Origin of the sequence: Streptomyces sp. NBC_00203 (assembly GCF_045206325.1) — a bacterium.
In the GTDB taxonomy this organism is placed as follows: Bacteria; Actinomycetota; Actinomycetes; order Streptomycetales; family Streptomycetaceae; genus Streptomyces; species Streptomyces lutosisoli.
In genome coordinates, this window is sequence record NZ_CP108126.1 from 8,583,844 (window position 1) to 8,641,368 (window position 57,525).

The 57,525-nt window shown below is 70.9% G+C and carries 49 protein-coding genes (1 of these 49 only partly in view); 30 read left to right on the forward strand and 19 right to left on the reverse strand.

Translation table 11 applies throughout. The features are described from left to right. Positions 1-234: 234 nt before the first annotated feature. Positions 235-984 (reverse strand): SDR family oxidoreductase, encoded by a 750-nt coding sequence (locus OG975_RS38145; protein WP_406334038.1) that lies wholly within the window; start codon positions 982-984, stop codon positions 235-237. 144 nt (positions 985-1,128) lie between these two features. Here OG975_RS38145 and OG975_RS38150 point away from each other — a divergent pair, with 144 nt between their 5' ends. The 4 genes from OG975_RS38150 (at position 1,129) to OG975_RS38165 (ending at position 4,909) form a co-directional block, all read left to right on the forward strand. Then, entirely contained in the window at positions 1,129-1,737 is a 609-nt protein-coding gene (locus OG975_RS38150; RefSeq protein WP_406334039.1) for a dihydrofolate reductase family protein, read from the forward strand. A 157-nt stretch (positions 1,738-1,894) separates the two neighbouring features. After that, complete coding sequence (locus tag OG975_RS38155) at positions 1,895-2,800, forward strand: DMT family transporter (protein WP_406334040.1); 906 nt, start codon at positions 1,895-1,897, stop codon at positions 2,798-2,800. Positions 2,801-2,886: 86 nt separating this feature from the next. Then, positions 2,887-3,279 carry a ribonuclease domain-containing protein gene (locus tag OG975_RS38160; protein WP_406334041.1) on the forward strand — a complete coding sequence of 131 codons (393 nt, stop codon included), beginning with the start codon at positions 2,887-2,889 and terminating at the stop codon, positions 3,277-3,279. A gap of 373 nt (positions 3,280-3,652) precedes the next feature. Further along, the gene (locus OG975_RS38165) at positions 3,653-4,909 is read left to right on the forward strand and encodes a sensor histidine kinase (RefSeq protein ID WP_406336661.1); all 1,257 of its coding nucleotides are present in this window, start codon (positions 3,653-3,655) and stop codon (positions 4,907-4,909) included. A gap of 312 nt (positions 4,910-5,221) precedes the next feature. Here OG975_RS38165 and OG975_RS38170 read toward each other — a convergent pair whose 3' ends face one another. Then, positions 5,222-6,193, reverse strand: a complete 972-nt coding sequence (locus OG975_RS38170) for an NADPH:quinone reductase (RefSeq protein ID WP_406334043.1) — start codon at positions 6,191-6,193, stop codon at positions 5,222-5,224. A gap of 212 nt (positions 6,194-6,405) precedes the next feature. On the opposite strand from OG975_RS38170, the gene OG975_RS38175 reads away from it, so the two are divergent. The 5 genes from OG975_RS38175 to OG975_RS38195 are packed head-to-tail and all read left to right on the forward strand — an operon-like array spanning position 6,406 to position 13,278. Then, positions 6,406-6,957 (forward strand): SRPBCC family protein, encoded by a 552-nt coding sequence (locus OG975_RS38175; protein WP_406334044.1) that lies wholly within the window; start codon positions 6,406-6,408, stop codon positions 6,955-6,957. 40 nt (positions 6,958-6,997) lie between these two features. Further along, on the forward strand, positions 6,998-8,566 hold the full coding sequence (locus OG975_RS38180; RefSeq protein ID WP_406334046.1) for a class I adenylate-forming enzyme family protein: 1,569 nt from the start codon (positions 6,998-7,000) through the stop codon (positions 8,564-8,566). Between the two features lie 4 nt (positions 8,567-8,570). Next, complete coding sequence (locus OG975_RS38185) at positions 8,571-9,809, forward strand: FAD-dependent monooxygenase (protein WP_406334048.1); 1,239 nt, start codon at positions 8,571-8,573, stop codon at positions 9,807-9,809. Beyond that, entirely contained in the window at positions 9,806-11,785 is a 1,980-nt protein-coding gene (locus OG975_RS38190; protein WP_406334049.1) for an FAD/NAD(P)-binding protein, read from the forward strand. Before OG975_RS38185 ends, OG975_RS38190 begins: the two co-directional genes overlap by 4 nt. Continuing rightward, positions 11,782-13,278, forward strand: coding sequence for an adenylosuccinate lyase family protein (locus tag OG975_RS38195; RefSeq protein WP_406334050.1), 1,497 nt, complete (start codon positions 11,782-11,784; stop codon positions 13,276-13,278). The genes OG975_RS38190 and OG975_RS38195 overlap by 4 nt, the downstream gene beginning before the upstream one ends. Positions 13,279-13,663: 385 nt before the next feature. On the opposite strand, the gene OG975_RS38200 is transcribed toward OG975_RS38195, so the two are convergent. From OG975_RS38200 to OG975_RS38215, 4 genes are read right to left on the reverse strand one after another with little or no spacing between them, the layout of a single operon-like run. After that, a complete protein-coding gene (locus OG975_RS38200) occupies positions 13,664-15,538 on the reverse strand; it encodes an anthranilate synthase family protein (RefSeq protein ID WP_406334051.1) in 1,875 nt (624 codons plus the stop codon). Continuing rightward, complete coding sequence (locus OG975_RS38205; RefSeq protein WP_406334053.1) at positions 15,535-16,161, reverse strand: isochorismatase family protein; 627 nt, start codon at positions 16,159-16,161, stop codon at positions 15,535-15,537. The genes OG975_RS38200 and OG975_RS38205 overlap by 4 nt, the downstream gene beginning before the upstream one ends. Positions 16,162-16,208: 47 nt before the next feature. Then, a complete protein-coding gene (locus OG975_RS38210; protein ID WP_406334054.1) occupies positions 16,209-17,015 on the reverse strand; it encodes a 2,3-dihydro-2,3-dihydroxybenzoate dehydrogenase in 807 nt (268 codons plus the stop codon). Between the two features lie 22 nt (positions 17,016-17,037). Further along, positions 17,038-18,210 carry a 3-deoxy-7-phosphoheptulonate synthase gene (locus OG975_RS38215; protein ID WP_327433004.1) on the reverse strand — a complete coding sequence of 391 codons (1,173 nt, stop codon included), beginning with the start codon at positions 18,208-18,210 and terminating at the stop codon, positions 17,038-17,040. A 240-nt stretch (positions 18,211-18,450) separates the two neighbouring features. On the opposite strand from OG975_RS38215, the gene OG975_RS38220 reads away from it, so the two are divergent. Then, complete coding sequence (locus OG975_RS38220) at positions 18,451-19,560, forward strand: transaldolase family protein (RefSeq protein WP_406334055.1); 1,110 nt, start codon at positions 18,451-18,453, stop codon at positions 19,558-19,560. Between the two features lie 40 nt (positions 19,561-19,600). Next, on the forward strand, positions 19,601-21,556 hold the full coding sequence (locus OG975_RS38225; RefSeq protein WP_406334056.1) for a helix-turn-helix domain-containing protein: 1,956 nt from the start codon (positions 19,601-19,603) through the stop codon (positions 21,554-21,556). On the opposite strand, the gene OG975_RS38230 is transcribed toward OG975_RS38225, so the two are convergent. After that, positions 21,553-22,737, reverse strand: coding sequence for an IS701 family transposase (locus tag OG975_RS38230; protein ID WP_406334057.1), 1,185 nt, complete (start codon positions 22,735-22,737; stop codon positions 21,553-21,555). The genes OG975_RS38225 and OG975_RS38230 overlap by 4 nt on opposite strands. Positions 22,738-23,120: 383 nt before the next feature. Between OG975_RS38230 and OG975_RS38235 the strand changes: the two genes are divergently transcribed. The 7 genes from OG975_RS38235 (at position 23,121) to OG975_RS38265 (ending at position 32,348) form a co-directional block, all read left to right on the forward strand. Beyond that, positions 23,121-24,455 (forward strand): sugar phosphate nucleotidyltransferase, encoded by a 1,335-nt coding sequence (locus tag OG975_RS38235; protein WP_406334059.1) that lies wholly within the window; start codon positions 23,121-23,123, stop codon positions 24,453-24,455. Positions 24,456-24,516: 61 nt separating this feature from the next. Then, the gene (locus tag OG975_RS38240; RefSeq protein ID WP_406334060.1) at positions 24,517-25,203 is read left to right on the forward strand and encodes an NAD(P)H-binding protein; all 687 of its coding nucleotides are present in this window, start codon (positions 24,517-24,519) and stop codon (positions 25,201-25,203) included. Positions 25,204-25,333: 130 nt separating this feature from the next. Then, positions 25,334-27,493, forward strand: coding sequence for an AGE family epimerase/isomerase (locus tag OG975_RS38245; RefSeq protein ID WP_406334061.1), 2,160 nt, complete (start codon positions 25,334-25,336; stop codon positions 27,491-27,493). A gap of 103 nt (positions 27,494-27,596) precedes the next feature. Continuing rightward, entirely contained in the window at positions 27,597-28,535 is a 939-nt protein-coding gene (locus tag OG975_RS38250; RefSeq protein ID WP_406334062.1) for an NAD(P)/FAD-dependent oxidoreductase, read from the forward strand. 90 nt (positions 28,536-28,625) lie between these two features. Beyond that, positions 28,626-29,576, forward strand: coding sequence for an alpha/beta hydrolase (locus OG975_RS38255; RefSeq protein ID WP_406334064.1), 951 nt, complete (start codon positions 28,626-28,628; stop codon positions 29,574-29,576). 1 nt (position 29,577) lies between these two features. After that, a complete protein-coding gene (locus tag OG975_RS38260; protein WP_406334065.1) occupies positions 29,578-30,774 on the forward strand; it encodes a low temperature requirement protein A in 1,197 nt (398 codons plus the stop codon). After that, a complete protein-coding gene (locus OG975_RS38265) occupies positions 30,771-32,348 on the forward strand; it encodes a Na+/H+ antiporter (RefSeq protein WP_406334067.1) in 1,578 nt (525 codons plus the stop codon). The genes OG975_RS38260 and OG975_RS38265 overlap by 4 nt, the downstream gene beginning before the upstream one ends. 110 nt (positions 32,349-32,458) lie before the next feature. On the opposite strand, the gene OG975_RS38270 is transcribed toward OG975_RS38265, so the two are convergent. Both OG975_RS38270 and OG975_RS38275 read right to left on the reverse strand, forming a co-directional pair. Further along, positions 32,459-33,550 carry an AMP-binding protein gene (locus OG975_RS38270; RefSeq protein ID WP_406334069.1) on the reverse strand — a complete coding sequence of 364 codons (1,092 nt, stop codon included), beginning with the start codon at positions 33,548-33,550 and terminating at the stop codon, positions 32,459-32,461. After that, positions 33,547-35,532, reverse strand: coding sequence for an MFS transporter (locus tag OG975_RS38275; RefSeq protein ID WP_406334070.1), 1,986 nt, complete (start codon positions 35,530-35,532; stop codon positions 33,547-33,549). Before OG975_RS38275 ends, OG975_RS38270 begins: the two co-directional genes overlap by 4 nt. Positions 35,533-35,898: 366 nt before the next feature. Between OG975_RS38275 and OG975_RS38280 the strand changes: the two genes are divergently transcribed. The 7 genes from OG975_RS38280 to OG975_RS38310 all read left to right on the forward strand — a co-directional run bounded on the left by OG975_RS38280 (position 35,899) and on the right by OG975_RS38310 (position 41,339). After that, positions 35,899-36,321: a nuclear transport factor 2 family protein gene (locus OG975_RS38280; protein ID WP_327433017.1), complete on the forward strand. Its 423-nt coding sequence runs from the start codon at positions 35,899-35,901 to the stop codon at positions 36,319-36,321. A 22-nt stretch (positions 36,322-36,343) separates the two neighbouring features. Next, the gene (locus tag OG975_RS38285) at positions 36,344-36,718 is read left to right on the forward strand and encodes a nuclear transport factor 2 family protein (protein ID WP_327433018.1); all 375 of its coding nucleotides are present in this window, start codon (positions 36,344-36,346) and stop codon (positions 36,716-36,718) included. Positions 36,719-36,732: 14 nt separating this feature from the next. Then, the gene (locus tag OG975_RS38290; RefSeq protein WP_406334073.1) at positions 36,733-38,325 is read left to right on the forward strand and encodes a GMC family oxidoreductase; all 1,593 of its coding nucleotides are present in this window, start codon (positions 36,733-36,735) and stop codon (positions 38,323-38,325) included. Beyond that, complete coding sequence (locus tag OG975_RS38295; RefSeq protein ID WP_327433020.1) at positions 38,322-38,735, forward strand: VOC family protein; 414 nt, start codon at positions 38,322-38,324, stop codon at positions 38,733-38,735. Before OG975_RS38290 ends, OG975_RS38295 begins: the two co-directional genes overlap by 4 nt. 38 nt (positions 38,736-38,773) lie before the next feature. After that, on the forward strand, positions 38,774-39,229 hold the full coding sequence (locus OG975_RS38300) for a nuclear transport factor 2 family protein (RefSeq protein WP_327433021.1): 456 nt from the start codon (positions 38,774-38,776) through the stop codon (positions 39,227-39,229). Positions 39,230-39,381: 152 nt separating this feature from the next. Next, positions 39,382-40,635, forward strand: a complete 1,254-nt coding sequence (locus tag OG975_RS38305) for an IS701 family transposase (protein ID WP_327433022.1) — start codon at positions 39,382-39,384, stop codon at positions 40,633-40,635. Positions 40,636-40,901: 266 nt separating this feature from the next. Next, complete coding sequence (locus tag OG975_RS38310; protein WP_406334076.1) at positions 40,902-41,339, forward strand: TIGR03618 family F420-dependent PPOX class oxidoreductase; 438 nt, start codon at positions 40,902-40,904, stop codon at positions 41,337-41,339. 133 nt (positions 41,340-41,472) lie between these two features. Here OG975_RS38310 and OG975_RS38315 read toward each other — a convergent pair whose 3' ends face one another. Next, positions 41,473-41,970: a cupin domain-containing protein gene (locus tag OG975_RS38315; RefSeq protein ID WP_330308334.1), complete on the reverse strand. Its 498-nt coding sequence runs from the start codon at positions 41,968-41,970 to the stop codon at positions 41,473-41,475. Positions 41,971-42,185: 215 nt separating this feature from the next. Between OG975_RS38315 and OG975_RS38320 the strand changes: the two genes are divergently transcribed. After that, the gene (locus tag OG975_RS38320) at positions 42,186-43,667 is read left to right on the forward strand and encodes a flavin monoamine oxidase family protein (RefSeq protein WP_406334078.1); all 1,482 of its coding nucleotides are present in this window, start codon (positions 42,186-42,188) and stop codon (positions 43,665-43,667) included. Between the two features lie 82 nt (positions 43,668-43,749). Here the strand turns inward: OG975_RS38320 and OG975_RS38325 are convergent, their stop codons facing one another. After that, entirely contained in the window at positions 43,750-45,264 is a 1,515-nt protein-coding gene (locus tag OG975_RS38325) for a helix-turn-helix domain-containing protein (RefSeq protein ID WP_406334080.1), read from the reverse strand. Between the two features lie 284 nt (positions 45,265-45,548). Between OG975_RS38325 and OG975_RS38330 the strand changes: the two genes are divergently transcribed. Next, the gene (locus tag OG975_RS38330; RefSeq protein WP_406334082.1) at positions 45,549-46,412 is read left to right on the forward strand and encodes a thioesterase II family protein; all 864 of its coding nucleotides are present in this window, start codon (positions 45,549-45,551) and stop codon (positions 46,410-46,412) included. Between the two features lie 14 nt (positions 46,413-46,426). Further along, positions 46,427-47,380, forward strand: coding sequence for an NAD-dependent epimerase/dehydratase family protein (locus tag OG975_RS38335; protein ID WP_406334083.1), 954 nt, complete (start codon positions 46,427-46,429; stop codon positions 47,378-47,380). A 72-nt stretch (positions 47,381-47,452) separates the two neighbouring features. Here OG975_RS38335 and OG975_RS38340 read toward each other — a convergent pair whose 3' ends face one another. The 8 genes from OG975_RS38340 to OG975_RS38375 form a co-directional block, all read right to left on the reverse strand. After that, positions 47,453-48,214, reverse strand: a complete 762-nt coding sequence (locus OG975_RS38340) for an SDR family NAD(P)-dependent oxidoreductase (protein ID WP_406334084.1) — start codon at positions 48,212-48,214, stop codon at positions 47,453-47,455. 108 nt (positions 48,215-48,322) lie between these two features. Continuing rightward, positions 48,323-49,144, reverse strand: coding sequence for an enoyl-CoA hydratase/isomerase family protein (locus OG975_RS38345; protein WP_406334086.1), 822 nt, complete (start codon positions 49,142-49,144; stop codon positions 48,323-48,325). Position 49,145: 1 nt separating this feature from the next. After that, positions 49,146-50,183 carry a ketoacyl-ACP synthase III gene (locus OG975_RS38350; RefSeq protein ID WP_330308341.1) on the reverse strand — a complete coding sequence of 346 codons (1,038 nt, stop codon included), beginning with the start codon at positions 50,181-50,183 and terminating at the stop codon, positions 49,146-49,148. 309 nt (positions 50,184-50,492) lie between these two features. Continuing rightward, complete coding sequence (locus tag OG975_RS38355; RefSeq protein ID WP_406334088.1) at positions 50,493-51,137, reverse strand: response regulator transcription factor; 645 nt, start codon at positions 51,135-51,137, stop codon at positions 50,493-50,495. Then, a complete protein-coding gene (locus OG975_RS38360) occupies positions 51,134-51,709 on the reverse strand; it encodes a flavodoxin family protein (RefSeq protein WP_406334089.1) in 576 nt (191 codons plus the stop codon). Before OG975_RS38360 ends, OG975_RS38355 begins: the two co-directional genes overlap by 4 nt. A 20-nt stretch (positions 51,710-51,729) precedes the next feature. Further along, positions 51,730-53,292 carry an FAD-dependent monooxygenase gene (locus OG975_RS38365; protein WP_406334090.1) on the reverse strand — a complete coding sequence of 521 codons (1,563 nt, stop codon included), beginning with the start codon at positions 53,290-53,292 and terminating at the stop codon, positions 51,730-51,732. Continuing rightward, complete coding sequence (locus OG975_RS38370) at positions 53,289-54,851, reverse strand: class I adenylate-forming enzyme family protein (protein WP_406334092.1); 1,563 nt, start codon at positions 54,849-54,851, stop codon at positions 53,289-53,291. Before OG975_RS38370 ends, OG975_RS38365 begins: the two co-directional genes overlap by 4 nt. A gap of 49 nt (positions 54,852-54,900) precedes the next feature. Further along, complete coding sequence (locus OG975_RS38375) at positions 54,901-55,806, reverse strand: arylamine N-acetyltransferase (protein ID WP_406334093.1); 906 nt, start codon at positions 55,804-55,806, stop codon at positions 54,901-54,903. A gap of 274 nt (positions 55,807-56,080) precedes the next feature. On the opposite strand from OG975_RS38375, the gene OG975_RS38380 reads away from it, so the two are divergent. Together OG975_RS38380 and OG975_RS38385 are read left to right on the forward strand one after the other, a co-directional pair. Further along, positions 56,081-56,752, forward strand: a complete 672-nt coding sequence (locus OG975_RS38380) for a response regulator (RefSeq protein ID WP_406334095.1) — start codon at positions 56,081-56,083, stop codon at positions 56,750-56,752. A gap of 42 nt (positions 56,753-56,794) precedes the next feature. Next, positions 56,795-57,525: the 5' portion of a cytochrome P450 gene (locus tag OG975_RS38385; protein WP_406334096.1), read on the forward strand. It continues 442 nt past the right edge of the window; 731 of the gene's 1,173 nt are visible here — the first part of the coding sequence; its start codon is at positions 56,795-56,797; the stop codon falls past the right edge of the window.

Genomic DNA, 57,525 nt, shown 5'->3' on the forward strand with positions numbered 1-57,525 from the left:
GGGCTGCGCCCCGCGATCCCCCGCCCGCCCCGGGTTGTTTTTAGGGGCGCGGGGAACTGCGCGACCAGCCCCCATGCGCCCGCAGCCAAACGAACCGGGGTGGGCGGGGAATCGGGGCGCAGCCCCGCCGAAGGGGCGCGGGGAACTGCGCAATCTTTTAGGGGGGTCTGGGGGCGCAGCCCCCAGGAACGGGATGGGACGGGTAGGGGCGGCGGGGGCGAAATACAGTCGGCTCTACGCCGCGTGCCCCCCGTCCACCGAAAACTCCGCCCCGGTGACGTACCCCGCCTCCACCCCCGCCAGATAGGCCACCAACGACGCCACGTCATCCACCGCACCGAACCGCCCCAGCGCAGTCATCGAAGCCTGACCCGCCGCATACGGCCCACCCGCCGGATTCATGTCCGTGTCGATCGGCCCGGGATGGACGATGTTCGCGGTGATCCCCCGATCCCCCAGCTCCCGCGCCAGGGCCTTCGTGAGGCCGATCAGGGCGGACTTGCTGGTCGCGTAGAGGGTTCCGCCGGGCCCGGGCACCCGCTGTGTCATGCAGGTGCCGACCGTGATGATCCGGCCACCGCGGTCCATGCGGGAGGCAGCCGCCTGGGACGCGAGGAAGACGCCGCGTACGTTCACGGCCAGGACCCGGTCGACATCGGCGAGGGAGAGACTGTCCAGCGGCGCGAGCACACCTACGCCCACGTTGTTCACGAGGACGTCGAGGCCGCCCAGCTCCTCCACCGCGCGCCGCACGGCACCGGCGGCCTCCTCCGGCTCCGCGGAGTCCGCCCGCAGAGCCACCCCGCGCCGCCCGAGCGCCTCGACGGCGCGTACGACGGCGTCCGCGTCCTCCTTGCCGCGCACATACGTGACGGCCACATCCGCGCCCTCCCGGGCGAGCCGTACCGCCGTCGCCGCCCCGATACCGCGGCTCCCGCCGGTCACCAGGGCCACTTTGCCGTTCATGGTTCGTTGTGAGGTCATGCGTCCATCTCAGCCGCCGCGGCACCGAGATACTGGCGGCGAACGGACACCGAGTTCCGGTGGACCGATGAGTTGCGGGTGCCCATGGGGTCTGCCCTGATGACAGCAGACCCCCCGAAGGAAACAAGGAAGAAGGCACCCGCCATGGGCAAGCTCATCCTCACCAGTTTCGTCACCCTCGACGGCGTCATGCAGGCCCCGGGCGGTCCCGAGGAGGACCCGAGCGGCGGCTTCGAGCACGGCGGCTGGAGCGTTCCTTACGGGGACGAGGACTTCGGACGCTTCATGACCGGCGTCATCTCCCGCGCGGACGCCTTCCTGCTGGGCCGGCGGACGTACGAGATCTTCGCGGGCTACTGGCCGAAAGTCACCGACCCGGCCAACCCGATCGCCTCCCAGCTGAACTCCCTTCCCAAGTACGTCGCTTCGTCGAGCCTCACGCACGCCGACTGGAACGGTACGACGGTGATCGCCGGCGAGCTCGGCAAGGAGGTCACCGCCCTCAAGGAGCGCATCGACGGCGAACTCCAGGTCCACGGCAGCGGTGCCCTGGCCCAGTCCCTGTTCGCGCTCGACCTGGTCGACACCCTGCACCTGCTGAGCTTCCCGGTCGTACTCGGCGCCGGCCGCCGCCTCTTCGGTGAGGGCGCCGTCCCCACCGCGTTCCGGCACGCCGCGGGCAGCATCACGAGCACGGGCGTCGCCCTCCACACGTACGAGCGGGAAGGCCGCCCCACGTACGGGAGCTACTGAGCGCTGCCGGGGAAGTGCGGGCGCGTTCCCGGAACCGCTCAGCCGAAGAAAAGGGTGTAGCCCTCACCCACCCCCGCCTGTACGGTGATCGTCCCCCGTGGGAGCCGCCGACGTCTCCGCGCTGCCTGTCTTGCGACAACCGCTGGAGACCGCTCCCATGTCCTCGATCGCCGTACCCGGCGCGCTCGCGCCCCGCCGTGCCTGGCTCACCGACCTGCCCGTGCTGCTCGTGGCGGTGGTGTGGGGCGCGAGCTATCTCGCCGCCAAGGACATCACCACCGCACGGACGGTGATCGCCGTGCTGGTGCTGCGCTTCGCGATCGTGCTGCCGGTGCTGGTGACGGCGGGATGGCGGTCGCTGCGGGCCCTGACGGCAGCGCAGTGGCGCGGGGCCGGAGTGCTCGGGCTCATCCTGAGCGGGATCTTCCTCCTGGAGACGTACGGCGTCGTCCACACCTCGGCGACCAACGCCGGCCTCATCATCAGCCTCACCATGATCTTCACGCCGCTCGCAGAAGCGGCGGTGACCCGCGTCCGGCCCTCGCGCGCGTTCCTCGCCGCGGCCGGCGTCTCCGTGCTCGGCGTCGTGCTGCTCACCCAGGGCGGCGGCTTCACCCGCCCCTCGCTGGGCGATCTGCTGATGCTCCTCGCGGCCCTCGCCCGGACCGTGCACGTGCTCGCCATGTCCCGTATCAAGTCCGTCCAGGGCGCCGACGCGCTGTCGCTCACCACTGTCCAACTGGGCGCCGCCGTGGCGGTGTTCGCCGTACTGGCCACCGGAGCCGACGCCACGCCGTGGAGCACGGCCGCGGGCTTCGGCGCGCGGGAGTGGGCCGGGCTGCTCTTCCTCTCGGCGTTCTGCACGCTGTTCGCCTTCTTCGTGCAGATGTGGGCGGTACGCCGGACCTCGCCGTCCCGGGTCAGCCTGCTGCTCGGCACCGAGCCTCTGTGGGCCGCCGCCGCGGGGATCGCCCTCGGCGGTGAACGGCTTGGCGCATTGGGGCTGATGGGCGGCGTACTCGTCCTCGCGGGGACCGCGTGGGGGCGTCGGTCGGCAGGTTAACTCCCGGAAAACTCATCGGACTTGGCGGGAGAAAACCCTTACCTTGACATTGACATGCCAGGGTCTACGCGCGTCATTCTATGTCCATGAGATTCCCCCCACGAACCACCCGCATCGGTGCTCTTGTCGCCCTCATGTCCGCCCTGCTCATCGGCGGCACCGCCGTGGTACCGGCCAACGCGGCGGCGACTGCCGTGGGCAGCATCTGTTACAGCGCGCTGCCGTCACAGGCGTACGACACGCTGGACCTGATCGACTCGGGAGGTCCCTTCCCGTACTCGCAGGACGGGGCCGTCTTCCAGAACCGGGAGGGTGTCCTGCCCTCGCAGTCCACCGGCTACTACCACGAGTACACGGTCATCACGCCCGGCTCCTCGACGCGTGGTGCCCGTCGCATCGTGACCGGCAAGAAGACGCAGGAGGACTACTACACCTCGGACCACTACGTCACCTTCAAGCTGATCAACTTCAGCTGCTGATCCGCTGCGATCCGCTTCTGATTGGCTCCTGATCGGCACCTGATCGGATGGTGACCCGCCGGTGGTCCACCGGTGACCGGTCCGCCGGAAGCCCAGGGCGCCCTGAACCAGGGCGACACAACCGAACAGTTCCAGCATCCGCTTCATGTCATGACCCTCGCCCCGCGGCTCCCCCACGTTCATCGGCCGCGGGGTGAGGCATGTCCGGCCGAAGTCGCGGGTCGCCGCGACGGGGCGGGACGAAAGTCTGAAGTGGTGCGACTTTGGTCGGCGATCCCGGTCGCGGGGAGGTGGCGGCGGGTACGGCTGCGTAGATTTGTCGACCGTGAGTGGTGACCATCCGGCGCGTGAGACGGCGTCTTCGGCGGAGGGACTGGCCGGGCGGCCGGTGCCCGCGGGGCAGGCCCTGCCCGGGCGGCGATGGCTGCTGCCCTCGGCCGTGGTCGCCGAGCTGGACCCCGACGCCGAACGCGCGGGCCGGGGCGGGCGGCCGCGCCGCACCGTGCGCGACTGGATCGTCGACTTCGGATGCTTCCTGCTGGCCGTCGTCATCGGGCTGGCGGCCGCGAACACACTGAACCACGACCCGAACACCCCGCACGGTCTCGCCGTCGCCGACCAGTGGCTCGGCGCGCTCGCCTGCGCGGCGGTCTGGCTGCGGCGGCGCCGGCCGCTGGGGCTCGCCGTGGCGATGGTCCCGGTCGGGCTGGTCTCGAACACCGCGGGCGGCGCGGCCATGGTGGCTCTGTTCACGCTCGCCGTGCACCGGCCCTTCAAGTACGTGGGATGGCTCGCCGGTCTCTCGCTCGCGCTGATCCCGCTGTTCTTCTGGCTGCGCCCCGACCCCGACCTGTCGTACGCCGCCGCGGTCGTCGTCACCGCGCTGCTCACCGCGACGGTGGTCGGCTGGGGCATGTTCGTACGGTCCAAGCGCCAGCTCATGCTGAGCCTGCGGGACCGGGCGCGGCGGGCCGAGACCGAGGCGGAGCTGCGGGCCGAGCAGGCGCAGCGGCTCGCCCGTGAGGCCATCGCGCGCGAGATGCACGACGTGCTCGCGCATCGGCTCACCCTGCTGAGCGTGCACGCCGGGGCGCTGGAGTTCCGGCCGGACGCGCCGCGCGAGGAGGTCGCGCGGGCGGCCGGGGTGATCCGGGAGAGCGCGCACGAGGCGTTGCAGGATCTGCGGGAGATCATCGGGGTGTTGCGGGCGGGGGACTCCGACGATGCGGGGCGGCCGCAGCCGACGCTCGGCGGGCTCGACGGGCTGGTCGCCGAGTCGCGCTCGGCCGGTATGAAGGTCGTCCTCGACAACCGTGTCGCCGATCCGGCCGCCGTGCCCGCGTCCGTCGGGCGCACCGCGTACCGGATCGCTCAGGAGGGGCTGACGAACGCGCGTAAGCACGCGCCGGGGGCCGAGGTCACGGTGACGCTTCGCGGGGCGCCCGGGGACGGCCTGACGGTGTCCGTCCACAATCCCGCGCCTCCGGGGGACGTCCCCCATGTTCCCGGGTCGGGGCAGGGGCTCATTGGACTTACGGAGCGGGCGACGTTGGCGGGGGGCTGGTTGGAGCACGGGGCGGAGAAGGACGGGGGGTTTCGGGTGGGGGCGTGGCTGCCGTGGGGTGGGTGACGGGTTTCTTCGCCCCCGCCGCCCCTACCCGTCCCATCCCTTCCTGGGGGCTGCGCCCCCAGACCCCCCTAAAAGATTGCGCCGTTCCCCGCGCCCCTGAACGACGTCTGCGGGCCGGTGGGGGTTGCTCGCGCAGTTCCCCGCGCCCCTTAAGGGGCGCGGGGAACTGCGCAATCTTTTAGGGGCGCGGGGAACTGCGCGACCAGCCCCCACCACCCGCACCCGACACACCACCCATCCCGGGGTCGAAGGGGCAGAGCCCCTGGGGATGGGACGGGTAGGGGCGGCGGGGGCGAGGAACCCGGCGGTGGTTCAGGAGCCGGTGTGCAGGACGACCCGTTTGCCGTGGAGTTCACCGCGTTCCATGCGGTGGTGGACGTCCGCGGCGGTGCTGAGGGGCAGCGGCTCCATGGCGCGGGGGCGCAACAGGCCCCGGGACAGCAGGTCGTTGATGGTGGTCGCCGCCGAGGCGAGTTCCCAGGGGGTGGCGTGGGAGATGGCGAAGCCCCGTACGGAGGCGTCCTTCATGTAGAGGGGGCCGACGGGGAGGACGGGTTCGTCCTTGGCGCCGGCCAGCAGGACGATGCGGCCGCGGTGGGCGAGGAGGGCGACGGCGGAGGTGAGGTCGTTGCGGCCGGAGGTGTCGACGTGGACGTCGACTCCGGCGGGGGCCAACTCCGCGAGGCGGCGGGTGAGGTCCGGGTCGCGGTAGTCCACGACCTCGGCCGCCCCCAGAGTCCGGCAGTAGCCGTGGTCGCGAGCCGCCGCCGTCGCGATCACACGGGCACCCGCGCGCACCGCGAGGACCACCAGCGCGGCACCCACGTTGCCCGCGGCCCCGGCGACCAGGACCGTCTCGCCCGGGCACAGACCGCCGTGGGTGAACAGGGCGAGATACGCGGTGGCGGCCGGGTGGACCACGGCCACCGCGATCTCGGGGGCCACGCCCGGTGGGAGCCGGTAGAGCCGGTCCACCGGCACCACCGCCTGCTCGGCCGCCGCCCCCTGACGGCCGCCGTGGCCGAGGCTGTTGCACCACACCGCGTCGCCGACGGCGAACCCGCCCCCGGCCGACGCGACCGTGCCCACCAGGTCGCGGCCTATGACGAAGGGAAACTCCAGCGGCGTACGGAAGACCCCTGAACGGACAAAGGTGTCCACGGGGTTGACCGTGGTGGCCCGTACGTCGACGAGGACCTCGTCGGGACCCGGCACGGGCGCGGCGAGCTCTCCGTAGCGAATGACGTCGGGTGGGCCGAGCTGTTCGGCATAGGCGGCACGCATGGCCCTGGATTCTTCCACCGGGGGAGGGCGCTCGCGCGAAGCCCGTGCGTTCTTCGTCAAGTCCCGAGTTGCGAGTCTTAAGTCCCTTGGTGGCACTGCCCATTGGACTTGACGGACCCTCACGCGCCCTTTTGCCCGCGCCCTCCAACCGGCGCAGCATTCCGGCATCAGCGGAAAACACCGGGAGTGACAAGACCGTGGGTGACAAGACCGTGAGTGAAAACGTCGTTGAGGAAAGCTCTCTGTTCAAGGTCGCGGCCGACGTGCACATCGACGCCACGCCCTTTCAGGTCTACTCCGTCGTCAGCGACCTCGGCCGCAGCGGCGACTGGAGCGAGGAGTGCGTCGGCGGGGAGTGGGTGGAGGGCGAAGCCGCCACCGTGGGTGCCGTCTTCCGCGGTGACAACCACCGTGACGAGGACGTGGTCGCGTGGGCCCCCGTCGTGCGCGGAGCGTGGAGCACCCGTTCCGAGGTGGTCGCGGCCGAGGCCGGCGTCACCTTCTCCTGGGCGATCCAGGACTCGACGGGGCGGAAGCAGGAGAGCGTCTGGACCTTCGACATCGAGGCCGAGGGCGCCGGCAGCCGACTGGTCCATCACTTCAGGATGGGCGCCCCGACGGAGGGAATCCGGGGGATCACCGCGGAGATGGACGCGGAGCGGAAGCAGGCGTTCTTCGCCGACTGGGGAGCCAAGCTGGAAAAGGATCTGGCGGCGACCGTGGAGCGCATCAAGGACGTCATCGAAAGCGAATTCAAGAGCTGAATTCCGAGCCTGTGAAGCCTGGGTAGGAGAGGGCGAGCACGTGTTGCTGCAACGGATAGGAAACCGGGGAATCCGGCTCGGGACGCTCTTCGAGCGAGCGGCCGCCCGGCACCCCGCGAACATACTGATTCTCGACCATGATCTCGACATCGCGCCCGGCCTCGGCCGCCGCGCCACGGTCGCCGAAGTCGCCGACCTGGTCGACGACTTCGCGTCCCGGCTGTGGGCGGCACGGGTCAGGCCCGGCGACCGCGTGGTCATCTACAAGTCCGACGGATTCGACATCACCCTGCTGGCGTGTGCCACGGCCCGTGTCGGCGCCGTACCGGTGCTGCTGTCGCCCAAGCTCGACGGGGAGACGGTCACCGAGCTGGTGCGGCGCACCGACCGGCCGTATCTCGTGACCGACCAGGCGAAGCTGGAGCAGGAGCTGCCCGGCTCGGTGGTCGGGCTGGCGTCCGGAGTGCTGCTGACCTCCGGCAGCCACCCTGCCGCCACCGCGCTGAGCGAGTTCGAGGGAGTCGAGCGCGTCGCCGCGGTGACCATGCCGCCCGAGCACCCGGCGCTCATCACGCACACGTCGGGCACCACCGGCACACCGAAGCTCGCCGTGCACACCGGGCGGACCCTGCAAGCGCGTTACCGGCCGCAGGCCTCCGTCGTCACGCCCCTCGTCCGGGGGCGCGAGACGATCGCCATGCATGTGTCGTTCGTGCACTCCCGGCTGTTCACGGCGCTCGCGATCTCACTGCATCGCGGATTTCCCATCGTCGTACTCGCCGATTCCGACCCCGCTCATGTCGGGGAGCTTTTCGCGCGGCTGCGGCCCGGAATTCTGGAGGCTCACCCCAACTCCTTCATGAAATGGGAGGAGTTGGCGGACGATCCGCGCCGGCCCCTGTCCAACGTCAAGCTCTACAGCAGTACGTTCGACGCCATCCATCCGCGGACCGTACAGCGGCTGCTGGGTGCGACGGACCGCCGGGCGCCCGTCTTCGGGCAGCTGTACGGGCAGAGCGAGATCGGGCCGGCCGTCGCGCGCTCCTTCAGCAGGCGGCGGGCCGCCGAGGCCGACGGGCGCTGTGTGGGGATGCCCTTCCCCGGTATGACGGACGTACGGGTCGTCAGCCGCAACGGGCAGCCGCCGTCCAAGGACAACCCGGGGTTCATCGAGGTGAAGAGCGACGGCCGCATCGTCACCTATCTCGGCGAACAGGCGCGTTACGACAAGCAGTTGTCGGAGGGCGGCTGGTGGCGCATGGGAGACGTGGGCTACCGCACCAAGTGGGGCTGTCTGCATCTGCTGGACCGCGAGGTCGACGTCATCGAGGGCTTCGGCTCCACGCTGGCCGCCGAGGACCGGCTGTTCGCCCGGCTCGACGACCTCGCCGAGGTCATCATCATCCCCGGCGCGGACGGCAGGGCCGTACCCGTGGTGTGCACCAAGGACGACGTACCGCTGGATCTCCAAGCGTGGCGGGCCGCGGCCGAGGGGCTGCCGCCCATGGCCGATCCCGTGCAGTGGCGGCTCGCCGATCTGCCGCAGACGGCCACCACGAAGATCAAGCGCCTGGAACTGGCCCGCGTGCTCACGAACCAAGGTGGGTGACGACATGATCAGGACAGTCATCACCGGCGGAGGCATCGGCGGGCTCGCCACCGCGCTCGCCCTGGCACAGCGCGGCCATCGGGCCGTCGTCCTGGAGCGGGCCCCGGAGTTCGCCGAGATCGGCGCCGGCATCCAGCTGGCGCCCAACGGAATCCACGCCCTGGACCGGCTGGGCGTCGGCGGCGCGGCGCGCGCCCTGGCCGTCCGCATGGACGAACTGCGGTTCATGGACGGCGTGAGCGGCGAGCACGTGACCAGCCTGCCGCTCACCGAGGAGTACCGGCGCAGGTTCCGCAACCCCTATGTCGTCGTGCACCGGGCCGAGCTGCACGCCCTGCTGCTCGGCGCGTGCCGGGCCTTCGACACCATCGAACTGCGCGGCGGCAGCGCCGTCACCGGCTATGAGCAGAGCCGTACGAGCGCCTCTGCCGTGCTGGAAAGCGGTGAACGGGTCTCGGGCGACGCGCTGATCGGCGCCGACGGAATCAACTCCGCCGTCCGCGCACAGCTTGTCGGCGACGGCGACCCGCGTGTCTCCGGGATCACCGTGTACCGCGCGGTCATCCCCATGGAGCGGGTGCCCGAGGAACTGCGCCGCAACACCTCCGTGGTGTGGTGGACGGGCCCCGGCTGCCACTTCGTGCACTACCCGATCGCCGGCGGCAAGCACCTCAACCTCGCGGGCAGCAAGGACGACGGCGGTACCCGGGCCTTCGCGGGCGTGCCCGCCGAAAAGGCCCACGTACGACGGCAGTTCGGCGCCCTCGGGCCGGACGCGCAGCGTCTCGTCGAGCTGGGCGAGGGCTGGCGGTCCTGGATGCTCGTGGACCGCGACCCGGTCGACACCTGGACCGACGGCCGCGTCACGCTCCTCGGCGACGCCGCCCACCCGATGCTGCACTACGCGGCCCAGGGCGCCTGCCAGGCCCTCGAAGACGCCGTCCACCTCGGCGACCTGCTGGAGGAGGGCAGCGGGGACGACGTGTCCCAGCGCTTCGAGAAGTACACCGCCGACCGCCGGGAGCGCACCGCCGCGATCCAGCTCGCCGCGCGCGAGAGCACCCGGCTGTGGCACCCCGCGGGCGGTGCCGCGCTCGCCAGGAACGCACTCCTGTCCAAGCTCACCCCCGGCCAACTGCACGACCAAGTGGCCTGGATGCACGGTGCCCGGGACTTCGGCGCGACCACACCCGCACCGGCCTACCTCTCAACCCACCCGAATCTGAATGGAGTTCAGGAATGAGCAGCAGCCGTCTCCAGGTCGCCATCGTGGGCGCCGGACCGCGCGGTCTGTCCGTACTGGAGCGCCTGTGCGCGGGCGAGCGCAAGCGGCCCACGCACACGGACGTCACCCTGCATGTCGTGGACCCGTCCCCGGCCGGTGCCGGAGCGGTCTGGCGCGCCCAGCAGTCCCGGCATCTGCTCACCAACACGGTGGCCTCGCAGATCACCGTCTACACGGACGACAGCGCGCAGATCGAGGGCCCCATCGAGCCGGGGCCGAGCCTGTACGAATGGGCCCAGGGCCTGTCCCTGCTCGGCCAGTTCGGCGGCTACGACAACGACACCCTTGAGGAGGCCGAACGCCTCGGCCCCGACTCGTACCCCAGCCGCGCCTTCTACGGCCGCTATCTGCACGACGCGTTCAAGCGGGTCGTCGCCCGCGCCCCGAAGCACGTCACCGTGACGGTGCACTCCTCCCGCGCGGTGGCCATGGCCGACACGCACGGCGTCCCCGGCGGTCCGCAGGGCCTGCGCCTGGAGGACGGCACCCGGCTGAACCAGCTGGACGCGATCATCCTGGCGCAGGGTCACCTGCCGGCGCGCCTCACCCCGCGCGAGGCCCGCACCGCGAGCCTGGCCCGGATCCACTACCTGACCTACATCACGCCCTGCAACCCGGCCGACGCCGATCTCAGTTCCATCGCCCCCGGCCAGAACGTCCTGATCCGCGGACTCGGCCTCAACTTCTTCGACCACATGGCCCTCTTCACCCTGGGCCGCGGCGGCAGCTTCGCCGAGGAGGACGGCAAGCTCGTCTACCATCCCTCGGGCCGCGAGCCCAAGCTGTACGCCTTCTCGCGGCGCGGCGTCCCGTACCACGCGCGCGGCGAGAACGAGAAGGGCGCGTACGGGCGTTACTACCCGAAGCTGCTCACCGGCCAGTACATCGAGGACCTGCGCAAGCGCTCCGAGGACGGCGAACGCGTCAACTTCACCGCCGACCTGTGGCCGTACATCTCCCGTGAGGTGGAGAGCGTCTACTACGGAACGCTGCTCTCCGCGAAGGGCCGCGACGCCGACCGCGAGGCACTGGTGAGCGCCTACCTTGCCCTGGGGGAGGGCGAGAGCCCGGACGCGCTGCTCGACTCGTACGGCATCGACAGCGGTGAGCGCTGGGACTGGGAGAAGCTCTCCCGGCCGTACGGCAAGCGGAAGTTCGCCGACCGCGAGGACTTCCAGGAGTGGCTGGTCGGCTATCTGCGCCAGGACGTGGTGGAGGCCCGTTCGGGCAACGTCAGCGGACCGCTCAAGGCGGCCCTCGACGTCCTGCGCGACCTGCGCAACGAGATCCGGCTCGCCGTCGACCACGGCGGCCTGGAGGGCAACTCGCACCGCGACGACCTGGAGGGCTGGTACACGCCCCTCAACGCCTTCCTCTCCATCGGCCCGCCCGCCGCCCGCATCGAGCAGATGGTCGCGCTCATCGAGGCCGGCGTCCTGGAGATCACCGGTCCTGGCACCCAGGTCCGCCTGGACACCCTCAACCAGGTCTTCGTCGCCGACTCGACCGCCGTACCCGGTAAGCCGATCCGCGCCACCGCACTGATCGAGGCACGGCTGCCCGAGCCCGACATCCGGCGCACCGACGACCCGCTGCTCAGCCACCTGATCAACACCGAGCAGGCGGGCCCGTTCCGGATCGACGGCTCCTGCGGCACGAGTTACGAGACCGGCGGGCTCGCCGTCACCGAGCGGCCCAACCGGCTCCTCGACGCCCGCGGGAGGGCGCACCCGCGCCGGTTCGCCTACGGCGTGCCCACCGAGTCCGTGCACTGGGTGACCGCGGCCGGTATCCGGCCCGGCGTCGACTCGGTGACCCTGGGCGACTCCGACGCGATCGCCCGCGCCGTCCTCGGACTGCCCCCGGCCGCCCAGGTCCCCGCCGGTGTACGGCCGGTGACCGACGACACCGATCTGACAGGAGTGATCGTGTGACCCACCCACTGGACGCACACGTGGACCCGGACGTGCTCACCGACTCGGGTCTGCTGTCCCCCGTGCGTGCCGGTACCCCCGTCGAGGCGGCCGTCTGCGACCGGGCATGGCTTCAGGCCATGCTCGACGCGGAGGCCGCCTTGGCCCGTGCCCAGGCACGGCTCGGGACGGTGCCGAAGCCCGCGGCGGACATCATCACCCGGGCGGCACGCGCCGACCGCTTCGACGCCCGCGCCCTCGCGCTCGCCTCCCGGGAGACCGCCAACCCCGTGGTCGGCCTGGTCCAGGCGCTCACCCGGGCCGTCGCGGCCCAGGACGAGGGCGCGGCGGAGTACGTACACCGGGGCTCCACCAGCCAGGACGTCCTGGACACCGGGGCGATGCTGGTCACCGCCAGGGCGCTGCGACTGCTGCGCACCGACCTGACCCGGATCGCCGACGCGCTGGGCGCCCTGGCCCTGGAGCACCGCGACACCCTGATGGCGGGCCGCACGCTGGCCCTCCAGGCGGTGCCGACGACCTTCGGGCTCAAGGCGGCGGGCTGGCGCGAGCTGGTCCTCGACGCCGTACGGCGGGTCGAGCGGGTGCTCGACGGGGGGCTGCCGGTGTCGCTGGGGGGCGCCGCGGGGACCCTGGCGGGATATCTGGAGTACGCGGCGATCGCCGGCGCGGAGGGCATGGGCGGTGACCTGTCCCTGGACGGTGACGTAGGTGTGGACGGCGTGGACGGCGTGGGCGGCGAGGCCGGGAACGCGGGCGACTATCTCGACCGGCTCGTCGAGGCGTTCGCCGCCGAGACGGGGCTCGCGCCGGCCGTACTGCCCTGGCACGCGCTGCGCACGCCGATCGCGGACGTCGCCTCGGTACTGGCCTTCACGGCCGGTGCGCTGGGGAAGATCGCGGTGGACGTGCAGTCGCTGACCCGGACCGAGGTCGGCGAGGTCACCGAGCCGACGGTGGCCGGCCGTGGCAGTTCGTCGGCGATGCCGCACAAACGCAACCCGGTGCTCGCCACGCTGATGCGTGCCGCCGCGCTCCAAGTCCCGGTGATGGCCGCCGGTTTGACGCAGTGTCTGCTCTCTGAGGACGAGCGTTCCGCCGGTGCCTGGCATGCCGAGTGGCAGCTTCTGCGGGAGTGCCTGCGGCTGGTGGGCGGCTCTGCCCATACGGCTGTGGAGCTGGCCGAGGGGCTGGTGGTCAACCCCTGGCGCATGCGGGAGAACCTTGCGCACAGTGGGGCTCAGATCGTGTCCGAGCGCATCGCTGCCGTGCTTGCGCCGTGGTTGGGCAAGGTGCGGGCGAAGCAGGTGCTGAGCGATGCGGTGGGTGTTGTGCGTGAGAGTGGGCGGGGGTTGCCCGAGGTGCTTGCGGAGGAGCCCTCGGTTGCTCGGCTCCTCAGTGCCGCGGAGTTGGTGGTGCTGTGTGATCCGGCCGGGTACACGGGGGGTGCGGGCCCTCTGGTCGACCGGGCGCTGCGTTTGCGGGCCGCGTAGACCGAGTTCGTACGGAGCGATGGATCCGCTCTTCCCGGTGCGCCGGGGGAGCGGATCCTTTTTGTTCGCCCCCGCCGCCCCTACCCGTCCCATCCCCAGGGGCTCTGCCCCTTCGACCCCGTTCGGTTGTGTGTCGGGTGCGGGTGGGTGGGGGCTGGGCGCGCAGTTCCCCGCGCCCCTGAACAACTGCCGGTCCGCCCCGGGTGCTTTTAAAAGGCGCGGGGAACTGCGCGAGCAACCCCCACCGGCCCGCAGACGACGAACTACCCCGTCTTTCGGGGGGTCTGGGGGCGCAGCCCCCAGGGATGGGACGGGTAGGGGCGGCGGGGGCGAAAGAAGCCCCGGCCCCCCTGGGGGAAGGGGGCCGGGGCTTGTGGGGACGGGGTCAGATGGTCTGGAGGGGGGCGTGGAGGTGGTGGATCAGGGAGGCGAGGACGGTGGGGCCGTTCTGGGTGAGGACCGACTCCGGGTGGAACTGCATGGAGGCGAAGCCGGGGCCACGCAGGGCGTGGACCTCGCGGTTGCCGGGGTCCCGGCAGACCTCCACCACGCCCACGCCCGGCACGTCGACCGTGTCCGCGGCACTGCGCGCGGCGAACGTGTTGTAGAAGCCGACCCGTTCGTGCCGGCCGAAGAGGTCGATCTCGCGCTGCACTCCTTGGTTCGGCACGGCACGGCGGTTGAGGTCGAGCCCCAGTTCCAGGCTGAGGACCTGGTGACTGAGGCAGACCGCGAGGAACGGCTTGCGCGTGTCCAGCAGCTCACGGACGGCCGAGTGCAGATGGGCGATCTTGGGGAGGGTGAGGTCGCGCGGGTCGCCCGGGCCCGGGCCCATGACGACGAGGTCGTAGTCGTCGAAGGAGTACGGCTCGTCGAACCGACGGACCGTCACCAGCAGGCCCATGGAGCGCAGTTGGTGGGCGATCATGGCGGTGAAGGTGTCCTCGGCGTCCACGACCAGGACCCTGCGGGCGTCCGCCACCGGCGCCCGCCGGTCGCCCTCGGCCAGCCAGAACCCCGCGATCGTCGCGTTCCGTGCGGCCAACGCCCCCCGCACGCTGGGGTGTTCGGCGAACCGCGTCGGCTCCTCCGTGCCGAGCGCCGCGAGCAGGCCGGCCGCCTTCGCGCGCGTCTCGGCGACCTCGGAGTCCGGGTCGGAGTGGCGTACGAGCGTGGCGCCCACGCCGATGCTCAGACGGCCCTCGGCGGAGATGTCGGCCGTACGGATCAGGATCGAGGAGTCCAGGGTCCGCCCGCCCTGCGCGTCGTGGCCGATCAGGGCGAGGACACCGCTGTAGTAGCCGCGGCCGTGCGGCTCGTGACGGCGGATGACGCGCGCCGCGCTCTCCAGGGGAGAGCCCGTGACCGTCGGCGCGAACAGTGTCTCGCGCAGGATCTCGCGCGGATCGTGGTCCGTCTCGCCCTCGATGAAGTACTCGGTGTGCGCGAGCCGCGCCATCTCCCGCAGATACGGGCCGACCACCCGGCCGCCCGTCTCGCAGATCCGGGCCATCATCTTGAGTTCCTCGTCGACGACCATGTACAGCTCGTCGGCCTCCTTGCGGTCGGCGAGGAAGTCCATGACGTCGGGGAGGGTCGGGCCGGCGGCGGGATAGCGGTACGTGCCGCTGATCGGGTTCATGACCGCCGTACCGCCGTGCACGCTGATGTGCCGCTCGGGGCTCGCCCCCACGAGGGTGCGGGTCCCGGTGTGCACGAGGAAGGTCCAGTACGCGCCGGACTCCTGTTCCATCAGCCGGCGGAACAGCGTCAGCGCGCTCGCCGGCGAGTAGCCGGTGATGTCGGCGGTGAACGACCGCTTGATGACGAAGTTCGCGCCCTCGCCCTCGCCGATCTCCTCCTTGATGATCCGGCGGACCGTGTCCGCGTAGGTCGCGTCGTCGATGTCGAAGTGGCCGCCGGCCAGCCGGATCGGCACATCGGGGACGCGCGCCAATACGTCCGCCACCGGCAGGGTCTGCTGCCCGGTGACCGTCATGGCCAGCAGCGGCGTCCCGTCGTCGGCGACGTCGTATCCGCGCTCCTCGATCTGCCGGTACGGGACCAGCGCCAGCACCTGGTGACCGGGCGCGGAGGCGGCGGGGAGCGGAATGCCGGCCAGGGTCCCCGGCTCGTGCACGTCGCCGACGAGGATCTCCAGTGCGGAGCGGCCGGTGGCGGCGGGCCGGTGCAGCAGGGCGTACGCGGGCGTGTGCCCGGACAGCACCTGGTCGAGCAGGTCGCGCGGGGCGCCGGTCATGCGAAGACCTCCTTTGCGGGGATGACGACGGCACAGCGCTGGGCCGCGTAGTGGAGTGCGGTGCGATGGTCCTTCGCCGAGAAGTCGGCGACCGCGTCGGCGACGACGAAGGGCTGGATGTCGTGCGAGAACGCCTCGGTCGCGGTGATCAGCACGCCGACGTGCGCGTACACACCGCAGATGATCAGCTGGTCGCGGCCCGCGGAACGCATCCGCTCCAGCAGGTCCGTACGGAAGAAGGCGCTGTAGCGCCACTTGGTGAGCAGCCAGTCGCCCTCCCGGGGCGCGAGCGGCTCGACGACCTCGCGGTCGACGGGGTCCACCCGCATGCCCGGGCCCCAGAAGTCGGCGAGCAGACCGCGCTGTCCGGCGGACATCCCTCCGGGCTGGGCGGTGTACGCGACCGGCACGCCGAGCTCGGCGCAGCGGTCCCGCAACAGCGCGGCGTTGCTGACGAGTTCGTCGCCCGGCCCCTGGTCGGGCAGGGGTTTGAGGAAGTAGCGCTGCATGTCGTGGACGAGCAGCACCGCGCGCTCCGGGTCCGCCGCCCAGGCCGCCGCGTTGGGCGGCAGCTCGCCCGGGGAGGGCATCGCGTACGGCTCGATGGTGGGTATGCCGGCCATGGAAGTCCCTTCGGATATACGTGAGTTCGGGCGGCCCCTGGGTGAGGTCAGGCGCCCAGCGACGCGCCGCCGTCGACGGTGAGCATGTGCAGGGTGATGTGCGCGGCGCGGTCCGAGAGCAGGAAGACCACGGCGTCGGCGATGTGCGAGGGCTGCGCGATCCGGCCCAGCGGAATGCCCACGCGGAAGGCGTCGGCGCGGCCTTCGACGGTGCCGCGCGGGCCCGACTCGTCGTGCCACATCGAGCTGAGCATCGGGGTGTCAGTGGAGCCGGGCGCCACGATGTTGCAGCGGATGCCGTGCTTGGCCACCTCCAGGCCCAGGCTCCGGGTGAACATGGTGGCCGCCGCCTTGGACGCTGCGTACGCGGCCATCTCGGTGCGCGGGGTCGCCGCGGCGTTCGAGGAGACCGTGACGATCGCCCCGCGGCCACGCGCCGCCATACGGTCGACGACCGCGCGGCTGACGTGGAAGACGCCGTTCACATTGACCGCGAACGTGGTCTGCCAGTCCTCGTCGGTGAAGGTCCGCACCTCGCCGAGGCGCAGCACGCCTGCCGCGTTGACCAGGTACTCCACCGGGCCGAGGCGTCGTTCGACGGCGTCGACGGTCGCCTCGACCGCCGCGCCGCTGCTGACGTCGGTGGCGAACGCCTCGGCGCGCAGCCCGTCCGCGGTGAGCTTCTCCACGGACTCGCGCAGTGCTTCGGCGTTGTGGTCGACGGCCGCGACGAGCACGCCTTGCTCGGCGAGCGCACGGCTCACGGCGGCTCCTATACCGCCTGCCGCGCCCGTGACGAGGGCGACCTTGTTCTCCCATTCCTGATGGTTCTGTACGTGCTCCATGTGCTCCATGTGCGGGACCTCCCTGGTCCAGTCATCCGCGCCAGGCCGAGACCACGGAGGCGGCCTGGACCGGGTTGAGCCGCGGGTCGCAGAAACTCGTGTACTTGTCGCCCACGTGAGCGATGTCGGCCACGCCCGTGACGCACTCCGTGACGTGGTCCGGAGTCGTCTCCAGATGCAGTCCGCCGGCGATCCCGCCGGAGGTCCGCACCGCGCACTGGAAGCCCTCGACCTCGCGGACGACGGTCTCCACGAAGCGGGTCTTGAGCCCGTCGGGGGCTGTCACGGTGTTGCCGTGCATGGGATCGGTGAGCCAGATGACCGGGTGACCGGCGGCGCGTACCGCCCACACCAGCGACGGCAGCCGCTCGGAGACCAGGTCGGCCCCCATGCGGGCGATGAGCGTCAGCCGCCCGGGCTTCCGCTCCGGGTCGAGCTTCTCGCACAGGGTCAGCAGATCGCGTACGGACATATTGGGCCCGACCTTGCAGGCCACCGGGTTGACGACCTGGGACAGCAGGGCGACATGGGCGCCGTCCGGCTGCCGGGTGCGCTCGCCGATCCACGGCCAGTGGGTCGAGGTCAGCAGCAGCCCGCCCTCCTCGTCCCGGCGGACCATGGGGAGTTCGTAGTCCAGCAGCAGCGCCTCGTGGCTGGTGAACACCGGCGGGCAGATCACGGAGGGGCGGCCGTCGTCCAGCCATCCGAGATGCCGTACGGCCTCCTGGGCGGCCGCGTAGCCGTCCAGCAGGCGACGCGGGTCGGGCCGGCGGAGCTCCGGGTCGGGCTCCGGGCTGTTGACCATGTGCCCCCGGTAGACGGGGAGTTCGGTGCCTCCGATCACTTCGGTGGGCCGGGAGCGGGGCTTGGCGAACTGGCCTGCCATGCGGCCGACCCGGACCACGGGTGTATGGGTGATCATCTTCAGGGTGCCGGCGAGCACGTCCAGCAGACCGGCCTTGCGGGCGACATAGCCCGCGGTGCATTCGGTGGGGTCCTCGGCACAGTCACCGGCCTGGACCACATGGGCCTCGCCGATGGCCACCCGCGCGAGCAGTTCGCGCAGGGCCAGTACGTCGTCGAGGCCGACGAGTGCCTGACTGTTCGTCAACTCCCCTCTGACCGAACGGATCAATTCTGTCCTGTCCCAATCCGGCTGCTGCAGGGCAGTCCGCGATCGGACACTGGGCAGATCAATGTCCACGGTTGTCTCCAAGAGTTTTTCTTCGAGCTCCTTTGTGCCAAAGAGTGCGATGCCGGCGGGAATCGGCCAACGACGCATCGCTGAGTACGTCAGGTGGGGCACATGTCCATCAGGTCGCGACGACGTTTCAACGGGCCTTCACCACCGGCGAGTTGACATTGTGTGCGGAGAGATTCCGCGCAGTGCGCCAGGACCGCGCATGCTGGTCCGTCGTCCTCGATCGCGACGCCGGGAGGGGTTATGCGGGGCGGAATTCTGCGTCGTCTTGTTTCGGAGGGCGTTTCCCCTTGGCTGAATGGATTTCACCGGGGATTTCTGCAGGCGCGGCGGCCGGCGGAACTGGCCGCACTGGAAGGTGTGCGTGGCATGACCGCACAGCCCGCCCTGCTTGCCGCCGCCCTCTCCGTCGACACCGCCTACCACCGGCAACTGGCCCAACTTGCCGGAGAGGGCACGGGTGTTGGCGAGGCGCTGCGGGCTCTCCAGGTCCAGGACATCCGCCGGGCCTGCGACGACCTCGGTCCTGCCTACGAGGCCACGCGCCGGCATGAGGGCCTTGTCTCCATGGACCTGGATCCGGGGCTCGTCCACGACGCCGACGCCACGGTCGCCGAGGCGCGCTCGCTGGTCGCGGCCGTCGCCCGGCCGAACGCGCTGGTGAAGATCCCGGCCACCGTCGAAGGGGTGGCCGCCATCAGGGACTGTGTCGGCCGGGGCATCGGCGTGCACGCCACCGAGCTCTACACGGCCCGGCGCCACATCGAGGTCATGGACGCGTACTGCGGCGGACTCGAGATCGCCCGCCGCGCCGGGCGGCCCCTGCATGTCATCGCCTCGCTGGCCTCCACGCCGGTGAGCCGCATCGACACCGAATGCGACGCCCGACTGGCCGAGTTGGGTACCTCGGAAGCCGGCGCGCTGCGCGGCGAGATGGCCCTTACCCTCGCCCGGCTGATGTACCAGCAGTACGACGAGCAGCTGGGCGGCGCCCGCTGGCGGGCCCTCGCCGCCGCCGGCGCCCGGCCGCAGCGCCTGATGTGGACGGTGGACGGCCCGCACACCTCTGACCAGGCCGGATACGCGGCCCGGCTGGTGGGCTGGCACACCGCCCTGGCCCTGCCGCTGCGCGCTCTGCTCGCCGCCGACCGCTGGGGAACGCCGCGCGGGGACACACTCGGAGGCCGGCAGCGGGACGCCCGGCGCGTGTTGGACGAATTCGAACGGACCGGCCTACGCTTCGAGGCGGTCGCCGGGAGGCTCGCGGCACATGGCGAGAAACGGTTGGTCCGCTCGTGGGAGGCGCTCCGAGGGACGGTGGGCACCCAACTGCGGCTGCGCGCCGGCCGGTAGCGACGTACGACAGCACACGCGCGGGGGAGCGGGAGGCAGTGTGTCCCAGGAGCCGACGCGGGACGCCAGTTCCGCCGTACTCGAACTGCTGGCGGCGGGAGCCCCCGCCGACCGGCTCACCTCGCTCGTGGACGAGGCCAGACACCGCGGTGCGGACGCCGCGGAGCTCGCGGAGCTGGAGCGCGCCGCCCGGCTCGGCCTGAGCATCTCCTCGCGCTGGGAGCGTCACCGGCAGCGGGAGAGCGGCCTGTCCACGCTCCTTGAGGCCGCCCGCGACCTCGGCGCCGTCCACCAGCCGGAGAGCGCGCTCGTCCAGGCGATCGCCCGGCGGGCGCGGCTGCTGCTCGGGCTCGACATGGCGTACGTCTGCTTTCCCGACGAAGGCGGCCAGGCCGACGAGGGCGGTCAGCTCGGACAAGGGGGTCCGGTGGGCCAAGGGGGTCCGGTCGGCCGGGACGGTCAGGGTGCGGCGCAGGTCCGTGTCGGTGCCTCCGACGGGCGGATCGCGACGCTAGACGTGGGCCTGACCCTGCCGGTCTGCCAGGGACCCGGGAGCATGGCGATGACGGACCCGGTGCCGTTCTGGACCGCCGACTACCTCACCGACGAGCGGATCGAGCGCAGTGCCGTCGTCGACGAGGTGATCAGGGCCGAGGGGCTGCACACCGTGATGGCGGTGCCGCTGAACCGCCAGACCCGGCCCTTCGGCGTGCTGCACATCGCCGCGCGGAGCGTACGGCACTTCACCGCGGACGAGGTGGCGCTGATGAGCGCGTACGGCGAACTGGCCGGCGCCACCGTGGAGCGGGCCCGGCTCCTCGACCGGTCAGCGGCCCTGCGGGAGTCCGGGGACGCGCACGCGAAAATGCTCCAACTGGTGCTCGGCGGAGGCGACTTGAACGAGGTGGCGGAGGAGACCAGCAAGCTCCTCGACGGCGCCGTACGGATCTGCGGCTCCGACGGCGTGGTGCTCGCCACCGCCGGCGAGGTGCCGGAGGTCGAGTGGGAGCACGCGGCGGCGGGCGCCCTGGACGCCCACGGCGCCTGTCACCCCGTACCGCTGGACGAGGACGACATGTGGGCCGCGCCGATCTGCACCGGCACCGTCGACCTCGGCACCGTCCTGGTGCACCCCAACAGGCCACTCACCGACAACGGTGTCCAGCTGCTGGGCTTCGCGACCCAGGCCATGGCCGTGCTGCTGCTCCTGGAGAACAGCAGGGCGGCGATCGCCGAGGGCCAGGTGCGCGACGATCTGCTCGACGAGCTGCTCACCCATCCCGACCTGTCGCCGAAGAAGATACGGACCCGGGCCCGCAGGCTCGGCGTCGAACTGGACGGCCCGCATGTGGTCGTCGTCGCCCGGCCGGAGGAGGAGACACCGGCGAGGGCCTCGGTGTGGGCGGCCTCGTACGCGTACCGCAAGAGCGGTCTGAAGAGCATGCGGCACGGAACGGCGGTGTTCCTGCTGCCGGGCACCGACCCCGGCGCGGCGGCCCGCGCGCTGTCCGGCGAGCTCGCGCCGCTGCTGGGGCATCCGGTGACGGTGGCCGCCTCGGGGCCCGTCGCGGACCCCGGCGGAGTGCGGCACGGCTACCAGGAGGCGGTGCGCTGCCTGGAGGCGATGACGGCGCTCGGCGCGGTGGGCCGGGCGGGCTCGGCGGGCGAACTCGGCTTCCTCGGGCTGCTGTTGTCCGAAAGCCATGACGCCGAAGGCTATATCGAGTCCGTCCTCGGACCGCTTCTCGCCTACGACGAGCAGCGGCTCTCCGAGCTGACCCAGACGCTGGAGGCGTTCTTCGAGGCGGGTGCCAGTCCCACGTACGCCGCGCGGCGGTTGCACGTCCATCCGAACACGGTCGCCCGGCGGCTGGAGCGGATCAGTGAACTGGTCGGCCACGACTGGCAGCAGCCCGGGCGAGCGCTCGAAGTACAGCTGGCGCTACGGCTGTTCAGGATCCGGAGCCACCTGGTGGGCCGTGAACCCGAGGCCTAGGCAGCGCGCTGTATGCCGGTGCCGGTCCGCAGTTCCTCGTCGTACGTCCCGTACGTCCCGTCGAGTGCCGCGACGGCATGGGCGGCCGAGGCGAGCGTGGCGTGCCGGTGCCAGCCGTTGAAGGAGCGGCCCGCGTAGTCGCGGAGGCCCACCTGCTCGGAGATCTCCGAGAAGTCACGGTCGACCCGGCCGATGAGCCTGCTCAGCCGCAGCAGGGCGACGGGGCTCAGGTCCACCAGGTCGGTCAGCCACAGCTCGCTCGGCCACGCCTTTCCGCTGTCGCCGATACCGATGAGGAGCATGTCGCCGCCGCCGCGCATGCCGGGGGCGCGGGAGGCGCCACGGATCCGTACGGCGGCCACCAGGCTGGTGCGCATGGCGTGTTCGGGGCTGTGGTCGCGCCACACCGCCGGGCGGCGAAGCAGCTTGGCGGCGGCCATGATCTGCTGGGCGGGCAGCGCCTCCGGCGTCGCGCGGCCGATCTGCGCGGGGTCCGCCGGGGTCAGCCGCAGCGAGCCGCTGATCCGGATCAGGTGCCGTAGCCCGGAGGACCGGAAGCGGCGCACCACGGACATGGCGTCCATGTCACGGGCGTCCATCACCACCGGCCGGGCGGGCAGCCCCCAGTCCCGTACGGCGAGCATGGCCTCGACCGCCGACTCCTCGGGGGACTCCTCGCGCACGCTGTCCGGGATGGCGGCCTGCCGCCGGCGGAGTCCGTTGTCCAGCCAGTCCTGCGGGATGTCCAGCCGCCAGTTGACCGGAACGCTGGTCTCCTGAGCGGCCGCCCACACGCCCACGGCCTGCTGCACGCCCCGGATCTGGCCGAGCTCGGGGACATAACGCCGATACACGCCCACCGAGTTGTCGCCCGCCTTGGGGATCACCATCGTGCGGATCACATAGGCCTCCGGGGCCACGGTGCGCGCGACGTACTGGGCGAGCGCCTCACGGACCGGCATCCAGTGCCAGGTTGAACTGGAAACGAAGTGATGCAGGCTCTGCTCCCGGGCCGAACCGCCGGTCGGCGCCGCCATGTTGCGGATCGACTTGCGGCCCTCGGTCGCAAGGAGGCCACGGATGTACTCCTCGCCCTTCCTGCGCTGGTCGCTGCGCGGGAAGGTGGTGAACAACGTGGACGAGAGTTCAGTGCCGCTCATCGCGAGTTCGGTGCCGGTCATCGGAATCCCACCTCGGTTCGGAGTCGCTCGGTTGAGCTGGCTCCACAGTGCGCGGCACTCAGTGCCACGCCCAGGTGGTCCCGTCACACGGTTGGGACGAGTGATGGTGGCCGCGCAACCGTCGCGGCCGGAGGTGGTGGCGCGGCCACCACGAGGGTCGGCCGGGTGGTGGCCGGACCACCGCGCACGGGCCCGTCGTGGCGCTCGAAGGGGTGTCGAACGCGGTGGCAATTCCCGCCCGAATGCCTCTCACATGAGCTTCGCGGCACCCGAGTTGACGAGGTCCGACCTGAATTTACAAGGCATTTGACAGGATTCGACACCGCGGGGTTCCATCTCGAACGGAGAGGCACGGAAAGGCTTCGACTAGCGGGGAGGCCTGCATGCCTGGGGCGACGAGCGAGACCGTGGCCGTCATGTTGGCCGGCGGGCGCGGGGAACGAGCGAAGCCGATCACCTTGGAATCGGCCGACTACATCCGCAGCAAGGCGGTCATCCCGTTCCTCGGGCGCCGTCTCGTCGAATGGGTCGTGGAACTCTGCAAGGACCAGGGCATACGGCGCTTCTACGTGATCGCCCAGGGCCTGGAGAACCGCAGCCAGATCAAGCTGCTGCTCGGCCACGGCCAGCGCCACGGCGTGGAGATCAGCTACTCGCGGGCCGGCTTCGACCCGTACAACGTGGGCTCGGGCTCGGCCTTCCTGCACAACCTCGAACAGTGGAAGCTGACCGGCCGGGCCCTGGTGCTGCCGGTCGACTCGGTCCTGGACTTCTCGCTGGAAGAACTGGAGCGCACCCATCAGGAGAGCGCCGCCACGGTCACCGTGGCCACGGTCGGCAGGACCCGCCGGGAGGTCGCCGGCAAGTACGGCGTGCTGCGCACCGACCCGGCCGGACGCGTCCGGGGGTTCGCGGAGAAGCCCAGCGCCCAGCAGCTGCGCACTCTCTTCCCCGGCCGCGTCGACGAGCCGCTGCCGACCAGCGCGGGCATGTACCTGGTCGACTGCGACCGGCTGCGCCGCGCGGCCCGCGACCCGCAGCTGATGCGGCTCGCCCAGCAGCGGCTCGACTGGGGCGGCGACCTGCTGCCCTGGCTGGTGGAGCACGACGAACCGGTCGCCGCCCACCGGATCGCCCGCCTCGGCGACCTGGGCAACGTGCCCGACTACCTGGCCGCGCTGCGCGACGTGCTCTCCGGCGCGTACCGCCGGCTGAACCGGCTGATGGGCCCACCGACGGCCGGCGCGGCCGACTGCTGGATCGACGAGACCAGTCTGCGCACCCGCGACCCGGTGTCCGGCACCACGCTCACCGAGAAGATCGCGGACGGCCGGGTGAAGATCGGCCCCGGCGTGCACATCGGCCGCCATGTCGAGGTCGGCGACGACGTCAGCCTGGAGTACGCGGACATCGGCGACGGCGTCGAACTCGGCGAGGGCGCACGGCTCAGCGGTGTCGCCGTGGGCGACTACTCGCTCGTCGGGCCCTACGCCGAACTCAGCGACTCCTACATCGGCCCCATGGCGGTGATCCGTTCGGAGCGGGGCAGACCCGTCCGCCTGGAGTCGCACACCGCGATCGGCGACGGGGTCAGCCTCCGGCCCGGCAGCCGGCTCTCCGGCGTCAGCGTCTATCCGCGGCTGCGCATCCCCGCACACTTCCACGTGCCCTCAGGCACCTGGCTGACCTGCTCGGACGACGTCCTTCAGTGGGTCTGAACCGGACCTGTACGAGTGCCCGCACGAGTTCCTGTACGAGTCCCTAGACGAGGAGGAATCGATGGACAGCCCGGTGGTGGTGATCGGAGGCTCGGGCCGACTCGGGCGTCTGGTCGTGAACAGGCTGCTGGACCTGGGCGAACGCGTCCATGTGGTCGGCCGCGGCACGCTCCAGGAGGCGCTGCCCGACCAGGTGGGCTACACGGCGGCCGACGTACGCGAACGGGGCTCCCTGGACGAGCCGTTGGCGCACTGCTCCGCACTGGTCTACTGCGTTTCGCCCGGCACCGACGACACCGGGCCCGACCGGCCCGAGACCACCATGTACCTGGGTGTGCGCAACGCGCTGCGGTCGGCAGTGGGAGCGGGCCGCCGCCCTCATGTCGTCCTGGTCAGCCAGATCCACGCCACGCACTACGGGCACCCGCTCAACGCCTACGGCAGAGTGCTGGACTGGCGCCGGGCCGGTGAGGACGAGGTCCGCGAATCAGGGCTCTCGCACACCGTGGTGCGCCCCGGCTGGCTCCTGGACGACCAGCGGGCCGGCTCCCGGGTACGCCTGGTGCAGGGCGACCGCGGGACCGGACAGGTCTCGCGGCAGGACGCGGCGGAGGCCTGCATCCAGGCCATGTACTGCCCTTCGGCGATCGGCGTGACCTTCGAGCTGTTCAACGAGTCCGGGCCCGCGGTCACCGACTGGGAGTCGTCCTTCGCCGCACTGGAGTGGGACCGCATTCCCGTGGGCTGAGTTCCCGTGCGCCAAGTTCCCGTGCGCGAGCCGCGGCCGGGAGACCCCCGTCCGAGGCCACACCTTTCCACCCCCATGGAAGCAGCGTCGTGCTGCTCATGGCACCCCCCGATGATGGAGGCACCCTTCGATGAGTGCACCCGAGATACGCCGTACGTACAGCGACAGCATCGCCGGATATGTCACCGCCTACGAGCCCGCACACCAGCGATTCGGTCTGCGGACCACCGACGGACGCGAGTTCACGATCCACCTGGACGGCCTCCTCGGCTCCCAGGTCGTGCGCAATCTCGCCGAAGGGCACCGCGACACGAGCGAAGCCACCCTCGACATGCTCGCCGAGGGCCGTTACGTCTTTGTCTACGGAATCTTCTACGAATGGGACGGCGGCGCCCGCATCGAGGCCCGCAACATCACCTTCCCGGAGGAGCACCGGGGCGCCTACGTCTTCGAGGATCCCAACTGGTGGGTCCAGCAGGCCCGGGAGATAGCCGACTTCTATCTGCGCGGCCAGTTCCCGGACGACGTGTACGACTGGCGCCGGTTCCGTACGCATCTGACGCTCAGCGGCACCCATGTGCCGGAATTCGCCGGACAGGACGTACGCCAGGAGACCGACACGATCTCCCGGCTGGTCTACGGGCTCGCCACGGCCTTCCTGTTGACCGGCGAGGACCGGTTCCTGGAGGCGGCCGAGTCGGGCACGGAGTATCTGCGCGAGCACATGCAGGTGGCCGACGACCGCGAGGGAATCGTCTACTGGTACCACGGGATCGACATCACCCAGGCCGGACAACGCAAGGTGTTCGCCTCGGAGTTCGGCGACGACTTCGACGCGATCCCCATGTACGAGCAGATCTACGCGCTCGCCGGCCCGACCCAGACGTACCGGATCACCGGCGACCCGCGGATCGCCGCGGACATCGACCGCACGGTCGAGCTGTTCCACCGCTACTTCAAGGACTACGTCCGCGGCGGCTACTTCTCGCACCTGGACCCGATCACCATGGATCCGCGCGCGGACTCCCTCGGGCGCAACCGGGCGCGCAAGAACTGGAACTCGGTGGGCGACCACGCGCCCGCGTACCTGATCAACGCCTATCTGGCGACCGGCCGGGCGGACCTGGCCGACATGCTGGAGGAGACCGCCGACACCGTCGTGCGGCACTTCCCGGACGAGCCCAACAGCCCCTTCGTACAGGAACGTTTCCACGAGGACTGGAGCCCCGACCGCACCTGGGGCTGGCAGCAGGACCGCGCGGTCGTGGGCCACAACCTGAAGATCGCGTGGAACCTGATCCGCATCAACAGCCTGGTGGACAAACCGGAGTACGTGGCGCTCGCCGAGCGGATCGCGGAGATCATGCCGGCGGTCGGCAGCGACCAGCAGCGCGGCGGCTGGTACGACGTCGTCGAGCGGCGCGCCGATCCCCGGTTCGGCGACCACCGGCTGGTCTGGCACGACCGCAAGGCCTGGTGGCAGCAGGAGCAGGCGATCCTCGCCTATCTCATCCTGGCCGGCGCGACCGGTGACCCCGACCACCGGCGGCTGGCCCGGGAGGCCGCCTCGTTCTACAACGCCTTCTTCCTCGACTACGAGGACGGTGGCGTGTACTTCAACGTCCTGGCCAACGGCATCCCGTATCTGCTCGGCACCGAGCGGCTCAAGGGCAGCCACGCGATGGCCGGTTACCACTCGCTGGAGCTGTGCTACCTGGCCGCGACCTACGGCAACCTGCTGGTCGGCGACAACGCGCTCACGCTGCACTTCCGGCCGCTGCCCGAGTCCTTCCCGGGCCGCACGCTGCGGGTGGCGCCCGACCTGCTGCCCCGGGAGGCCGTCCGGCTCGCCCGGGTGTGGATCGACGGGGAGCGGTACGAGGACTTCGACCCGAAGAACCTCACCGTGCAGCTTCCGCAGTCCACCACGCGGTTGAAGGTTCGCGTCGAGATCGAGCCGACCGAGATGCCGATGCGCATCTCCAGCAGCTTCGACGGCAGGACCGCGCGGGTCTCCTGCGAGGGCGTCCTCGGCCGGGACTCGCTGGAGAAGCTGCGGCGCACACTCAGCGAAGCGCTGGAGGCCGGGCCCGAGCGCGTGGAGTTCCACATGTGCCGGGTCACCGAGATCTCCCGCGAGCCCATCAACGAACTGCTGTTCCAGCGTACGAAGGCGGGTCTCGACGTCGACTTCGTCATCGTCGGCGAGGTCCCGCCGGAGGTGACCCGGGCGCTGGCCGCCACGGACGCCTTCCTCGCGGACCCGCACGCGCGGTGCGACGACGAGTGACCACCTGCGCGGCACCGCTGTGAGCTCCGGTCTTCGCCCCGCTCGCCCCGGCGGGGCGAAGACCGGCCGTCAAGTCACCGGCATGTTCTAGGAGTTGCTCCCCATGGCCCCCGTAGCCCCCTCGGCGCGCGACGCCGACACCCTGGTCGTCGGCGGCGGTCCGGCCGGGCTGTCCGCCGCCCTGTGTCTGGCCCGCTACAACCGCCGGGTGCTGGTCTTCGACACCGGACACGGCCGCTCGACCCATCACCAGGTCAACCGGAACTACCTCGGATTCCCGGGCGGCATCCCGACCGTCGAGCTGCGCGAGCTGGGCCGTGCGCAGCTGGCCGGATACCCGCAGGCGCGCGTCGTCCACCACGCGGTGCTGCACGCCGAGGGCGACGCCGAACGCGGCTTCACCGTGCACGCGCAGACCAGCTCCTGGACCGGCCGGACCCTGATCATCGCCACCGGGGTGCTCGACCACTTCCCGCACTTCCACGGCTGGGAGTCGTACGTGGGCCGGTCCATGTTCTGGTGCATCGCCTGCGACGGCTACGAGAACCGCGGCAAACGCATCCTGGTGGTGGGCCACACCGACGCGACGGCCGCCGAGGCGCTCCAGATGCACAGCCTCAGCGACGACATCCAGCTGCTCACCAACAGCCGTACGGACGAGATCGGTTCGCGCTGCCGGGAACGGCTGGAGGCGGCCGGCATCCCGGTCCTGCACGACCGGATCCGCTCCGTGGAGGGCGAGGACGGCATGCTGCGCACCGTCGTCACCCGCGGCGGACAGCACCTGAAGGCCGACTCGCTCTTCAGCATCCAGGGCGCGACCCCGGAGATCGCCCTGGCCCGTGCCCTTGGCCTGCGGCTCGCGCCGAGCGGGCACATCGCCGTCGACACCGAGCAGAAGACCTCGGCCGAGGGGGTCTACGCGGCCGGCGACGTCTCCTCGCTCCACTCGCACCAGGTCAGCGCCGCCGTCCATGAGGGCTCCCAGGCGGCCTCCGCGGCCAACTACTTCCTTTATCCGGCCGAGTTGAAGGCGGGCTGACGCGGGTCACGGACCGTGACTACAGGGAGTACGGCCGTTCCCCACCCCGACATTTGACTCGCCGTTTTACCGCTCGTGAGGATGACAGTCATGGAACTGGACCGCCCCGAGGAGACGCCCATGGTGCGCAGCGCGCGCGTGACCTTCGAGAGCGAGGGTGAGCAACTGGTGGGCACGCTCTACCAGTTGGCGCAAGCGGACAACGCGGAGCCGCGCCCCGCGGTGGTGGTCGCCGGATCCTGGACCACCGTCAAGGAACAGATGGCCGGGCTGTACGCCAGGCGGCTCGCGCAACTCGGATACCTGGCCCTGGCGTTCGACTTCACCGGGCACGGCGAGTCCACCGGCCACCCCAGGGACACCGAACTGGTGGGCCGCAAGGTGGGCGACATGAGCAGCGCGGTCAGCCACCTCCTGGAGAACCCGATGGTCGACCCCGAGTCGGTCGGCCTGCTCGGCGTCTGCGCGGGCGGCGGCTACGCGGCGGTGGCCGCCGCCAACGACCCCCGGGTGCGTTCGCTCGCCCTCGTCGCGCCCTGGCTCCACGACGCCTCGCTGGTGCACCAGATCTACGGCGGCCAGGACGCCGTACGCCGCAAGCTCGACGAGGCGGCGCTCGCCCGCGAGGAGTACGCGCGCACCGGAACCGTCCGCTATGTGAAGGCGGTCAGCGAGACGGACCCCGAGGCCGCCATGTACGGGCCCTACGACTACTACCTCTCGCGCGCGCGGGGCGGCGTGCCCCAGTGGCCCAACCGCTTCGCGGTCATGGGCTGGTGGGACTGGCTCACCTTCAGCCCGATCCCCTCGGCGACCCGGATAAGCGTCCCCACCATCGTGGTGCACAGCGAGCAGGCCGCGCTCCCCGACGGCGTACGACGCTTCGCGACCTTGCTGCCGACGGCGGCCCGGGTGCTGTGGCTGGAGGGCACGCAGTTCGACTTCTACGACCGGGACCCGCAGGTGGGCTCCGCGGTCGAGGCGGTCGACGCGCACTTCCGGCACAGCTTCGACCGGGTGAGGCCCACAGCCGGAGGCTGACATGGCGACCAGCCGCGTCGCACCGCTCATCGAGTCCAAACGCATCAACGTGGCGGAGCACTTCTACGACCTGGTGCTCGTCTTCGCGGTCAACAAGGTCACCCACACCCTCGCGGACGACATCTCCTGGACCGGACTGGTCAACGCCTGGGCCGTGTTCACGCCCTTCTGGTGGTCGTGGGTGGGCACCGGGATCCTGTCCAACCTGACGGACCTGCACGACGTGAAGAACCGGCTGCGGCTCTTCGCCATCACCCTGATCACCTCGATGATGACCATCGCCGCGCCCACCGCCCTGCACGGCCACGGCGTCTTCTTCGCCGTCGCCTATCTGCTGCTGCGCGCCCTGCTGCTGTGGTGGGCGGTGGACGTCTTCGGCGGGCTGCGCCTGAACCCCTTCTCCGTGTCGGCGTTCTGCACCGCCCCCCTGCTGCTGCTCACCGCGGGACTTCCGCACGAGCAGCAGCGGGTGGCCTGGGCGGTACTGATGGCCGGGGAACTGTCCAGCACCTTCGTGCTGCGCAGACGGCTGAACCACATACACGTCGACGTCCTGCATCTGCCCGAGCGGTTCGGCCTGGTGGTCATACTCGCGCTCGGGGTGCCGTTCGTGGACGCCGGCGGGAAGATCCCGCACGACTTCTCCGTGCGGCAGGCCCTGGCCCTGGCCCTCGCCTTCCTGCTCGTCGCCTCCCTGTGGTGGATCTACTTCCACTTCAGCAACAGCCGGATCGCCCACCAACTGCGCACGGAGGACAACCAGAGCCGTGTGGTGCGGGAGCTGCTCGCGTACGGGCACTACTGCCTGCTCGGGTCCGTCTCCGCGATCGCCGTCGGCGTCTGGCTGGCCGTGGCGCATCCGCGGGAGGCTCTGGGCGACTCCGCGCTGTGGCTGATGTGCGCCGGAGCCGTGGGCTTCCACACGGTGTTCGCCTGGCCGCGCTGGGGTCTGCCGCGTTCCGTGGTCACCCTGCGCCTCGCGGTCGCCGCCGTCGCGCTGCTCGTGCCCCTCGTCGCGCAGGACCGGTCCGGGCTCTTCGCGCTCGCCCTGCTGACCGCGCCCGTGGCGGCGGCCGCGGTCGCCGAGACGGCGCTGGTGGGGACCGCGCCCAGCTGCCACTGCGGCTGCCGCCCGAAACCGCACCGGCTGGCCGTCCTCGGCCGGCATCTGCACCCGGCCCCGGGCGATGCGAGGTGACCGAGGTCCTGCTGCTCGTCGTCCCCGTCACGCTGCTCGCCGTCGTCGTACGGCGGATGCAGGTCTCCGCGCCGGTCAGCCTGGTCCTCGCGGGCCTGCTGACCTCCTTCGTGCCGGGTGTGCCCGACTACCACCTCGACCCGCACCTCGTGCTGTTCCTGTTCATCCCGCCGATGGTGTACTCGGAGGCCTGCGAGAGCTCGTTCCTCAGCTTCCGTGCCAACGCGCGCCCCATCGCCCTGCTGTCCGTGGGGCTCGTCCTGTTCACCATGGCTCTTGTGGCGCTGGTGGCGCACACCGTCGTCCCCGGCATGTCCTGGCCCGTCGCCTTCGTGCTGGGCGCGCTCCTCGGACCGACGGACGTGGTGGCCGCCGTGTCCGTCGCCCGCAGACTCGGGCTGCCGCGCAGACTCGTACGGATCATGGTGGCGGAGTCCCTCTTCAACGACTCGACCGGCCTCACCGCGTACCGCATCACGGTGGCGATCGTGGCGGGCGGCGGCTTCTCCCTCCTCGACGGCATCCGCGACTTCGTCCTCACCTGCTCGGGCGGACTGGTCCTCGGCCTGCTCATCGCCTGGCCGGTGCGCCGGCTCCAGTGCTGGCTCGGCGACGCCGTCGCGCACACCGCGGTCTCCCTGCTGGTGCCGTTCGTCACCTACGCGCTCGCCGAGTATCTGCACGCCTCCGGTGTGCTCGCGGTCCTCGCCGCCGGGCTCTACCTCGGCCATCACTCCAACCGCGCCTCGCACGCGGCACGGTTGCAGGAGCAGGCCTCCTGGAAACTGATCGTCTTCCTGCTGGAGTCCGTGGTGTTCGCCCTGATAGGGCTCCAACTGCGGCCCGTTGTCAGGGCGTTGGACGACACCCCGCTGTGGTCCCTGCTCTGGTACGCGGCGGCCGTCTCCCTGACCGTGATGCTCGGCCGGTTCCTCTGGGTGTTCCCGGCGACCTATCTGCCCCGCTGGATATCCCCCCGGCTGCGCGCCCGCGATCCCTCGCCACCATGGCAGCTGCCGGCCGCGCTGTCCTGGGCGGGCATCCGCGGAGTGGTGTCGCTGGCCGCGGCGTTCGCGCTGCCCGACGACATGCCGCACCGCGAACTCGTCCTCTTCCTCACCTTCTCGGTCACGCTGAGCACGCTCTTCGTGCAGGGGCTCGGCTTCCCGGCGTTCGTCCGCCGGCTCGGGCTCGCGGGCCGCGGCGGGGAGCACGACGACCACCTCGCCGAGGCCAAGGCGCAGGAGGAGGCCGCCCGGCACGCCCAGCACCGGCTGGAGGAGCTGGTCGCCGGCGAGCACCAGCACTGCCCGCAGCATGTGGTCCTGCGGCTGCGGGAGGTCGCCGAGTACCGGCGGGTCGCCGCCTGGGAACGGCTGCGCGACGGCGGCCGGCCCGGCACCCACTCACCGGCCGCCGCCTACCAGTTGCTGCGCCGGGAGATGCTGACCGCCGAGCGCGAGGCCTTCATCGCGATGCGCGACCAAGGCCGTCTCGACGACGAGGTGGTCCGCCAGGTCGTCCATCAGCTCGACTTCGAAGAGGCGGCACTCAGCCGCGATCTGCACCTGTGACCCGCACCGTACGGACAAGCCGGGGATGCCCCGGCACCTACGGCTGAGGGTGCCCCCGCCGCCGGACGACCGGCGGGGGCACCCTCGCAACCTCACCCTGTGCTGTGCGGTCAGGCTCCCGGCAGGGGCGGTGCGATCCCCGCGAAGGTCTGCCGGCCGAGGTACTCGATCGTCGGTACGCCCAGCAGGACCGCGCAGGTCTCCGCCGTGTCCGGCGTCAGCTCGGGCCCCACGCAGATGACGCGCTCCAGGGAGCCCAGTTCGCCGGTGTCCTCCGGAGCCGACGCGACCAGGCTGTAGAGCACGGTCTGCGTGACGAAGGCGGTCCGCACCCGCTGCGCGCGGATCGCGTCGAGCAGCTCGGGCGCGTGCAGCAGTTCCGGCACCACGACCACGGTGGCGCCGCTGCGCAGCGCGTGCTGCGTCAGGAAGGCGAGGCCGTCCTGCTGGGCGAACGCCACCCCGGCGAGCACCCGTTCCCCGGGCTCCAGCGGATTGTCCGAGGCCAGCACCGCGAGGTCCGCCGCGATGTCGGAGTGGGTGAGCTGGGCGCGGCGCCGGGAGCCGACCGCGTGGTGCACCACGGCGATGTCGGTGACCGGCTCGATGTCCACCACCGGTTCCGGCGCGTCGACGGCGACGAGGTCCAGGACGGAACGGCAGCCGTCCACCGGCTCCAGAGTGAAGATCTCCTCGACCGGGCGCGGCCCCGCGCCGACGATCCGCTGCGCCTTGCGCACGAGGGGCAGCAGCGCGGGCGTGGTGAACAGCCACCGCGTCCCGCTCTCGGCCAACTGGGCCGCCAGCTCGGCCTCGTCGGCCTGGCTGTCCAGTACGCAGACGACCGCGCCGGCCCGGGCACAGGCATGCAGGACCGGAGCGAACCAGAGGGTGTTGGTGCTGAACAGCGCGATGGCGTCGCCCTGTTCGACACCGGCGTCGGCGAGCCCCGCCGCGAGTCGCCGGGTGGCGAGCTCCAGCTCCTGGTAGCCGACGGTGCGGCCGCTCACGCCGTCGATCAGCGCCGGGCTCGCGCCGCGGGCGGCGGCGTCACCGAGCACGGTCTCGTACACGGGCAGATCGATGACGAGGTTCTCGTCGAAGGGGTTGACCGGGTCGAACGAGTCCAGGGGGTCGAACGAGCCCAGCGGGTCGATCGAGCTGAGCGGGTCGAGCGGGTCGAAGGGATCGATGGTCGTCATTCCTGTCCTCCGGAAGATGCGCTCGCGCGCGGTAGGGACGTGATGGGCGGGCCCGCGTGCAGCAGATCTCCCAGCTGCTGGAGGAACAGCTCCCAGCGTGCGGTGAACCCGGGGTCGTCCGGGCCGAGGCCCGTCGCCATCCGGGTGATCTGCGGCAGCAGGCGCGGATAGTTGGTGAGGGCGAAGGTCAGCAGCCGCAGCAGCTCGGGATCGAGCTCGGGGCGCAGCTCCCCGCCGGTCTGGCGCTGCCGGATCTCGTCCACCTGCGACTGGATCACGGCGCGCCGCTCCGTCTCGTGGGGCACGGGTCCGCCGCCGTAGGCGAGCGCCTCGCGCGTGAGATACGTCAGCCATGCGGCGTCGTGGTGCGCGGACTCGAAGTGGTAGACGAGGAAGTCCCCGGCGGCCCGCGGCGCCTCGCGGATCTCCCGCTCCCGGCGCTCCGCGACCTGGCCGAGGATCTCGTGGAACAGCCGGTCCCCGATGCGGCCGCCGGTCATCAGATACATGGAGTACGCGAACCCCGTGGCATGCCCGGGCAGCCGCTCCAGCAGGGCGTTGCCCGACGCACCCGTGCCGCGCGGCAGCCGGGTGACCATGAACGCGGCGGTCAGCGCCACGAGCGCGGCGACCGGCAGCACCTGCGAGAAGGCGCTCGCGTAGGCGGCGTGCGAGGTGCCGTCGCCGAGCACCGTGAAGAACATCAGGCTCATCAGGGCGACCCCCAGCGCGTTGCCCACCTGGAGCGTGGTGGTCACCACGCCGGCCCCGGCCCCCGCGTCGCGCGGTGCGAGCGTGCCGATGATGGTGCCGATGAGCGGGGTCATCCCGAGCCCTTGGCCCAGGCCCGCGATGAACAGCGGCAGCGCGAGTTCCCAGCCATCGAGGCCGGCCCCCTGAGCGGCGCTCGTGGCGGCGACCGAGCAGAGCCCGACGGCCGCGACGAGATAGCCGAGCGTCAGCACATGGCGCCCCAGTAGCCGGGCGATCCGTGCCGCCAGCAGCGAAGTGATCAGGAACCCCAAGGCGTTGGGCGTGTAGACCAGCGCGGCCCGCAGCGCCGAGAAGCCCAGGCCGATCTGCAGATACATGGCCAGGACCAGCATGAAGCCGACGTAGGAGAAGCTGAACATCGCGGCGATCGGCACCCCGCCGGCGAAGCCGCGGTTGCGGAACAGCGTGAGCCGGATCAACGGGTCGAGTCCCCGCTCGGCCACCTGGCGCTCGTGCCGCAGGAACAGGGCGGCGGCGAGGGGCGCGGCCGCGAGCGACAGCAGCATCCACAGCGGCCAGCCCGCGTCACGGCCCATCAGCAGCGGCACGATGAACAGCACCAGGGTCAGTACGGACAGCACGGAGCCGCGCCAGTCGAGGTGGGGGCGCGGCTCCAGCGGTTCGTCCGGCGGCAGCAGCCGTAGCGTCGCCACCATGGTGGCCAGACCGATCGGCACATTGATCAGGAACGCGGGCCGCCACTCCAGCCCCAGCGGGTTCCAGGCCAGCAGCAGCCCGCCGACGATCTGCCCCGCGATCGCGGCGACCCCCACCACACAGCCGAACACGCCGAGGGCGCGGGCGCGTTCGGGCCCGTCGAACGTCACCTGGATGATCGCGAGGACCTGCGGATACAGGAGCGCCCCGCCCACCCCCTGAAGGGCCCGCGCCGCGACCAGTATGTGAATGCCGGGAGCCAGACCGCAGAGGGCGGAAGCCGTCGTGAATACCGCGAGACCGGTGATGAACATCCTTTTGCGGCCGACGACATCACCCAGTCGGCCACCGGTCACCAGGAAACTCGCGTAGAGAAGTGTGTAGGAGGAAACCACCAATTCGACGGCACCGAAGCTCGTATGGAGATCGCTGTGGATCGAGGGCATCGCGACATTGACGACAGCCACATCCAGAATGGCCATGAAAGCACCGGCCAGGATCACCGCGAGACTCACCCAGCCGCGCCCGCCGCCCCGCTCTGTGCTCACCATGCCGGAAGTCTCGTGCGCGGAAGGCGGGTCCGTCGCCGACCTCCGACAGTGTGGGCGACGTAATTGCATGTTGTCGCAGGGGGAGAGGCACCGCGGCTTCACTCGTACTCGGCGGTGCACTGCGGCAGAAGCTGAAATAGGCGTCAGTCGATCCCGCACTGCGTTGATTCCGCACCGCCGGGACAAAAGAATTCACTTTCCTTCGTACGACGCTGCTTCACCCGAGCCGGCCGGACCGCAGGCGCCGATCCCCCCTTCACGGCGCGCGGCGGGTCCCGCCGAGCAGCGGCCGGGCCCGGCACCGTGAACCCCCCGCCGGGCCCGGCCGCCGCTGTGAGACAACCACCACGATCCGAGGAGAGCGCTGTGTCGAACACCGACCTCGTACTGAAGATGTACGAGTACTTCAACTCCGGCCAGCTGGACCGCATCCAGGAAGAGCTGTTCCACCCGGAGATCTCCTGGAAGATGCCCGGTCACCACCCGCTGTCCGGCGACCACCGGGGCGCGGGTCAGGTCATGGCCTTCTTCGGCGAGCTGTTCAAGGCCGGAGTCAGCGTCGACAACGTCCACTTCGGCGAACTGGACGACGGCACCGTCGTCGAGAAGCACCTCGGGCACGCGAAGGCGGACACCGAGGAGTACCTGTTCCCGACGTCCACGACGTACGGGATCCGCGACGGGCGGATCGCCGACGTCCAGGTGCACACCGCGGACCAGCACAGCGTGGACCGCTTCATGTGGACCGTCTTCCAGCTCAAGCCGATCGACGAGCGCATCGCCGTCTGATCCCTGTCCGAGGGAGACACACGTGGACACCAGGCAAGTGGTGAACAGCTACTACGAGCTGGCCAACAAGGGCGACTGGGAGGCCTGGACGGATCTGTTCGCCGAGCGCCAGACCATGGACGAGCAGCTCGCCGGGCACGTCGAGGGGCGGGAGACCCTGCGCGCCATGATGAAGGGCTTCCCCGCGATGTACGCCGCGTTCACCAACACCCCGCGGCACATCGTGATCGAGGGCGAGCAGGCCGCCGTCGTCTCGCACATCTCGGCGGCCACGCACTCCGGCGAGCCGATCGAAGCCGACGTCGTCAACTACTTCCAGGTGGTCGACGGGCGGATCTCCTACATGTCGAACCACCACGACACCGTCCCGTTCCAGCCCGTACTCGGGACCGACTAGCGGCGGGAGCCGACATGGCGGAACACGAGGACCACAGCGACTACGACTACATCATCGTGGGCGCGGGAACCGCGGGCTCCGTGCTCGCCGCCCGCCTCACCGAGGACCCCGCGGTACGGGTCCTGCTCCTGGAGGCCGGCGGCAACCACATCCCGGCCAACGTCGACCAGGCACCGCTCTGGTTCACCCTGCTGGGCTCCGAGGTCGACTGGGGCTACACGAGTGTTCCGCAGCCGGCGCTGGGCGGGCGGTCGACGTACGAACCGCGGGGCAAGATCCCCGGCGGCAGCAGCAACCTGTACATCATGATGCACGTCCGCGGGCACCCCTCGGACTTCGACGCCTGGGCGTACCAGGGCGCCGCGGGCTGGTCGCATGAGGACCTGCTGCCGTACTTCCGCAGGATGGAGGACCAGGAGGACCCGCACGGACCCGAGACGGGCATCGGCGGACCCCAGGTCGTCACCAACGCGGGCGCGCACCACCCCAATCCGCTCTCGCGCACCTTCATCGACGCGTGCGTGGAGCTGGGCCACACCGAGCTGGACGACTTCAACGGCTCGCGGATGATCGGCGCGGGCTGGCACCATCTCGACGCCCGCGACGGCAGGCGGCGCGGCGCGCTGGTCTCATACCTCGAACCCGCCCTGGACCGGCCGAACCTGACACTCCGTACGGGCGCCCAGGTGGCCCGGCTGGTGATCGAGGACGGCCGCTGCACCGGTGTCACCTACGTCCAGCAGGAGATCGCCTTCACCGGCGAGGGGCGTACGGTACGCAACGCCCGGCCCGGCGAGCCCGGTGAGCACACGGTACGGGCGGGCGCCGAGGTCCTGTTGTGCGCGGGCGCGATCGAGTCGCCCAAGATCCTGCTGCTGTCCGGCGTCGGTTCCCCCGAGCAGCTGCGGCCACTGGGCATCGAGGTCACCGCGGGGCTGCCGGGCGTGGGCGAGAACTTCCACAACCATGTGCTCACCGGACTCATCGCCGAGACCGTGGAGCCGGTCGAGCAGGGCCACCAGAACCTCTCCGAGTCGGCGCTCTTCGCCACCTCGCGGCCCGGACTGATCGCGCCCGACCTGCAGATCGCCTTCGTGCATGTGCCGTTCGACATCATCGTGGGCCAGCAGCACCCCAACGCGGTCAGCATCCTGCCCGGTGTGGTGCGCCCCCAGTCCCGCGGCACCGTGCGGCTGGCGAGCGCGGACCCGTTCGCCAAGCCGCTGGTCGACCCCAACTATCTGGGGGACCGGTCCGACGTCGAGCGGCTGGTGCAGGCGGTGAAGCTGTCCCGTGACATCTTCGCCACCTCGGCCTTCAAGGAGCACCTCAAGGGAGAGCTGCTGCCGGGCCCGGACGTGCGCACCGACGCCGACATCGAACGGTTCGTGCGCGAGCGCGCGGACAGCTACCACCACCAGGCCGGCTCGTGCCGCATGGGCATCGACGATCTCTCCGTCGTCGACCCGGACCTGAAGGTGCACGGGGTGACCGGGCTGCGCGTCGTCGACGCGAGCGTGATGCCCGCGGTGCCCTCGGGCAACTGCAACACGGCCATCGCGGCGATCGCCGAGCGGGCCGCCGACCTCATCAAGGGGGGCACATGAGCCTGCGGTGGTCCCATGTGGGGCTGAACTGCCGTGATCTGGGCGCGACGGAGGCGTTCTACGAGCGGTGGTTCGGCTTCAGCCGGGCGCGCACGGTGGAACTGGACGACGACCGGATCGTGTTCCTGCGGCAGGGCGACGTCTATCTGGAACTGTTCCACTCCGACACCGAGCCGCTGGTGAAGCCGGCCGGGGACGGTCCCGCCCAGCCGGGCGTGGCCCGTCATCTGGCCTTCCAGACGGACGACTTGGACGCCTTCCTCACCAAGGTGGGCGACGAGGTCCCGGTGACGCTGGGCCCGCTGCACTTCGACGACTTCATCCCCGGGTGGCAGAGCGTGTGGCTGACCGACCCGGACGGGGTGATCGTGGAGGTCAGCGAGGGCTATCGGGACGCCTCCATCGACTGAAGAGACCGATCACACGCGTACGAGGAAGAAGGCTTCCCATGACCGAATCCACCCTGCTCGGCGCCTCCTTGACCGAGCAGTCCATCCGTGACGCGGTCCGCGACTGGTACATCGCCCTGGACCAGCACGTCCCGCTGGAGCAGGTGCTGCCCTATCTCGTCCAGGACGGCCTGGAGATGCGCTTCCCCGAAGCGACGCTCACGACGCTGGACGAGTTCAAGGGCTGGTACGAGGCGGTGACCAACCGCTTCTTCGACGAGGTGCACGAGCTCAAGAGCGTCGAGGTGGAGCCCACCGCCCGCGGTGAGGCGCTTGTCAAGGTGGTTGTCAACTGGCAGGCCCACATCTGGAATCCGCCCGCGGCGCGCAGCCAGTGGCTGGGCTTCGACGCGTACCAGACCTGGATCGTCGTCGCAGGTGAGGACGGTAGTCCGCTGGTGAAGACGTACATCGTGGACGACCTGGACCCCATGGAGGGCTCGGCGTCGCTGTAAACAACCACCACCACCGCCACGGGCGGAGTCTCCAGGTCGGAGACTCCGCCCGTTGGCGTATGACAGCCCCCAAAACAGCTGTTTTACTGGTGACTTGACAGATTTTCACAGCCGGAGTTAACTGGCATTGATGCTTCACGCAGGGGGTCTCCATGTCTTTGAACGCTGACCTGAACGCCACGCGGGAGCGGGGCCGGGGAGACGGTCTCTCCGAATACTGCGCGTATCTCTTCTCGCCGTTCGCCCGCTCCGACCAGCGCCGCTGGGGCGAGGTCTATGTGCGCGGACTGCTCGACGCCAGTGGCCGCAAGACTCCGGCCCGTATCTCCGAGCATGTCCTCGGCCGCCGCGCCTCCCAGTCACTGCAACAGTTCGTGAGCCAGAGTCCCTGGGAGGTGACGGATGTCCGTAAACGCCTCGCCGAGCAGGTCTTCCTCGCCGCCGAACCCGACGCCTGGGTGGTGGACGAGGTGGTCTTCCCGAAGAACGGCAACCACTCGGCGGGAGTGGCCCGGCAGTTCGTGCCGGCCGAGGGCCGCACCGCCAACTGCCAACTGGGCCTGGCCGTGTCCCTCGCCACCGAGGACGCCAGCATCCCGGTGAACTGGCGGCTGCTGATGCCGCCGCACTGGGACGACGACGAGCGGCGGCGCGGCGCGGCCCGGGTGCCGGACGTCGAGCGCCACCAGCCCCGCTGGCGGCATGTGCTGCACAGCCTCGACGAGATGGTGCAGGAGTGGGACCTCAGGCCCGCTCCGATACTCGCCGACTGGCGGCACGAACCCGACGTCCTCCCGTTACTCGACGGGCTGGAGGCCCGCGGGCTCGGCTATCTCGTCGAAGTCGCCGGTGGCGCACCACTGCTGGCGGCCCCCTCGGCGAACGGATCGCCCGTCGTGCTGGGCACGGCCGCCGACATGATGCACACGGCGGGCCGCCGCAGCGCCCGCGTCACCCTCGCCTGGCGCGAAGGCGTCGAGAGCCGGGTGAGGCAGTCGCAGTTCCTCGCCGCGCAGATCCCGGCGGGCCCCGGCGGCCCGGCTGTCCGGCACGGCGAGCGCCGCTTTCGCAGGCCCCGCCAGCTCCTCGTCGAATGGCCGGCCGGGCGGCCGCAGCCGCGGACCTACTGGGTCACCAACCTCGGCTCGCGCCGGCTCCCCGATCTCGTCTCCACGGCGAAGCTGCGCTGGCGCTCCCGCTACGACCTCGGGCGGCTGCGCGAGGAGTGCGGCCTCGTCGACTTCGAGGGCCGCTCCTTCCGGGGCTGGCACCACCATGTGACGCTGGCCTCCGCGGCCCACGGCTTCCAGGCCCTGGAGCGGCTCGCGGCCCGCCGGGCGGCGGGCGCGATACGCCGGCACGGAGCAGTTCCCGCCGTGCCCGCCGTGTCCAGCGTCTCCTCATGAAGAATTCCGCGCGATATGACGCAGTACCGAACCGCGAACCGCCCGGGCGGAATTCAGAAGTTCGGCTTTGCTTGACTGGCTCATGCTTGACTGACTAATGCTTGACCGAGGCGAGGGAATGCACGCGATCGATATCCCTCCCGATGAATCCCCCACATACCGGGGACGCTTTCCGAAGCGGTGTCCCCGCACAGCTCCCGCCGCCAGGGGTCGGGCGGCGGGAGCTGTTTCCCCTTCACCGGCCGGGCAGTGAGAGAGGAACCACTGTGAGCAGCACAACGCGCTACCAGCTGACCGCACCGGTGCGCCGGGCTCTCACCTCCGGCCATCTCGCGCACATGGTGACCCTCAACCCGGACGGCAGCCCACAGGTGGCCTGTGTCTGGGTGGGACTCGACGAGAAGGACCGGATCGTCTCCGGCCACCTCTACGAGCAGCAGAAGATCCGCAATCTGCGCCGCGACCCGCGGGTCGCGCTCTCCATGGCGTCGGGGGCCAAGAGCCCCGACGGCATGGAGTACCACTTCGTGGCGCACGGCACCGCCGAGGTCCTTCAGGGCGGCGCCGTCGCCCTGCTCGGCCGGATCGCCGTGCCGTACCTGGACGCCGGAGCGTCCTGGCCCGCGGACCGCTTCGCGAACGCCACCGGCTTCGTCGTCCGCGTCACCATCGACCGGGTGACCGGCTTCGGCCCCTGGGGCTGAGCGGTCGGACTGAGCGGTCCCGGGCACATACAGGCACGGGACACGGGAAAGGCCCGCGGTCGCCCGGACCGGCAGTGAAGACGTCCTGCCGGTCCGGATGCCACGGGCCTTCGCGAGCCCTCCGCAGGCGCCCTCAGGCCGCCTGCGGTGAACGCGCTGCCGCCCAGATCTCGCTGTGCACCGAGTGGCTGTCGAAGCTGTCCTCGACGGCCAGCAGATCCGAGTACGGGGCCTCGCCGTTGACGATCCGGCCGAGCAGCCGGAAGTAGTCGAAGCGGTCGACGCCCGGCGTGATGGTGATCAGCAGCTCGGCCTCCGATCCCGGTACCGCGGCGAAGGCGTGCGGCATGAACGGCGGTACGACCACCAGGTCGCCGCGGCCCGCCTCGACGACCTTGTCGCCGCCCAGCAACTGCACGGCGCCGGCAACGACATAGAACAGCTCCGACGAACGGGCGTGATAGTGCGGCGCGGAGCCGTCGGCGCCCGGGGCGAGCAGTACCCGGTGGCAGCTGAGCGCCCCCGCGGTGCTGCCCGCGTCGGTGAGTAGAAACGCCGCGCCGGTGGAGTGGCTGATGGTCTCGGCCTCAGCGCCCCGAACGAGTACGGGTTCATGGCGGAATGCAGACATCCTTTTACCCTCCCGAGAATTCCGGTGACTGCTGTTGTATCCACAACGCATATTCCTGTCCACGGAACTTGACGCAGTGCGGCGACGACACCCGGACAATTCCCTGCGTGCGTACGTGATTTCGAAACACTCGCCCCAGTCTTGATAGGACGGGCGGTGTCGCACTTTCTTCGGCAACGCACCGCGACCCACCGCAACGCATTCGAAGGGGAATCATGAGACCGCAACTGAACCGCAGAAGCCTCCTCGGCGCCGGTGTCGCCCTCGGGGCGGGCGCCGCCACCACGGCCGCCGTGGCGAGCCCCGCCCGGGCGCAGGCCACCGAGGGCGCGGACGCCGTCGTCGACACCGTGGTCGTCGGCGCGGGCCTCGCGGGGCTGACCGCGGCCCGCAAGCTGGTCGCCGCCGGCAAGAAGGTGCTGGTTCTGGAGGCCCGCGACCGGGTGGGCGGCCGGGTCCACGACATAGGTCTCGCCAACGGCGGAACCATAGAGCGCGGCGGCCAGTTCACCGGCCCCACCCAGACCCGGCTCCAGGCGCTGGCCGACGAACTCGGCGTCAAGACGTTCACCGGCTACAACACCGGCGAGAGCATCTACTACACCGCCGACGGCACCGTGATCCGCTACAGCGGCGCGCTGCCGCCCATGGACAACGACTCCTACCAGGCCCTCGGCCAGGCCATCTACCAGCTCGACACCCTCGCCTCGACCATCCCCGTGGACGCGCCCTGGACCGCGCCCAAGGCCGAGGAGCTCGACGGGCAGACCTTCGCGAGCTGGATCGAGGGCAACGTCACCAACGCCAACGCGAAGACGATCCTGCATCTGATGTCCAACGGCGCGCTGTCCGCCGAGTCCCGCGACATCTCCCTGCTGTGGATCCTGAACTACATCGCGGTCTCCGGGAACGAGACCAACCCGGGCAACCTCACCCGGCTCATCAGCACCCTGGGCGGCGCCCGCGACTCACGCTTCGTCGGCGGCCCCTACCAGCTCGCCACGAAGATGGCCGCGGCACTCGGCAGCAAGGTGGTGCTCAAGGCCCCGGTCCGGCGGATCGTCCAGTCGGGCAGCTCGGCCCTCGTCGTCGCCGACGGCCTCGCGGTGACGGCCAGTTCGGTCGTCGTCGCCCTCCCGCCCACCCTCGCCGGCCGCATCGTCTACAGCCCCGCGCTGCCCGCCACCCGCGACCAGCTCACCCAGCGCTTCCCGCTCTCCTCCATCGGCAAGGCGATCGTGGTCTACGACAAGCCGTTCTGGCGGGACGCGGGCCTCAACGGCCAGGTGGCGGCCCTGACCGGCACCACCCGTAGCACCTTCGACAACTCGCCTCCCGACGGCTCGTACGGCGCCCTGCTCGCCTTCCTCGACGGTGACCAGATGCGCGCGGTCGAGGACAAGAGCGACGCCACCATCAGGCAGCTGATCCTCGACGACCTGGCACGCTACTTCGGCTCCCAGGCGGCCACGCCCACCGAGTTCGTGCTGGGGCGCTGGGACGCCGAGGAGTACACCCGCGGCGGCGCCCCCGGCTTCACGCCGCCCGGCGTCCTCACCCGTTTCGGCTCCTCCATCAGGAAGACCGCCGGAGTCATCCACTGGGCGGGCGCCGAGACCGCGACCTTCTGGAACGGGCACATGGAGGGCGCCGTCCGCTCCGGCGAGCAGGCCGCCGCGGACATCCTCAAGGGGTGAGGCGGACCTCCTCACGGGTGAATCAGCCCTGCTCCACGGGCGTGCGGGCTCATCCCGGCCGAACGGAACGAGCCCGCACGACTCAGCGCTGCCGCTCGGTCAGCACCGGCTCGGCCGCCGGCAACCGTTCCGTCGGCATCGGCTCGGCCACGGGCAGATGTTCCGTCGGCACCGGCTCGATCACGGGCGGGTGTTCCGTCGGCATCGGCTCGGCCACGGCCAGGTGTTCCGTCGGCACCGGCTCCATCGCGGGCAGGTGTTCCATCAGTACCGGCTCGGGCGCCGGCAGCGGATGCAGCCCGACCCCCGCCAGCGCCTGCTGATAGGCGCCCAGCGCCTCGGCCGACCGCCCCTGGTGCTGCCAGAAGTCGCCGAGCCTGCGCCACAGCTTCGACGTCTTCCTGCTCGGCGTGAGCCGGCCCAACTGCCGTACGGCCTCCTGGAACGCGGACTCGCCGCGCCCGCCCTCCCCGGTCGCGAAGAGCGCCTCACCGAGGATGAAACGCGCCTCGACGACCTCCACGGTGTCCTGCGCGCTGAACAGGCCCAGCGCCCGCTCGGCGAGCGTCACCGCCTCCTCGGCGCGACCGCACCTCAACGTGGCCCAGGCGACGCCCATTTCGGCGAGCGCGCGCTCCAGGGCGGTGCCGACTTCGGCCAGATCGCGCCGCGCCTCCTTGAGGAGCCGCAGTGCCCGCGCGGGCTCCGGCGTATGGGATTCGAGCAGCAGGATGCCGTACGAACCCTTGAGCATCGCCTGGTGCCGGACGTTGTCGGTCTGCGCCATGAGCACCAGGGCCCGCTCGATGAGGGCGAGCGCCTCACTGGTCCGGCCGCGGGAGTGGGCGACCAGGCCCGCGTTCCAGTACGCCGAGCCGCGCGTCGCCCGCGAACCCGTGGAGTCCGCGGTCTCGACCAGCCGGGCGGCCAGCATATGAGCCCGGGGCAGGTTGCCGCGCAGCTGGTAGCAGCCCATCAGGGCGGTGCCGAGCTGCACATGGTCGTCCGTGGTCTCCAGCCCGAGATCGTCGAGAGTGCGGGTGGCCTTCTCGCCTATCTCGATGCTCATGTCCAGGTCACCGGCGGTGCGATAGCAACGGCACAGCGCGATCGCCAGCTGGGCCCACTCGGCGGAGCCCGGTGTGGTGTCGGGTGATTCGTAGAGGGCGTGCAGGAGGTGGAGAGCGGGCTCGGTGCGGCCCAGTCGTTCCATGGTCAGGGCCTGACCGAGATTCGCCCTGCGCAGCGCCGGCGCGTCGAGGAGCGGGGCCGACTCCAGGACTTCGGCGTAGGACTGGAGGGCCTCGCCGTACGCCCCGTTGCGCAGCGCGATGTCCGCGAACGCGAGTTTGAGCCGGAGCTCCTTGCCGCGGTTGTCGTCGCGTCCGGTGCGCAGATACTCCACGGAGCAGCCCACGCGGTCGGCGAGCGCTTCGAGGATCGCGGGCGACGGCATTCTCTTGCCCGTCTCGATCAGGGACACATAACTGACGGATATGTCTTCGGAGGCCAGGTCCTGTTGGTTGAGGCCGCGCCGCCGGCGCTGCTCACGCAGACGCCGGCCGATGCCGCTGGACACGCTCAGTGGCGGTTTCATGTTTCTCCAGGGGCTTACTGACATGCCCTTGCACAGCATGGGGGGTGGTTGCGGGCACGGTGCGACTTCTTGTTTACCGCCATTTGTCAGTGTGTCAATGAGGCTGCCGACTCAATGGCCGAAGTCTGTTCCTCTCCTATTGCCGTCGCACCCGCTCCGACGTGCTGTGCCGCAGCTGACCGCCACACTGTGTCAGATTTGATTGACTGTCCGATGTGCATGGACTTGACTACGGAAGTCAAATTCCCTCTGGGGAAGGGGTCGAACCATGCCCAGGATGCCCGATGGCCGGCGGCACCGCTGAGCCGCCCGCGCGGCCGAGGACCGAACCCTGGCTGTCCCGTACGCCCGCGCCGGACGCCACCGCCCGCCTGTTCTGCTTTCCGTACCCGGGCCTCGGTGCCTCGACCTACCGGCACTGGCCGGACCGCGTCGGCGGCGCCGAACTCTGCCGGGTCCAGCCGCCGGGCCGTGAGGCGCGCCGGGGCGAGGAGCACTACGGCACGTACGAGGCGTTCGCCGCACGGGCCGCCGACGCGCTGCTGCCCTGGCTCGACCGGCCCTTCGCCCTCCTCGGGCACAGCACCGGAGCGCTCCAGGCCTTCGCGCTCACCGTGCGGCTGGTCCGGCGGCAACTGCCGTTACCGGCAAGGCTCTTCGTCTCCTCCCAGGTGGCACCCCACCACGGTCCATGGGGGCCGCTGCTGCGGATGACCGACGCGCAGCTCGTCACCGAGATCGGCAGGCTCACCCGGGTGATGGGCGGCGCGGAGTCGCTCGCCACCCTCACCGCGGGGCTGCGCGTACTGCGGGCCGACGTCACCGCTGCCCAGCGCTACAGCGTGCAGCTCCCGGTGCCCCTGCCCGTCGGTGTGCACGCCATCGGCTGGCGCGACGACGACCAGGTGGCGCCGGAGCGGATGGCGGGCTGGGCGGCCTGCTCGGCGCGGGGCGCCTTCCGCCGCGTCACCCTTCCCGGCGGGCACCACGCCTTCCTCGACGCACCACCGCCGCTGCTCGCCGAACTCGCCCACGAGCTCGGCGAGTTCACCGATGACAGTGACCGGCATCACATCGACGAACTGTCGCAGCGGCGCACCGTCGCCCGTCCTGAAGTCACCCATCGTTCCCGGGCAGCCGGGGCCTGATTCCTGGAGTTGTCATGCAAGTTCTCGTCGCCGGCGGGACCGGCGTCATCGGTCGGCAGCTGGTGCCGCTGCTGCGCTCGGCGGGCCACGACGTGGTCGTGCTGTCCCGTCCCGGACGCAGCGCGACGGCCGCCGACCGGCTCGGCGCGAAGGTCGTCGAGGCCGACGCCCTGGACCGCGCGGCCGTCGCCAAGGCGCTGCGCTCCGCCGCGCCGCAGGCCGTCGTCAACATGCTCACGGCCATCCCGGCCGAGATCAATCCGCGCCGCCTGGCCAAGGACTTCGAACTGACCAACCGGCTGCGCACCGAAGGCACCCGCAACCTCTTCGAAGCCGCCCGCGACATCGGCGTACAACGGATCGTCTCGCAGGGCCTCGCCTACGCGTACGACCCGGGCGGCACGGGCGCCGCCGACGAGGAGGCGCCGCTGTGGAAGAACCCGCCCAAGCAGTTCGTGCCGGTGCTCGGCGCCCTGCGTGACCTGGAACGGCAGACGCTGCTCGCCGAGGGCGCCGTACTGCGTCTCGGGCACCTCTACGGGCCGGGCACGATCTACGCCCCCGACGGCTCGTTCGTCCAGCAGGTGAGGGCGGGCAAGGTGCCCCTGGTCGGCGGCGGCACCGCGACCTTCTCCTTCACCCACACCCGGGATGCCGCCGCCGCGGTGGTCGCGGCGCTGAAGTCCGACTACAGCGGCGTACTGAACGTGGTGGACGACGAGCCCGCGCCGATGAACGTCTGGCTGCCCGAACTCGCCGACATCCTCGGCGCGCGGAAGCCCAAGGGCGCGCCCGCCGCACTCGCCCGGATGGCCGTCGGCGGCTGGGGCGTCGCCTTCATGACCCAGCTGCGCGGCGCGGACAACGCCCGCGCCAAGCTGCAGCTCGACTGGACCCCGCGGTACCCCACCTGGCGTACCGGGTTCACCGCCGAGCTGCGCAACACGGCCTCACCGGCCGCGGCTTGAGAGGCGCGCGGCCCGAACCCGGCGGCGGCCTGAGCGGCTGACCCGAGCGCGGGAAGGCGGTGGCGGTGCGTCTCACGCGACACCGAGACGTACCGCCCCGTCCAGCCGGATGACTTCACCGTTGAGCATCGGGTTCTCCACGACATGGGTGACCAGCGAGGCGAACTCGTCGGGCCTGCCCATGCGCCCGGGGTGCGGAGTCTGCGCCACCAGCGAGGCCCGCATGTCGTCGCGCAGGCCCGCGACCATCGGAGTCTCGAACAGCCCCGGTGCCACGGTCACCACCCGGATCGCATGCTTGGCCAGATCCCGTGCGAGCGGCAGCGTCATACCGGTGACGCCCGCCTTGGACGCCGCGTAGGCCGCCTGTCCCGCCATGCCGTCGAAGGCCGCGATGGACGCCGTGCACACCACCACACCCCGGTCGCCGTCCTGCGGCTCATTGCCGGCCATCGCCGCGGCCGCCAGTCGTACGACATTGAAGGTGCCGAGCAGATTGACGCGGACGACCTCCTCGAAGTCGGCGGCCGGCAGCGGGCCTCCACGGCCCAGGACCCGGCCCGTCCGGGCGGAGCCCGCGCAGTTGACCGCGATACCGAGGCGGCCCCTGCGCACCGCCTCGGCGACCGCGGCCTCGACGTCCTCCTCGCGGGAGACGTCGCCCCGCACGAAGCCGATGTCGTGGCCGAGTTCGGCCGCCGCCTTCGCGCCCCGCTCGGCGTCGCGGCCGGTCAGCACGACCTGGGCCCCCGCGGCGAGCAGCCGCCGGGCCAGGGCGAGTCCCAGGCCCGAGGTGCCGCCCGTGATGAGGGCGACGTTCCCTTCGATGTTCATGACTCCTCGTCTCTTCCGGTACGTGTCTCGGTGCCGTGGGGTCTCGGTGGCCCAGGCCCGGCCAGGCACAGGGGCCATGGGCTGTTGACCTCAGTGGGGCCGTTGGCTTCAGTGCCCTTGGAACGCGGCGGGCCTGCGTTCGACGAACGCCGCGATGCCCTCGGCCGCGTCCGCGGTGCGCGCGGTGGCCCGCAGCGTCGTCGACTCGTCCTCCAGATGCTCGGTGAGCGCCCGGCGTGACGCCGCGCGCAGCAGCCGCGCGCTCTCGCCGAAGGCGCGGGTGGGTCCCGCGGCGAGCTGCTCGGCGACCTGCCGGGCCCGCTCGGCGAGCCGCCCGGCCGGTACGACCTCGGTGCACAGCCCCCACTCGACGGCCTCCTCGGCCTCCAGCACATGGCCGAGCAGTGTCATCCGCTGGGCCCGGCGCAATCCGACGAGCTGGGGGAGCTGATGACTGGTGGCCGCGTCCGGGGTGAGCCCGAGCGCCGCGTACGCCGACCGGAAGGTGGCGCCCTCCTCGGTGAGCAGTACGTCCGCGAGGCAGGCGACCCCGAGCCCGGCACCCGCGACATGGCCGCCGGCCGCCACCACGAGGGGGGCGTCGTTCGCGACCAGCCGGGCGAGCGCCGCGTGCAGATGGCTGGTCACCTCCAGGAGGTGACCGGGGATGTCCGGCTGTGCGCGGAAGCTCTTCAGGTCGCCACCGACACAGAAGTGCGCGCCGGCGCCGGAGAGCAGCACGCACCGGGCCCGGGCCACCGGCTCCAGGTGCACCGCGTCCAGCAGTTCGCGGGCGAGCGTCAGATCGATGGCGTTCCGCCGCTCGGGGCGGTCGAGGAGGATGTGCGCCACCCCGCCGCCCCAGGTGACCCGGATCGTGCTGAACTCCCGGCTCCCGAGCGGGAGTTCAGCGACCGTGGTGACCGTCATCTCAGGAACCCAGCAGGAAGTCGTCTTCCGCGGCCCAGCGGATGACCGTACCGCCGTGGCTCATGCCGGCCCCGAAGGAGACGAGTACGACGTTGTCGCCCGGCTTGACGCGGCCCGCGTCGATCGCGTCGCGCAGGGCCAGCGGGACCCCCGCGCCCGAGGTGTTGCCGTACCGCTCGACCGTCGTGAACGTACGCTCCCAGGGCAGCCCCACCTTCTCCATCAGGGCCTCGATCATGTGGTAGTTGGCCTGGTGGAAGATGATCAGGTCGATGTCCTCGACCGTCATCCCCTCCGCCTTGACCAGCTGTTCGACGAAGCCCGGGATGTGCTCCAGAGCGAAGTCGCGGACCGAACGGCCGTGCATGTACGAGTAGTTGTTGCCGAACGCCGACAGCTTGGGGGTGCCGTCCGGCCAGGTCCGCTCCTCGCGCTTCACATACGCCGTGTGGTACGAGCTGGGGTCGCTGGCCAGCAGCGCCGAACCGACCCCGGTGCCGGGAGCGGTGGGCTCCAGCAGGTAGCAGGCGGCGCCGTCACCGAAGATGACGCCCACGGTGCGGTCCTCGGGGTCGAAGAGCTTGGTGTTGACGTCGGCGAGCACGACCGCGACCCGGCGGTAGTCACCGGACTTCACGAACTTGGCGCCCACGTCGAGGGCGAAGACCCCGCCGGGGCAGCCGCCGCTGTTCACGTCGAAGCCGGGCACCCCCTGGATGCCGGCCTTGCGCATGATGCCCACGGCCGCGGCCGGGATCATGTGGTCCGGCGTGTAGGTCCCGCAGATGACCAGGTCGAGCGAGTCCGGGCTGACCCCCGCGCGCTCACAGGCGTCGAGCAGGGCGGCGGCGCCGAGGTCGGAGGTCCACTCGTCCGGGGCGGACCAGCGTCGTTCCTTGATGCCGATGAACTTGCTGATCCATTCGTCGGTGGTGTCGAGCAGCTCCTCCAGTTCGGCGTTGGTGACCACCCGGTCCGGGATACGGCCGCCGACGGCCTTGATCCCGACGCCGTGCGAGGTCTTCTTGGTGAGTTCCATCGGACGCGACTCCTGTTGTTGAGTTTCCTGGGCGGGACGGTGGGGGCCGGGGGCGGCTCGCGTGGAGCCGCCTCCCCTGCCCTGCGGAACAGCCGGGGCCTTCTGGGCTTTCGGCCTTCCGGCCCGTCCTTTTGGGAGTCGGTCCGGATTTCCTTGCCGCACAAATAGAGTCGCGCATCCGGGAGTTATTGGTAATGCACTTCCGGGCTGCTCGGTCGGGGTACCCGAATGGGTAGGTGTGCACCCCTGTCGAGAAAACCAGAAAATGGCGTGCCGCGAGTGCGGCACGCCATTCGGGAGATATGTGGATCATGCTGGCTGTGCGGCCCTGATCAGCCCTTCTTGGAGGGCAAGGGCGACCGCCAGTGTCCGGTTGGGTGAATTGAGCTTGGCCAGTAGATTGGTGACATGACGTTTTATTCCGTGCTCGGAAATTCCGAGTCGCCGGGCTATCTGTTTATTGCTCAGGCCTTCGGCGAGCAGATGAAGCACCTCTCCTTCCCGGGGGGTGAGGGAAATTCTGCGGGCGGGTCGCCGCGTCTGTCGCGACATGAGTGTGCGGGCCATTCCCGGTGGTAGCGGAATATCCCCGGAATGCACCCGGTCCAGCGCTTCACGGAGCTTCTCGACGGTCACGTCCGCCTGCATCAGAAACCCGTGGGCGGCGAGCAGGGTGGCTTCGTCGACGGCGTCCGGGTCCGGGCCTTCGAGCAGCAGCAGAGCCTTGGCGCCGTGCTGGACGGCTCCCCGCACGAGGGCGGGGGTGTCGGGGCCGGAGCCCAGACAGAGCACGATGTCGGGCCGCTGCGCGGGCAGCAGCGCGAACGCCTCCGCCGCCTTGCCGCAGGCCCACACCGATCCCATGGTGGGGATGCTCTTCAGCATGGAGCGGACTCCGTGGCTGAGCAGTTCGTTGTCGAGGACGACGAGCGCGGTGATCCCGGGGGCGCTCAACGTGCCACCCCCGCGAAGGCCTTGGCCACCGTGGCGACCCGCCGGCCGAGATGCCGGGCGGTCTCCGCGTCGGCCTTGGTGACGGCCTCCGGGCCCTGGTCGGTGTTGGCCTGGGCACCGGCGCCGAGCGTGATGCCGAGCCGGTTCAGATCGTGCTCGGAGCCGGTCGAGGAGCACCAGCCCGGCGTCAGGTCCAGGTTGACCCAGTGCATGGCGTGCTGCGAGGCGAGGATGGCGAAGTACTGCAGCGTGTGCAGCTTGTCCCCGTTCATCGCGCCCGCCACGGTGAAGCCCGAGGCCACTTTGTCCTTCCAGGCCCGCGCCGCCCACCGCTTCGACGTCGACTCGGCGAAGACGTGAAAGGCGGCGGACGCGGACCCCATGTAGGTGGGGGAGCCGAAGACGATCGCGTCCGCGGCGTCGAGCGCGGCCCACTCCTCCTCGGTGATGCCGTCCACCGCGATCAGCACGGCGTCGGCACCCGCGTCGGCCACCCCGTCGCGCACCGCCTCGGCGAGGACCGTGGTGTGCCCGAATCCGGAGTGGTAGGCGATGGCGACCGTGGTACCCATGTGCGTACTCCAATGAGAGGTCAGTCCGGGGCGACGGGGGTGAACGCGACGGCGAGTTCGGCACGCAGCCGGTCCAGGTCCCGCGCGTGGCCGTGCGCCGCCACATGTCCGTCCGGTCGGATCAGGTGGTAGCCCGCCCGCCGGCAGCCGGTGAGCGGTGCGGCCCGCTCCTCGCGCAGCCGCACCACCCTCAACCGCGGGTGGCCTTCCGCGAATTGCTCCGCCGCCGCGAGTACGTCAGGTCCGCTGACCGCCAGCGTCCAGGCGTTCGGGTCCACTTCGGGGCCCGCGATCCCGTACGACACGGCGAGCGGCCGCGGGAAGACGGAACCGGGCTTCAGAGCGCGCGGACCGCAGCCGCGCCGCCCGGAGGGCACCTGGCTCTCCCGCTCGGGCCGGTAGGCCAGCCTGCGCCCCGCCATCACGGGCGCGTACAGCCGGGACACCAGCCCGGTGCGGTCCAGCAGCCGGAACGCGGCGTCCCGGGCCAGCACCTTCGGCCGGCTCCCGGCCATCCACGCCCGGGTCTGCAGATCCGTGTCGCGGACGATGCGACGGGTCGCCTCGGCGCGCTCGGGGCCGTAACTCAGGAGCAGTTCGGCCGGCGAGCTGCCGTGGACGACCGCGGCCAGTTTCCAGGCGAGGTTGTGCGCGTCCTGGAGGCCGTTGTTCATGCCCTGCCCGCCGGCCGGGCTGTGGACGTGGGCCGCGTCGCCCATCAGGAAGACCCGGCCGCGCTGGAAGTCGGTGGCGTGCCGGGCGTGCACCCGGAAGACGGTCTGCCACACCGGCTCGGTGATCCGCACCCCGCGCGGGCCCCGCTCGTCCAGGATCCGCTGCATCATCGCGACGGTGACCTCGCCGCCGCCCTTAGGCATCACCGACAGGAACCGGAAGACACCGTCCGGCATCGGCACGATCACCAGCGTGCCCGTCGGCGCCTGGTAGTAGAGCACCTGGTCCGTGGGCAGTTCGCCCTCGATCCGCGTGTCGATCAGCGCGAACGCCATCTCGTACGTACTGCCGTGGAAGCCGATGCCGAGCTGGCCGCGGACCGAACTGCCCGCCCCGTCCGCGCCGATCACCCACGGCACATGGGTGCGCTCCAGGGTGCCGTCCGGGTGTTCCAGCAGGGCGGTCACCCCGTCCGTGGCGTCGATCCGCCCGGAGAAGTCCACACCGTCGAGGCACAACAGCCGTACGCCGCGCTCGACTTTGCCGCCCAGCTCGTGCAGCCGGTCCGTGAGCAGGCCCTCGGTCACGGGCTGCGGGAGGGTGCGCGAGGCCAGGTCCTCGGCGAAGCCGAAGGTGGCCAGCGGGCGGCCGCCGGAGAAGTAGGAGAAGGCGTTGATGCGGTTCGAGAACCGCTTCAACTCCTCACCGAATCCCAGGTCTTCGAGGATGTCCATGGCGCGCGGCCACAGCGACAGCGCCTTCGGCACGGTCATGGGCTCCTCTGCCCGGTCGACGATCCGCACCCGCACCCCGCGCCTGAGCAGTTCGCAGGCGGCCAGCAGACCGGTGGGGCCGCCGCCGACGACGAGCACGTCGACATCGGCCCGCACCACGGGCCGCGCGCTCACGTCTGCTCCTGGAGCCGACGCGCGAGCTCGATCCGCTGCACCTTCATCGTGGCCGTGCGCGGCAGTTCGCTCAGCGGCAGCTGCACCGGGGCGGCGAGCTGCGGGTAGTCCGCGGCGGCCGCGCGCCAGCGCTCGGGGTCCAGCGGCACGTCCTTGCGGGTGCTCACCACCGGCACCGGCTCCTGTCCGGGACCCGGCACGAGGACCAGTTCGGTCAGCTCCGGCAGCTTCGCCAGGACCGCGTCCTCCACCTCCAGGGTGCTGTGCACACCCGGTATGTGGTCGACCTCGCGGTCCAGCAGATGCAGACAGCCCCACTTGCTGCGGTAGCCGATGTCCATCCCGCGCCACCAGGTGCCGATCGCCTGCTTCTCGAAACGCTCCTTCTCTCCGTAGTACGTCACCGCACGGCCCGGCGTGTAGACGTCGATGTACCCGGGGTTGGCCCTCGACGGGCGCTTGCCCCCGCGCCCCACCAGCCGGAACTTGGTGATGCCCGGCATGGCGTAGCCCAGGCAGCGGCCGTTGGCCTTGTGGGCGTTCCGGCGCGTGTAGCCGCGGCCTACCAGCGGGCCGCACTCGCTCTGCCCGTAGATCTGGAAGAACAGCGGGGCGCGCCGCTCGGAGGCCTTCAGGAGCCGGTCCATCGTGCCCGGGTGGATCGCGTCGAACGTACTGCTGAAGTACTTGACGTTGGCGAACGGCCTGCGCGGGTCGTCGGCGATCTCCTCCCACTCCAGGAAGGAGTTGGGGTGGGTCTCCAGAAATCCCGGCCTGGTCCGCGCGAACAGCTCGGCGGTCTTCTCCGGATCCCCGTCCTCCATGATCACCACCGGCATGGCCCGCGGCAGCAGCACCGCCATCGCCAGGAACATCCGCGAGTGCACGAACGACACGTGTACGGCGACGGTCTCCCGCTTGCGGATCAGCGCGGCGAGCCGGTTCTGCGGACGGAACCGGCCGCGCAGCGTGCGCGCCGAGTGCACGACGAGCTTCGGCAGCCCCGTGGTGCCGGACGTGTGGGTCATCAGCGCGGGCCGGTCGGGGTCGTTGAACACCGGCTTCCGCCGGGGCGCGCCCGCGAGTGCGGTCAGCGAGACCGCGCCCTCGCGGTGCCCGGCGGCCAGCACGACCCGCTCGGTCAGCTCCGCCAGCGGGAAGTCCGCCAGCGAGCCGTCGAGCTTCGCGACGTCCGTCACCAGATAGGGCCGCTTCAGGCGGCCGAGGAGCGCGGCGACACTGTCCCCGGGCAGTGCGGGGGACAGCATCACGGGCACGGCACCGATGCGGGACGCGCCGCTGGCCAGGATGTAGATGTCGAAGTTGGACGTCTTGTGGATGGCGACATGGGCGCCGGGCCGGACGCCGGCGGCCCACAGCCGGGCCGCCATGTCGTCCACGTGCTCGGCGAGTTGACCAACAGTCAGCTCCCGGCCGGTACCGGGCAGGACGTCCAGGTCGTGGTCGAGCGTCAGCGGTGTGGCGCCGTGCTTGGCCGCCGCATGCTCGGCGACCACGCCGAGATACAGCCCACTGCGCCGTACAGGAATCCGGGGCATTGCGTCTCTCTCCTCGATTGCCTCGATTGCCGGGCGGACCGCCCCGCGACTACTTGGCGGACTTCTGGGCGGACGTCCCGGCGGCGGGGTGCGCGGCGAAGCGCTCCCGCAGGAACTCCGCGTCCGCGGGCTGGATGGTGAGCTTGAAGGCGTCCCGCAGGGTCTCGACGATCTCGTCCGCGGTCAGCTCGGCGTGCTCCAGACGGCCGTCCGGGTACTGCGTGGTGAGCACCTGGTTCTTCAGGACGAGCCGGGTCTTGTCGTCGCCGCGCTGCGCGATCAGATGGCTGAGTCCGCCCGGCGGCATGAACACCGACCGCGGGTCCGCGTACGAGAAGTGGTTCACCATGTCGAAGTCGAGGAAGTAGTGCGGCTCCAACTGCCAGGCGTACACGTCGAACCAGCCGTCGGAGTGCAGGCTCTGCAGCACCCAGTCGTCCTCGTCGCGCTGCAGCCGCCAGGTCCACTCGCCCACGGTCACGGTGCCGTCGTGCCGGAACGGCAGGGGCTCCAGCGGGCTCTCGTCGCCGAAACCGGGGTCGGCGAACCAGAGTTCGCCCTCCACCTCGACCAGCAGCACGGCGTGGGAGCGGGTACGGACGGTCTGCGTACCACGGCGCACGCGCGCGAGGTGGCGCACCAGCGGGAATCCGAGCCGGTCGAGCGCCGCCGCGAACAGCAGGTTGCTCTCCAGGCAGCAGCCGCCCTGGCCGCGGCCCACGATCTTCTCCTGCACGCTCTCGATGTCGAGTGCGATACGCCGGCCCACGGCCGAGTCCACGATCTCCCAGCTGATGGCGTCGGCGTGCGCGCGGTGCAGCCGGCGCAGGGTCTCCAGGGTGGGGGTGCGGGGCCCGTCGTATCCGATACGGGCCAAGTAGGCGTCGAGATCGAGCAGTTCCGTCTGCCACTCCGAGTCGGAACCGGGCGGCAAGGGAAGGACGCTGCGAGCCATCGGGCAAACCTCTCTTCAAAGCATGGGAAGGCATCTGCGAGCTCACCGGGAGCTCTTGGACGCGTTGTCGGCCGACGACGCACTGGTGAGTGTGCGGCGGCCCGGAGGGGGCGGGGAGGACGGCCGGAGCAGTCCGTCAGATGGCCGGGAAGTCCGTCAGGTCGGCGGCGCGCGCGGGCCCGCGGTGAGCTGACCGGGGACGGCCGGTACGGGGGCGGGCGTCCTGATCGGGGGCTTCCTGTACGGGGGCCGACGACCTGGTTAGGTGGGTCCCATGACTGCGATCCGACTGCTCCTCGTCGACGACGATCCCCTGGTGAGAGCCGGCCTGTCCTTCATGATGGGCGGCGCCGACGACATCGAGATCGTCGGGGAGGCAGCCGACGGCAGCGAGGTGGAGGCGCTCGTCGACCGCACCCGGCCGGACGTCGTCCTCATGGACATCCGGATGCCGACGGTCGACGGACTCACCGCCACGGAGAGGCTGCGCGGCCGTCCGGAGGCCCCCCAGGTCGTGGTCCTGACCACCTTCCACGCCGACGACCAGGTGCTGCGGGCACTGCGCGCGGGAGCCGCCGGGTTCGTGCTGAAGGACACCCCGCCCGCGGAGATCCTGGCTGCGGTACGACGTGTCGCGGCCGGTGATCCCGTGCTGTCGCCCTCCGTCACCCGCCAGTTGATGGAGCACGCGGCCGGCGGCGCACCCGACACCCGCCGTACCACCGCCCGCGACCGCGTCGCCGCCCTCAACGACCGCGAACGCGAGGTCGCCGTCGCGGTGGGGCAGGGCAGATCTAACGCCGAGATCGCCGCCGAGCTGTTCATGAGCGTCGCCACCGTCAAGACCCACGTCTCCCGCATCCTCGCCAAGCTCGGCCTCAACAACCGTGTGCAGATCGCCCTGTTGACGTACGACGCCGGGCTTCTGGAGGAGGACGGGCACTGATCGGGGGCCGCACGCGTTGTTCGGGTCAACGGGAGGGAAACCATGATCGATCTGGGGGAGTACGGGGCGGGGTTCACGAGAGACCCGTATCCGGTGTACGCGGCGCTGCGCGAGCGAGGTCCCGTCCACTGGGTGCGGACACCGCCCCCGGGCGAGTACGAGGGCTGGCTCGTCGTCGGGTACGAGGAGGCGCGGGCCGCGCTCGCCGACCCGAGGCTGTCCAAGGACATCACCAAGAGGGGGCTGAACTCACTCGACGAGGAGCTGATGGGCCGGTATGTGCTGATCACCGACCCGCCCGAGCACACCCGGCTGCGCTCGCTCGTCGCGGGCGCGTTCACCATGCGACGCGTGGAGGCGCTGCGCCCGCGCGTCCAGCAGATCACCGACGAGCTGCTGGACGCGATGCTGCCGAAGGGCGGCGCCGACCTCGTGGACTCCTTCGCCTATCCGCTGCCCATGACGGTCATCTGCGAGCTCCTGGGCATCCCGGACATCGACCGGGTCGCCTTCCGCGCCCTGTCGAGCGAGATCGTGGCACCGTCCGGCGGAAACAGCGAACTCGCCGCCATGGAGCAACTAGCCACGTATCTGGACGAGTTGATCGAGGACAAGCGCTGCACGGCACCGGCCGACGACCTGCTCAGCGCCCTCATCCGCACCCGCGCGGAGGACGGCGACCGGCTCTCGGGCCACGAGCTGCGCGCGATGGCGTTCATCCTGCTGGTCGCGGGCCATGAGACGACGGTCAACCTGATCACCACCGGGGTGCA

What these genes read in the sequence shown, in the direction of transcription:
- OG975_RS38145 (WP_406334038.1), bottom strand. Translation starts at nt 984, where the DNA reads ATGACCTCACAACGAACCATGAACGGCAAAGTGGCCCTGGTGACCGGC.
- OG975_RS38150 (WP_406334039.1), top strand. Translation starts at nt 1,129, where the DNA reads ATGGGCAAGCTCATCCTCACCAGTTTCGTCACCCTCGACGGCGTCATG.
- OG975_RS38155 (WP_406334040.1), top strand. Translation starts at nt 1,895, where the DNA reads ATGTCCTCGATCGCCGTACCCGGCGCGCTCGCGCCCCGCCGTGCCTGG.
- OG975_RS38160 (WP_406334041.1), top strand. Translation starts at nt 2,887, where the DNA reads ATGAGATTCCCCCCACGAACCACCCGCATCGGTGCTCTTGTCGCCCTC.
- OG975_RS38170 (WP_406334043.1), bottom strand. Translation starts at nt 6,193, where the DNA reads ATGCGTGCCGCCTATGCCGAACAGCTCGGCCCACCCGACGTCATTCGC.
- OG975_RS38185 (WP_406334048.1), top strand. Translation starts at nt 8,571, where the DNA reads ATGATCAGGACAGTCATCACCGGCGGAGGCATCGGCGGGCTCGCCACC.
- OG975_RS38190 (WP_406334049.1), top strand. Translation starts at nt 9,806, where the DNA reads ATGAGCAGCAGCCGTCTCCAGGTCGCCATCGTGGGCGCCGGACCGCGC.
- OG975_RS38200 (WP_406334051.1), bottom strand. Translation starts at nt 15,538, where the DNA reads ATGACCGGCGCCCCGCGCGACCTGCTCGACCAGGTGCTGTCCGGGCAC.
- OG975_RS38205 (WP_406334053.1), bottom strand. Translation starts at nt 16,161, where the DNA reads ATGGCCGGCATACCCACCATCGAGCCGTACGCGATGCCCTCCCCGGGC.
- OG975_RS38210 (WP_406334054.1), bottom strand. Translation starts at nt 17,015, where the DNA reads ATGGAGCACATGGAGCACGTACAGAACCATCAGGAATGGGAGAACAAG.
- OG975_RS38220 (WP_406334055.1), top strand. Translation starts at nt 18,451, where the DNA reads ATGCGGGGCGGAATTCTGCGTCGTCTTGTTTCGGAGGGCGTTTCCCCT.
- OG975_RS38230 (WP_406334057.1), bottom strand. Translation starts at nt 22,737, where the DNA reads ATGACCGGCACCGAACTCGCGATGAGCGGCACTGAACTCTCGTCCACG.
- OG975_RS38235 (WP_406334059.1), top strand. Translation starts at nt 23,121, where the DNA reads ATGCCTGGGGCGACGAGCGAGACCGTGGCCGTCATGTTGGCCGGCGGG.
- OG975_RS38240 (WP_406334060.1), top strand. Translation starts at nt 24,517, where the DNA reads ATGGACAGCCCGGTGGTGGTGATCGGAGGCTCGGGCCGACTCGGGCGT.
- OG975_RS38245 (WP_406334061.1), top strand. Translation starts at nt 25,334, where the DNA reads ATGAGTGCACCCGAGATACGCCGTACGTACAGCGACAGCATCGCCGGA.
- OG975_RS38250 (WP_406334062.1), top strand. Translation starts at nt 27,597, where the DNA reads ATGGCCCCCGTAGCCCCCTCGGCGCGCGACGCCGACACCCTGGTCGTC.
- OG975_RS38255 (WP_406334064.1), top strand. Translation starts at nt 28,626, where the DNA reads ATGGAACTGGACCGCCCCGAGGAGACGCCCATGGTGCGCAGCGCGCGC.
- OG975_RS38260 (WP_406334065.1), top strand. Translation starts at nt 29,578, where the DNA reads ATGGCGACCAGCCGCGTCGCACCGCTCATCGAGTCCAAACGCATCAAC.
- OG975_RS38270 (WP_406334069.1), bottom strand. Translation starts at nt 33,550, where the DNA reads ATGACGACCATCGATCCCTTCGACCCGCTCGACCCGCTCAGCTCGATC.
- OG975_RS38275 (WP_406334070.1), bottom strand. Translation starts at nt 35,532, where the DNA reads ATGGTGAGCACAGAGCGGGGCGGCGGGCGCGGCTGGGTGAGTCTCGCG.
- OG975_RS38290 (WP_406334073.1), top strand. Translation starts at nt 36,733, where the DNA reads ATGGCGGAACACGAGGACCACAGCGACTACGACTACATCATCGTGGGC.
- OG975_RS38295 (WP_327433020.1), top strand. Translation starts at nt 38,322, where the DNA reads ATGAGCCTGCGGTGGTCCCATGTGGGGCTGAACTGCCGTGATCTGGGC.
- OG975_RS38300 (WP_327433021.1), top strand. Translation starts at nt 38,774, where the DNA reads ATGACCGAATCCACCCTGCTCGGCGCCTCCTTGACCGAGCAGTCCATC.
- OG975_RS38305 (WP_327433022.1), top strand. Translation starts at nt 39,382, where the DNA reads ATGTCTTTGAACGCTGACCTGAACGCCACGCGGGAGCGGGGCCGGGGA.
- OG975_RS38315 (WP_330308334.1), bottom strand. Translation starts at nt 41,970, where the DNA reads ATGTCTGCATTCCGCCATGAACCCGTACTCGTTCGGGGCGCTGAGGCC.
- OG975_RS38320 (WP_406334078.1), top strand. Translation starts at nt 42,186, where the DNA reads ATGAGACCGCAACTGAACCGCAGAAGCCTCCTCGGCGCCGGTGTCGCC.
- OG975_RS38325 (WP_406334080.1), bottom strand. Translation starts at nt 45,264, where the DNA reads ATGAAACCGCCACTGAGCGTGTCCAGCGGCATCGGCCGGCGTCTGCGT.
- OG975_RS38330 (WP_406334082.1), top strand. Translation starts at nt 45,549, where the DNA reads ATGGCCGGCGGCACCGCTGAGCCGCCCGCGCGGCCGAGGACCGAACCC.
- OG975_RS38335 (WP_406334083.1), top strand. Translation starts at nt 46,427, where the DNA reads ATGCAAGTTCTCGTCGCCGGCGGGACCGGCGTCATCGGTCGGCAGCTG.
- OG975_RS38340 (WP_406334084.1), bottom strand. Translation starts at nt 48,214, where the DNA reads ATGAACATCGAAGGGAACGTCGCCCTCATCACGGGCGGCACCTCGGGC.
- OG975_RS38345 (WP_406334086.1), bottom strand. Translation starts at nt 49,144, where the DNA reads ATGACGGTCACCACGGTCGCTGAACTCCCGCTCGGGAGCCGGGAGTTC.
- OG975_RS38350 (WP_330308341.1), bottom strand. Translation starts at nt 50,183, where the DNA reads ATGGAACTCACCAAGAAGACCTCGCACGGCGTCGGGATCAAGGCCGTC.
- OG975_RS38360 (WP_406334089.1), bottom strand. Translation starts at nt 51,709, where the DNA reads ATGGGTACCACGGTCGCCATCGCCTACCACTCCGGATTCGGGCACACC.
- OG975_RS38370 (WP_406334092.1), bottom strand. Translation starts at nt 54,851, where the DNA reads ATGCCCCGGATTCCTGTACGGCGCAGTGGGCTGTATCTCGGCGTGGTC.
- OG975_RS38375 (WP_406334093.1), bottom strand. Translation starts at nt 55,806, where the DNA reads ATGGCTCGCAGCGTCCTTCCCTTGCCGCCCGGTTCCGACTCGGAGTGG.
- OG975_RS38380 (WP_406334095.1), top strand. Translation starts at nt 56,081, where the DNA reads ATGACTGCGATCCGACTGCTCCTCGTCGACGACGATCCCCTGGTGAGA.